Consider the following 54,626-nt stretch of genomic DNA (forward strand, 5'->3'; position numbering starts at 1 on the left):
CGCGAGTTCTGTTCGCGACTGTGATTGAGATAGATTTGTTCGTCCATTTGCTGTGAGAAGTTTGTCAGCATGGTGTTGCGTTTGGTCATCGTCTGCTGGTTGGTGATCCAGAACGTTTTGTAGCCGGCCTGCTTCATGATGTTCATCAGCGATGGCGTGCTCAGGTAAAGATCGGGATTTTCCTGGTCGGCAAAAGTCAGTGCTTGCTGCAGTACCTCGATGGTATAGGGACGTGGGCCGATGACCTGGTTGAAGACGGTCAGTTGCGTGCGCAGGGCGTCCAGCTTCGGCGTCGTTTTGCGCGCGTAGCCGTAAAGGCTCATGTGCTGGCGGTTGGTCGATTCGCCGATCACCAGTACAAAGCTTGTTGGCTGGCCATTGTTGGGGTCGACGAGGTTCTCTATTGGCGGCAGTTTCTTGTTTTTATCGAGTAATTCCTGCATGCCCGCAAGCTGCTCCTGGTACTGCAGGTAGCCCACCACCATCTGCCAGGGCACTGCCGGTTCCATGCGCGTCTGAATGGTTTCCGCCGCCAGGGCTGCGGAGAGGGCGCCGCGGCGAAGGTTCTTGATCTGCGGAAAGGCCAACAGGGAAAAGGCGATCAATAGCACGCTGATCCATGCCGCACGGCGCGAGAGGTGAACGGGGCGCACCCGGCGCCACAACAGCCAGGCCACGGTACTGTAGATCAGGAGAGCGGGCACCATCCACCAGGCGAAATATTGCGCGAAGTACTCGCTTGCTTCGGCCGGGTTCGATTCGAACATGATGAAAATCACGCTCTGCGAGAACTCCTGCCCGTAGATGCAATAGTAGCCGAGGCTGGCCAGTGAGAAGGCCCACAGCACGAGCCCGATGCCGGCGGCGATCGGGCGCGCGCGTTGCGGGAAAAGCAGCAGCGGGATCAGCCACAGGAAGCTGGCAATGGTTGCCTGGCGCAGGCCGTAGGACCCGGTGGTGCCGCTCAGTTGCAGCAAGACATGCGTGACGCCTGAGAAATACCAGAAGAACAGATAGGCCCAGGCAAGGCCTCGCCAATCAACGCGGGTGCTGTCGCGCAATGTCGCTGTTGCAGTCATTTGCTTGATTTTCCTGAAAGCTTTTCTGGTGCGTGAACTCTGGCAGGCGGCCGTGCAGGTTTGATGAAGCCTCACAAAATGGAGCGGCGAGGTAGGGGCTTCCCACTAGCGGCTACGACTGTCCCTGCGCAGAAGGTTCTCGTTCAGCACGCGCGTACACTCGCTGACTCCGATGGGGCTACCGGCGAGGGTGCCATCCTGGGCTTTGAGTGTCGCCATGGCATCGTCGATTGCTGCCTGCGCTGCAAAAAGACAGGGTGTGCTGTAAATGATCAGCGAGACACCGGCATCGCGCAGTTCGCTTTGCGTGCAGGCCGGTGACTTGCCGCCAGCGATCTGGTTGAAGCAGAAGGGGCGATCGATCCGCTTCGACAACTCGCGAACGGTATCCAGGCTCTTCAGGCCATCAACGAGTACGGCGTCGGCGCCGGCGTCGGCAAATGCCGACACCCGGCGCTCGATATCGTCGAGATCCGACGAATCGGTGCGTGCGATCACCAGCATGTCGCGGCGAACTGCCAGTACTGCCTTGAGCTTGGCCAGATACTCGTCGAGCTCCATGATCTGCTTGCCTTCGAAGTGACCGCAGCGCCGGGGGCGTTTCTGGTCCTCAAGAACGACCGCCGACGCTCCTGCCGCTTGGAGGACCGAGACCACGTGGCAGGCGACTTCCGGATCGCAGTAGCCATCGTCGATGTCGACCAGCAGATTGTGCTTTGGCAGTACCGTACGCAGGCGCTGCACGAAGGCGACGATATCGGTCCAGGTGATGAAGCCGACATCGGGCAGCCCATAATGGCTGGCGGCAAAACCGAAACCGCTGACGAAAAGGCTGTCGAAATGGCGGGCCGCGAGGGTCGCCGAAAAGACGTCATAAACGCCGATGAAGGACACCAGGCCAGTGCTGGCCAGCGACTCTCTGAGGCGATCGCCAGCCGCTACGCGGCGGTGATTGTTTTCCATGCTCATGTGCGCGCTTGCTCAATGAAATCAAGAATTGAGGTCATCGACGAAAGACGTTCCGGTTCGAAGCCGTGCGTCGAGAAGTCGATCCCGTAGGTGTTTTCGAGATAAACGACGATCTCCACTAAGGCCAGCGAATCGATCAGTCCCGAAGTGACCAGATTTTCGTCCGCACCAATCTGCTCGATCGGCTTGTTCGGTTTCTGGATGCTGCGCAGGAATTCGATCAGCTCCTGCAGTTGCTGCTGCCTTTCCTCGCTCACGCCTTCTCTCCCCCGGCCAGGATTTTCGGCAGCTCTAGCGATGGCAGGCCGATACAGGCGGCATTCACTGCGTCACGATTGATTTTGCCGCGTGAGGTGCGTGGTATTTCGTCGACAATCCACCAGCGGCTTGGCAGCTTGTGTTCGGCAAGATGCACCGTCATCCATTTGTGCAGGGCGCGGACGGTCTCGTCGTCGCGCTTGTTGAGGACGATGGCGATGCCCACTGTCTGCCCATAGATGGCGTCATCGATAGCGAAGGTGCATACATCTGCGGCATGCTCGAAGCGCTCGACGACGGCATCGATATCGGCCGGGTAGATCTTCATGCCGCCCTTGTTGATTTCGTCGCGCTCGCGGCCGCGTAGCACCAGCCGGCCCTGCGCATCCATGAAACCGATGTCGCCAGTCAGGAACCAGCCGTCGATCACCGCATTTTCGGTGAGGTCGTCGCGCTGAAAATAGCCCTTCATCAGCGCTGGCGTGTTGAGCCAGACGAAGCCCAGCTCGCCAGCCTGGCATTCGCTATCGGCGTCGAGCGGCGCGGAGGTGTCGGCGGTGCGCAACACCTTGACCACCGCTCCCCAGCCCTCGCCGACCAGCCCGTCCTCGGCGGCGCAATCGGCGTTGCTCAAGCCGGCCACCCAACTGCCCGTCTCGGTGATGCCGTAGGCGTTACAGACCTGGCGGGTGCCGGTCCAGCGGCGAATCTCGTCCCAGACGTGCGCCGACAGCGGCGCCGAGCCGCAATGCACGCGTTGCAGCGTGCCGGCGCTCGGCGGGCGCGCCAGTTTGAGCGCCAGACGCCAGATCGAAGGAACCGAAGACATGAAGCTGATGCGGTGTTCGTCGAGCAGCGCGCCGAGGCGCATGATGATCTCCGGCTTGAACGGCGGCGTAATGAACAGGTGCTGACCGGAAAGCCATGGGAACAGGCAGTTGCAGATCAGCCCATGACCGAAATGCGTCGGCAGCAGGCACAGTGTGCGCTCGAAAGCGGTAACGCCAAGCTGCTCACGCAGCGATACCCAGCGCGCACGCAAGGAGCGATGCGTGTGGACGACACCCTTGGGCGCGCCAGTCGAGCCCGAAGTGAACAGGATCAGCGCGTCGTCGTCGAGACGGCTGCGGCCGGCGAGCGCTTCCTCTTCGCCGGTGTCGACGGTGTCGATGACGCCAACGCCCGCTGCGCCAAGCGCTTCGAGCACCGCGGCGTCAGTGGCGTCGTCGACCACCGCCAGTCGCGGCAGGGCGGCTTTGACCAGGGTGTCGATCTCGAACGGCGTCAGGCGTGCGTCGATCGGCACGGCGCAGGCGCCAAGGCGCCAGATGGCGAGCAATTCGACGAAGAATTCGAGCCGATTGCCGAAGGGCAGAAAGACCCGATCACCTGCCGCCAGCTGATGGCGTTTGAAGCGTGCGATGCGGCGCGCCACCTGGCGGTGGATTTCCGGACCATCCCAGCTGCGGCCACTGACCGGCTCGGTGAGATTGCCAACTTTCAGGTCGAGTAACATGGGCGAAGCGTTCTCCGTAAAGGGGTTTAGGCGAAGCCGAAGAGGCTCAGGAAGAACTCCACTCGGGCGAGAAATGGAGTGCTGCTCCTTACGTTCCAGATGAAGATCAGGGCAAAGAAAGTCCAGACGCCAAAAATTCTTCCGATCCGTGCCAGATGGCCGGCGGCAAGCGGCTTGCCGCCGCGGCTTTGTTGCCTTCGCATCGAGACATAAATGCCAATGGCCAGCAGGAAACAGTAGAAAAAGCGCGACCTGAGAGTATACACGGCCTCGAAGACGTATCCTTGCGCAACCAGCGTCTCCATGTTCAGCAGGTGATAATACATATTGCCGACGAAAGCTGCGGCGAACACGGCCGCCAGCAGGCGCAGGCGTGGCCAGTTGCGTAGTCTGGTCCCCAGTTGCGTGAAAGTCGGCAGAAAGAAGAAGTTCGCCATCAGCTCCTTGAAGTAGTAGTAATAGCGATTCCAGAACTCCAGGATGGATTCCGACAGCAGCGGTTTGTAGGTATTGCGAAAGACGTTGAAGCCGAACAGGCGCAGGGTGCCTATGATCATGTGTCCATGCGCCGCATGGCGAAGAACCTGCCAGACGAGCTCGCAATAGAGGCTCGCCCAGGAGGCCAGGAAAGGCGCCTGCCCCCCTTGCGCGACCAGTTGGTCCAGCCGCGGGATGGCATTCTCCGGCCCGTAGAAGGTCCGTTCCATCAGCGTCATCGCGGCATCCCAGAGCAGGCCAAGAATGACCAGCTTGATCCCCGCGAGCTGCGAACGCGCGAGTTCTTCATCGCTCCTGGCTTCGCATTTCGACAGGTAGTCCAGTCCTTTGCCGTAGGGCGTGTTGGATCCGCCGAATGCCGGCCACAGCGGGATGAGCTGGTCGACAAAGCGCGTCGACGCGGCACGGCCGTATTGTCCGGAAAGCAGCAGGTAGCCGCAGCGCCAGATGAGATACGGGAAGATGATGGCGATGCCCAGCAGCAGCTCCCGCCAGGCGCCAGCGGTCGGGACGGTCAGCCATAGCAGCGCCAGGCCGCCCCAGTACAGCAAATGGAGGCTGATCTGCGGATGGCGCCGAACGCTGGCCGGCAAGGAGCGGAAATGCGCGGCTGCCTGGTAAACAAGCCACAGGATGGCGAACAGCGCCAGCACCAGGGAAGCCAGGCCCAGCCAGTCCGATGGAACCGGCAAGTCGTCCGCTCGGCCCATCTCGCGCACGGGTCTGATGACGCCGGCTACGACCGCGGCAATGGCCAGCGCCGTGCGCCTCCTGCCTGGCGTGCACCAGGTCAGCGCCGTGCCCAGCCTTGCTTGCCACCAGGCGATGATTACCGGGTCTTCGTGAAACTGCGTCAGTCGGTTGATACTCACCGGGCGGCCATTGTCAGCTGTCAATACTGGAGTGCGGGAGTGCGGGAGTGCGGGAGTGCGGGAGTGCGAGCACCGTTCCGCAGAGCAGGAACGGGCTTGGCGAAGGACGGTGTTTGGTCTGGTCATGCGCCGGAAGAATAGTAAAGGAAAAAGCCTGCTTTCTTGTTCCTGTTTCCCCAAAAATCTCGCTTGCGGCGATGGAAAACCCTTCCCGTTGACGGGGGCCGGCGAATGGGTGATCCTGCCGGTGCGATCAGCTGTTCCGGGAAATCATGGTGCTCGGTCAATCATCGGCTACGAGTTTTTGTCCCAGCGGGGGCGGCAGAGCGGCCCTGCACATCGCGAATGTGCCTCGATCCTTCGTACGGAGCAGAAACCGTGTCCACTGAACCACACCAGGTTTCACTTGGATTCACCCGGCAGGATTTCCCCGCCGGCGTGCATGTCTGTCAGATCTTCAGCAAGGACGAGGACCGTCTGGATGCCGTTCTGAAGTTCTTGCGCAGCGGTCTGGAAGCTGGCGAGCGGGTGGCCTGCTTTAGCGACGACCTGGACGATGCTCGACTGGGCAGCTACCTTGCCGAGCATTCGTTGTCACTTGCCGAGCACACCGCCAGGGGGGCTTTCTCGAAAACAGGCGCCAGCGAGGTCTACTTCGCAGACGGTTGTTTCGACCCCGATCGCTTGCTTGGCTTGCTACGGAAGTTCTACCGGGATGCGCTCGCCGACGGCTTTCCGGCGGCTCGCGTCATCGGCGAAATGATGGCCGACGTGCTGCGCTTGGGGGGTATTTCCCATCTTCTGGAGTACGAAGCACGCGTCACCATGCTGCTTCGCGAGCATCCGATTACCGCCGTATGCCAGTACGACGCGACTGCCTTTGATGGGGCAAGCATCATGCAGATTCTCAAAGTGCATCCGCTGATGGTGATCCGCGACTCTGTCGTGCACAACCCTTTTTACGTCCCTCCCGAGGACTTCCTGGCAAATCACTGCTGAGAGGTTGTGAATTTATTGCCTTCGCGCCAGTAGAGGCGAAGCTCCCCTGGTAACGCCACCACGGGGCAGAATATGCCTAATTCATGATAATGATTGCCGTTGGCCCTTGATCTATCCCTTTTTTGCCTGTTTTCCCCGGTTACCCGGCGATTTGTGGAACAACGGACGTTCCTGTCCCTATCCCAACCAAGTGGGGTGCGAGCGTGACAGTACGCATCAGGTTATGTGCCAAGGCGAAGAGTAGGGCGACCGCCTTTACTTTCTTCAGCCCGCGAACCCGTAGTCGATTCAGACCCCGGTTGCGTGCCAGGGCATTCACGCATTCGGCCGTCGATGCGCGCTGCTTGTAAATGATCTTGGCTTCATCACTGCCCATCCGCTGACGCCATTTGGCGACCGCCGGGCTGTCTTTGGGTTTCGGTTGGTGGATGTCGACTTCCGAGTTCCTGGCCTTGGGCACCGGGGCATAAACGGTCGTGTTGTCGGCGACTGCGTCGACCTGTCCATGGCCCGGATAGCCCCCATCAACCAGCCAGTTCTCCGGGACCTGGCCACAGCGTTCGCTGACTTGTTCGACCATCGGTACCATCTGACCTTGGTCGGTGCCAGCGGTAACGACCTCAACGCCGATGATCACCTGACTTTCGGTGTCGGCGGCGTACTGAAAGTTGTAGGCCGGCCGAAATCCCCCATCGCCCATCTTCATGATCGTCGCGTCGGCATCGGTCGTCGAACTCCGGGCCTTATCCGGCTCCTTGCCCTGACCCTTCTTGATCGCCGCCAGTTCGGGCAGCCGGTCCAGGGCGGCTTCAATGCGCGCCTCCCGTTCGGCCACCGCACGCTGCTGCGCCGCTTGTGTGCGTGCGCTTTCGCCCACGGGGTCGTCATCCAACTGGGCCTTGAGCTTGGCCACCTGTTGCCGCGCCTCTTCGCGACAAGCTTTAAGCGTCTCTTCCCGCCGGAAGGACGCCGCACCGGCACTGGCGCGTACCCGCATGCCGTCTTGCGCACACCCTTTGAGTTTGACCGCTCCCGCCGCCATCAGGCTGGCGACGTTGTCGGTCAGCAGATCGTCGAGCGCCTCGCCCTGGCGGCTGCGAAAATCGCACAAGGTGTGGTAATTGACTTGCACGCCACCACAAATCCACCGGTAGGCATCATGGGACTCGGTCAGACGGGCCACGGCCCGCCCACAGCCCACACCTTCCAGCGTCGCGTAAAGCCAGAGGGCATACAGAATTTCAGGAGCAATCGCCGCACGTCCCACGCCACCCTCAGTCACTTTGATCCCGGCGTACAGTCCTTCCAGATCTTGTCGCTCGACGTAACCCCATACCAACCGTGCTCGATGTCCAGGCGGCAGCAGTGACTCCAGATCGCTGGCACGCCATTCAAGCTGCGTGCGGTTCGGCATCAAGACTCGTGCCAACGCCTTCGGTAGCGCTGCCTTCTCAGCTTCTGGCGCATTCACGTCCAACGGGGGCATCGCATCGTCGGGGAACAGGGCTTGCGTCGCGGGCATGGTCGTCACCTGGAGTGTAAATGACTTCGTCATTATAACCCAGGTGCGTGGCTTGGCGGTGGAGAGCGGGGAATATTTTCACAGACTCTGAGTTGCTGGGGCGCCAGGTGCCAGTGACAGCCTTGCCGGATGTGCGGGTGCTTGGACAGCTTCTGCTCATGCAGAGTGTCGTCACTTCCTTGCCGGATGACTCGATCCTGCCCTTCGTCACGCAGGGGCTGACAGACATTCCCGGGGTCATGCGAGTGCAGTTCCGCGCCCAGTCGTCGGCTGACGACGAAGATGCCACGCAGCACTTCCGTCTCGCCTGCTGCGCTCACGAACTCGGCGAACTGGTCTTCACCGTCAGCGACAGCACGGCCTTCGCGCCCTACGCCGACCATCTGCGCAATTTCGCTTTCATGCTGGCGGTCATCCTGGAGGAACGTCGGCAGCGACGGATCATCGACGCGCAGTATCAGCATCTTGAGCTGCGGGTCGCGGAACGGACGGGCGAACTGGCGCGCGAACGCGACAGCGCCCAGCGTTATCTGGACATCGCCGGCGTGATGCTCATGGGCCTCGACAAGCACGGCCGGATCATGATGGTCAACCGCAAGGGGGCTGAGCTTCTCGGTGAAGCGGAAAGCACCCTGATCGGCGTGGACTGGTTCGACAACTTTCTGCCAGGCAGCAAGAAGGTGCTTGGTCGCCAGATCTTCGCCCGCCTGATGGCCGGAAATGCGCGGCTGGTCGAGCGTTACGAAAATGTCATCGTCACCAGGGCCGGCATGAAGCGGGTCATGGCCTGGAACAATACCCTGCTGCGCGACGAAGCTGGTGCTCGGACGGGCACGCTTTCTTCCGGGGAGGATGTCACCGAGCGTCGGCAAGCGGAAGAAAGAATCAGGGAATTGGCGTTCTTCGATCAGCTCACTGCTCTACCCAATCGAACGCTCTTGCTCGATCGCCTGAAGCAGACCCTGTCCACCTGTTTACGCAGTGGCAGCCAGGGCGCTCTCTTGTTCATTGATCTGGATAACTTCAAGTCTCTCAACGACACTCTCGGGCATGATACCGGTGACATTCTGCTGCAGCAGGTCGCGCGACGACTCACTCACTGTGTACGCGAGGAAGACACCGTCGCGCGTTTCGGCGGCGACGAGTTCGTCGTCATTCTGGCAGCCTTGAATGGCAGTGCCGAAGAGGCTGCGACTGGCGCCGAGGTGGTTGCCCAAAAAATCCTGTCGTCGCTTAACGACGTCTATCATCTTGGCCAGGTCACTCAACGCAGTACAGCAAGCGTTGGCGTGACCTTGTTCGATGGTCACAACGTGAGCGCCGAGGACTTGATGAAGCAGGCCGATCTGGCCATGTACCGGTCCAAGGATGCCGGTCGCAATTTGGTCCACTTCTTTGATCCCGCCCTCGAATCTGCGGTGAAGGAGCGCGTCAGATTGGAGCGGGATCTACGCCGCGCTCTGGCGGAAGGGCAGTTCCTGCTTCATTATCAGGCGCAGGTCGGGAGCAATGGCCGGCTGTGCGGTGCCGAAGCCCTGCTACGCTGGCAAAGTCCCCGGTGCGGTCTGGTCTTCCCCGTGGAGTTCATCCGGCTGAGCGAGGAAACCGGCTTGATTGTGCCGCTCGGCCTGTGGGTTTTCGAGGCTGCCTGCCGGCAACTGGCGGCCTGGGCGAGCCAGCCAGAGATGGCGCAGCTTACCATTGCCGTGAATGTCAGCGCCCGGCAGTTCCATGAGCTCGACATTGTCGATCAACTGCTCAACGTGATTCGACGCACCGGCGCCAAGCCTGAGCGACTGAAGCTCGAGCTGACCGAGAGCCTGCTGCTTGACAACGTCGCCGATACCGTCAGCAAGATGTCTGCCCTGAAGGCCCGCGGCGTAGCTTTCTCGCTGGACGACTTTGGTACGGGCTACTCGTCGCTCTCCTACCTCCGGCGCCTGCCGCTCGACGAACTGAAGATCGACCAGTCGTTCGTGCACCATATCGTCGCCAACCCCAGCGACGCAGCCATCGCCAGAACCATCGTCGCCCTCGGCCAGAGCCTGGGTCTGAGAGTGATCGCCGAGGGGGTGGAAAACGAAGAGCAACGCCAGTTTCTGGCCAGCATTGGCTGCTTCGCCTACCAGGGCTACCATCACAGCCGCCCGCTGCCGGTCGATGGCCTCGAAGGCCTTGTCCGGCGGTCGTCTTGCGATGCCTGACAATAATGGTGGGCACCAAGCCGAGCGAGTTTGCGGTCGTGGCGGGCAGGAAGCACGCCTGGCCGGGGGAAAATGGGCGATTGACGCCGCTTGATGCACACTCCTATACTGCCGAGCTGATTTTCCGATCCTTGAATCGCTCGCGGGCCAAGTTTTCAGACCGCCTTTTTTAGAGAGATAACGATGAAAACGATTCTCGGTTTGATGGTGTTTGCAATGGCTGGCGCAGCGTTCGCGCAGGCGCCGGTGGGCAACGCCGAGGCGGCCAAGGCCAAGACCTCGATGTGCGAAGGTTGTCACGGCGTTCCGGGTTACCGGACAGCTTCGCCGCATGTGTATCACGTGCCGAAGATCGGTGGGCAGCAGCCGGTGTACCTGGTCAATGCCTTGCAAGAGTACAAGTTGGGGGCACGCAGCCATCCGACCATGCGCGCCATCGCCGAGAGCCTGTCCGAGCAGGACATGGCGGATCTCGCGGCCTACTATTCCAGCCTGCAGAAATAAAGGATCGACCATGAAAGCGAGCTTACTTATCGCTCTGTTGGCCGTCGTCAGCTCGTCGGCCCAAGCCGGGGCTGGCGCAGCGCCGCAAAAGGCCGAGGTCTGTGCGGCCTGCCATGGCGCTGATTTCAATACCCCGATTTCGGAAGACATCCCGCGCCTCGCCGGCCAGTATCCAGACTACCTGGCGCGCGCGATGACCGATTACAAGTCCGGCGCCCGCAAGAATGCGCTGATGAACGGCCAGGCAGAAAGCCTTTCGGCGCAGGACATCGAGGAGCTTTCAGCTTACATCGGCAGTCTTTCCGGCAAGCTGAAAGTCATCCCGCTGCACCGCTTCATTCGCTAAGGAAGTCTCTGCAAGCTCGCCGCGTGCGCGGCGACTTGCAATCACCGTCGTCGACGTGCTTTGGGGACAAGTCGTCATTGCGGCCGTCCTCTCCGCTATGGACGCCGAACTGTCGGCGCTAAGCCCGCCGCGACAAGAGCCGCGCCCTCAAGAACGCCATGATGCAGGAGTTGCTCAGCGGCAGGACCCGGCTGCTCTGAGCGCGTCGAGTCCGCAGGGTGGCCCGACCGTCGCCGGGCGGCGGCGGTGCCGTTTCTGGATCTGGACAGGCCTTCGCCGTCAACATCCGTCGGCTCTTCAGCAAAGATAAGTTTTGCGAAGGCATGAGCTAATAGCCTGTTGTTATGGTGATAATTGCAGTCGATTAGAGATAACTTCTCAGCCGTTTCCACAAAGAGCCCGATGCCTGCCTTTGTTCATCATGACTTGACGTGCTCAACCCGGCGTTCGATTCGCCGCTGGTGGATGTGTTGACCGAGCTGGAGCATCTGCGTCGCCTGCAGCTTCAGGACACCACGCCGGCGCCGATCTTCTTTCAGCTCAAGCACATTTTTCACATGCTCGAAAGCCTGGGGTCGGCGCGCATCGAGGGCAACCACACGACCCTGGCCGATTACGTGGAAAGCAAGCTGGGAGGCGCCCGCCAGCCGCCGTCCGATCAACTGCGGGAAATGGAGAACATCGAGTCGGCGATGATTTACGTCGAGGAGAGCATTCAACCTGGCGATCGCCTGAGCGAACACTTCATCCGCAAACTGCACGCCATCACCGTCGACGAGCTGGAGCGCGAGGGCGACGCCACGCCGGGGGCGTATCGGCAGCACGCAGTGCGCATTGCGCAGTCCGGCGCACCTGCCGCCTGAATTCATCCAGGTGCCGGAATACATGCAGGCGTTGGCGGCGTTCATCAACGAGAATCAGCCGCCGAAATATGACCTGATCAAGGTGGCGCTGGCGCACCATCGTTTTGGCTGGATACACCCGTTCGGCAACGGCAATGGCCGGGTGGTACGCCTGCTGACCTATGCCTTGCTGATCAAGTACGGTTTCAACGTCAAGGCCGGCGGGCGCGTGCTGAACCCCACCGCGGTTTTCTGCAACGATCGCGACCGCTACTACGCCATGTTGGCCAGCGCCGATACCGGTACGCCGGGCGGGCTGGAAACGTGGTGCGTCTATGTATTGCAGGGCATTCTGGACGAGTTGCGCAAAGTGGATCGGCTGACCGACTTTGGTTACCTGAGTAACAAGGTGCTTGCGCCCGCGATTGATTACGCGCGAGAACGGGAGTTGATTACGGCCAGCGAAGAGCGGGTTCTGCACATCGGCGCCAGGAGCGGCATGGCCAAGGCAGCCGATCTGGCGGCCGCGATGCCGGGGATGTCGGCGGCACAGCGAACCTACCAGATCAGGAAGCTGGTCGAGCGCAGGATGTTGTTGCCGATCAGGGAAGGGGCGCGGCAATACACCCTGGGGTTCAGCAACAGCTATCTGCTGCGCGGGATCGTTCGCGCCTTGTCGCCGGAAGGCTTCATTCCCCCGACGCTCAACCGGGCGGACTGATCCATGCCTGAAATTCCCCGTTCCGAACGCAGGACGCAAAACCGCGTGGTCGATCCGTTTACCGACAGGAGACGCGCCGATGCTCTCGCTTACCGCTACCTCGGCGAGTGGGCCAGGCGCGCGAACAACTAAGGTGGCGGTGGCCGCTGAACCAATAGCGACAACCCGGGATGAGCGCCAACTTCGCTTGTAGGGGGGGGCGTTACAGGAATATGATTCACCGCTTATACCATCAAGATAACGGTGGCGGCAGGGCAAGCAAAATAACAACTCGCCCTCACGCGGCGCGGCCAGGGGGTATGCCATCAATGCTTGAAAAACTTGAACGCTTGGCCACCGAAGTCGCAGCCCTCCACAGCAAGCTGATCCTTCTTGTCGGCGCTCCGCGTACTGGCAAGACGGCACTGCTGGTTGCGTTTGGAAAGCGGGCAAAGACTGAACCGATGAACGTTGGTTCGGAGCTGGGTCGCCGGCTTGCGGCAATCCCGCGAAAACAGCGCCACCTGCAGACCAACGCCATTCTGCGTGACCTAACTGATCAGCATGCGAGCGGCGACCTGCTGCTACTGGACAACATCGAGATCTTGTTCGACCGCTCTCTCCAGCTCGATCCGCTCGATCTGCTGAAACGACACGCTCACGCCAGACGCGTCGTGGCCGTTTGGCCAGGCGAATTGCAGGGCGACACAAGAACGGGCCGGCTGACTTATGCCGACATGGGGCATCCCGAACATCGCGACTACGCCCTGACCAGCCTGATCCCCTTTGAAATCCAGTAACCGAAAAGAGAACAACACATGCGTTACGGCGATCTCATTCAATTCGAACCGATCGAATCGGTCATCCAACTCCTCGACGCCAATCGGCCCGACGAAGCCAAGAAGCTCGTCGCGACCTATGTCATGTCCGACGACATGGCCGAGCGGATCGCCAAGCAGATGATTCCGCAACTCTCCTTCGACGCGTCCGTCGACCACATGGGCGTGCTGGTGGTTGGCAACTACGGCACCGGTAAGTCGCACTTGATGTCGGTGCTGTCCCTTGTCGCCGAGGACGCGGCTTACCAGCCCATGATCCGCCACCCCAAGGTCGCAGATGCGGCGGGACAGATCGCGGGCAAATTCAAGGTCCACCGCATCGAGATCTCCAGCCAGATGTCGCTGCGGGACATCATCACCCAGGAGCTTGAGCTCTTCCTTGAAAGGAACGGTGTCAGCTACTCGTTCCCGGCCGCCGACAAGGTGGTCAACAACAAGGCGGCGTTCGAGGAAATGATGGCCGCGTTCGCCGAGGTTCACCCCAACCACGGTGTGCTGTTGGTGGTCGACGAGTTTCTCGACTACCTGCGGTCCCGCAAGGATCACGACCTGGTGCTGGACCTGTCGTTTCTGCGTGAGATCGGCGAAGTCACCAAGCACCTGCGTTTCCGCTTCGTGGCCGGCGTGCAGGAAGCCATCTTCGACAGCAGCCGTTTCCAGCACGTCGCCGACAGCCTGCGTCGTGTGAAGGACCGCTTTACCCAAGTGCTGCTGGCTCGGCAACACGTCAGCTTTGTGGTCGCCGAGCGCCTGCTGAAGAAGACCGCTGACCAGCAGAACAAGATCCGGACTTACCTCACCAAGTTCGCCAAGTTCTACAGCTCGATGAACGAGCGCATGGACGAGTACGTGCGCTTGTTCCCCGTTCACCCGGAGTACATCGGCACCTTCGAGCGGCTGATCTTCACCGAGAAGCGTGGTGCCCTGGTCACCCTGCGCGACCAGATCCAGGCCGTGCTGAATGACGAAGTTCCCAACGATCGCCCAGGGCTCATCGGCTACGACCAGTTTTGGGACACCGTGACCTCCAACTCGGTGCTGCGCTCCGATCCCAGCATCGGCCCCGTCCTGAAGGTGTCTGAGGTCCTCGCTGAACGCGTCCTGAAGGCATTCGCCCGGCAGGCGTACAAGCCGATGGCGCTGCGCGTCATCGCGGGCCTGTCGGTGCATCGGCTAACCACGGGCGGCGACATCTACGTACCAGTCGGGCCGACCGCTGCCGAACTGCGAGACACACTGTGCCTGTACCAGCCTGGAATCGAAGACATGGGTGGCGACCCGGCGGACGATCTGCTCACCGCTGTGCAGACCACCCTGCGGGAGATCGTCAAGACGGTCAATGGCCAGTTCATCTCCAAGGCCCCGGACACCGAACAGTACTACCTCGACCTGAAGAAGGACGTCGACTACCAAACCCAGATCGAAAAACGCGCTGAAGCGTTGTCAGACGACGTGCTGGACCGCGCCTACTACGGTGCCATCAAGCAGTTGATGGAGCGCACCGACGAGAACAATTACGTCACCGGTCACCAAATATGGCAGTACGAGATTGAGTGGCAAGACCGCCGCGTCCACCGCAGCGGCTACCTGTTCTTCGGCGCGCCGAACGATCGGCCCACCGCCCAGCCCGAGCGCGATTTCTACGTCTACTTCATCCAGCCGTTTGAGCCGCCGCGCTTCCGCGACGAAAGCAAGTCGGACGAGGTGTTCATTCGGCTCAAGGTGCTGGACGACGCCATCAAGCGCCATCTGTCGTTCTACGCGGCAGCGCAAGACCTTGCCTCCACTGCCAGCGGCGGCGCAAAGGCCATCTACCTGGACAAAGCGAAAGACGCGCTGCGCGACATGAGCAAGTGGCTGCAGGAAAAGCAGATGAATGCCTTCGAGGTCACTTACCAGGGCAAGTCCAAGACCCTGCAGGATTGGGCCAAAGGCGTCTCCATCCGCGACAAGTTGCGCCTGGGGTCTGACGAGCGCGCGAACTTTCGCGACATCGTCAACGTCGTCTCTGGCCTGGCACTCAACCAGCAGTTTGCCGAGGTTTCGCCGGAGTACCCGACATTCCCGGTGCTGGTCACCGAATCCAACCGCAAGCAACTGGTGAGTAATGCGTTGAAGGCGCTGGCCGGCGGCACGCGCACCAAAGACGCCAATGCCGTGCTCGACGCCTTGGAGATGCTGGACGGTGACCGCATCGAGCCAGGCCGATCACGCTACGCTCAAGAAGTGCTGAGCCGCCTGAAGGCCAAGGGGCATGGCCAGGTGCTGAACCGTAGCGAGCTGCTGAACGGACAAACCGACGTGGAGTACTTCCACCCGGTGAAATTCCGCCTGGAGCCTGACCTGCTGGTGGCCGTGCTGGGCGGCCTCGTCTACTCCGGCGACATCGTGTTGGCGATCACTGGCGACAAAATCGACTCCGGCAAGATCACCCTGCTGGCCGAGCGCGGGCTCGAAGAGCTCAAGCAGTTCAAGCATGTCGAAGCGCCGAAAGAGATCAACGTCGCCGTTCTGCGTTCACTGTTTGAACTACTCGGCCTGTCGCCCGGCTTGGCGCAACTGGCCGCGCAAGGCTCTGAGGAACCCGTCAAGCAGCTTCTCGAAGCCGTCTCCAAGCTGGTCGGCCGTGTCCTGACGGCGGGTACGGATCTGCAAGGCAAGCTCACCTTCTGGGGCAAGCCTCTGCTCACCGACGACGAAACCCGTGACTGGCGCACTCGCCTGGAAGCGCTGAAGACTTTCACCGAGGGTCTGACGCCGTACAACACGGTCGGCAAGCTGAAAAACCTGCGCATTGGCTCGGACGACATCGACGCCCAGAAGAGGAACCTCGATGTTTTGGCCGCCGTCGAGAAGCTGCTGGCTCTGGTGACTGAGTTGGGCAGCACAGCAGCCTACCTGTCCCAAGCCGAAATGGTGCTGTCCAGCGATCACGCGTGGGTCAAGCAGGCGCAGAGCGCTCGCAAGGACATCCTGGACAAGCTCGCGCTGGACCGCAATGCACAGCATGCCGCCCAGAATCTGGCATATGGCCGGCAGACCCTCGCCCAGCTCAAGAAGGACTATCTCAACGCCTACATCGCCCAGCACAGCGAGCGCGCCTGGGTGTGGCCGAAGACAAGACCAAGTCTGCCTTGCGCAAAGACTCGCGGCTGGTCGCCATGCGCGCTCTGGCAGGAATCGCGCTGATGCCCACCAGCCAACTCACCGCCTTCGACGACAAGCTCGACAAGCTCAAGAGCTGCGCGTCACTGGTGGAGTCGGAGCTAACTGCCAGTCCCTACTGCCCGCACTGCAGCTTCCGCCCTGCCAATGAGCAAGGCGACTTCCTGCCGGCCGCCAATGTGCTCAAGCAAATGGATGAGGAACTGGACCGGCTTCTCGACGGCTGGCAGCAGACGCTGCTCGACAACCTGGACGATCCGATCATTCAGGCCAACCTTGACCTGCTGAAGGCATCCGCCCGTGAGTTGATCAAGAAATTTGTGGCGGCTAAGAAGCTGGCCGACCCGGTGACCCCGGACTTTGTCAGCGCCGTGCAGGAAGCGCTGTCAGGACTGGAGAAGATCGGCGTCACCAGCGAAGATATCAAGAATGCCCTGCTGCAAGGCGGATCACCAACCACGCCGGATGACCTCCGCAAGCGCTTCGAAACTTTCCTGAACGATCGCTGCAAGGGCAAGGATGCCAGCAAGTTGCGGTTCGTGGTGGAGTAGAACCATTCAGCCACAAAAACTCGGTCGCAAATCCATTTGCACCATCCGAACTGGAGAGTCGGCGCTGGCGGGACGGCGCCTTAGCGCTACGGGCCAAGCTGATCATGGATAGAAAAGAATTGCAGGCACGCCTCCAGTCGATTGAGTGGAGCGACATCGAATTCAAGGAAGCGGCGTGGGCCGCGCCCAGGGATTCGCTGGAAACCGTCAGCGCTTTCGCCAACACGGTGGGCGGGCACTTGGTATTTGGCGTCAAGCAGGCCAACGGCACCTTCACCATTACCGGTGTCACCAATGCCGACGAAGTGCAGAACACTTTTCTCGGCTGGGTACGCGATCAGAACAAGATCAGCGTATTCCTGCCGATCAATGGATCAGTTCATTCCTTGGCTGAAGGCACGGTACTGGCCTTCTATGTACCCGAGGCCAATCGCAACGAAAAGCCCGTGTTCATTGATCGCACACCGCACAAGGCATACATCCGCCGTGGTGGGCGTGACGACACCTGCACGCACGACGAACTGCTGCGCTTCATCCGCGACGCATCGAACATCCGCTACGACGCCGAACCGCTGGATGTCGATACCAGCCGTTGCTTCGACGAAACCTCCGTGCGCTGGTATCGCACCCGTTTCGCCGCCAGCAACCCCGGCAAGGATACGGCGGCTGACGACACCACCTTCCTGCGGAACTGGGGCTTTCTGGTTGAGCAAGGCGGCGTGCTGCGCCCCACCCGCGCCGCCATTCTGGTGTTGGGCAGCGGCGAATACGTCCGCCAGGTGCTGCCGCGCATGGTGACCGACGTGCAGTTCTACCGCAACGCCAGCGCCGACTACGACTCCGCCGTGCGCTGGGCCGACCGCCTTACCGTGGAAGACAATCTCATCAAGGCGTGGCAGTCCATCGTCGAGTTCTACTTCCGCCACAGCGAGCGCCCCTTTGCCGTGGATGCCAGCACTTTGCGCCGCGACGACGATCCACCGGACTACATCTCCTTCCGCGAAGCCGCCATCAATCTGTTGATCCATCAGGACTTCGGCGACACCACCCGCGTGCCGGTCATTCGCTTCTTCCGCGACCAGACCGAGTTCTTCAATCCCGGTGACGCCTTCGGCTCGCGCGAGCAACTGCTCGACCCCGGCGACAAGGAGGTTCGCAACCCCAGTATCGTCAACGCCTTCCGTCGTATCGGCCTATCCGACCAGGGCGGCACCGGCGTGCGCGCCATCTTCGACGGTTGGCGCAGGCTGGGCTACCTGCCGCCGGAAATCGAGAACCACAAAGCCGAAAAGAGCTTCCGCCTGCGCCTGCGCAAGGAAAAGCTCATTACCGAAGCCCAACTTCTGGCACAGGCAAGCCTGGGCGTGAGCCTCTCCGGGCAGGAAGCCGATGTCTTCGCTTACCTCACCCGCAAGGGTCAGATTGACATTGCCGACGTGAAGGCGCTCACCGGCCTTTCCGGTGCGGACGCCCGCCAGCTTGTCCAGCGGCTCACCGTACAAGCCTTGCTGGTGGCGCAAGGCGAAACCGGCAACGTATTCGATCTGGCCGAGCATTTGCGACCTCGCTTCTTGGCCGGAACACCCAGCGTTCCACCAGATAATCAACACGTTGCAGCGGAACTTGGCGGCGAAAAGAGTACCGATCAAGCTACCGATCAAGCTGGCGCAAGTGCAGGCGAGCTTGATCGGTCACTTGATCGCTTGTCCGACGTGCAGTGGCGGCTCATCGGGTTTGCCGACGTGCCGCGTTCGATGGCGGAATTGATGACCCACACGGGCTTCAACCATCGCCCGCACTTTGTAACGACTCATCTGGAGCCACTGCTGGCGGGCGGCGTGCTGCGCCTGACCCTCCCTGACAAGCCACGCTCCCCCAAGCAACAATACGTGCTCACAGATGTCGGGGTAAGACTCAAGACGATGCATGGGCAAGCTGGTGTCGCAACCGAGCAGGAACCAGAACAATGACAACCTCCCACTCCCTATTCGCCGACGAGCCTAAACCATCCGGCCCGGTTGAATGCCTCGGCCAGACATTCCCAAGCGACGCAGCCCGGCGCGAGCACTACCTGGCGATTCTTTGCGAAAAGCTGAAAGATCCAGCCTTCCGCGAGATCGAGGGATTTCCCATCGGCACGGACGAGGACATTCTTGCACTGTCCGATCCACCCTATTACACCGGCTGCCCGAATCCCTTTATTGAGGATTTCATCAAGTATTACGGCAAGCCCTATGACCCTTTGGTGCCTTACAACAAAGAGCCATTTTTTGCTGACATTAGTGAAGGGAAATACGATCCCCTTTACAAACTTCACCCATATCACACCAAGGTTCCACATAGAGCAATCATTCGTTATATCCTCCAGTACACATCGCCTGGTGACTTGATACAAGATGCTTTTGCGGGGAGCGGTGCAACTGGAATAGCAGCTCAGCTTTGTGGAAACCGTGAAGTGGTGCAATCCCTTGGCTATAAGGTTGATTCAGAGGGAATTATTTATCGGGAGGAATTAGAGGATGGCAAGGCCAAATGGATACCGTTTTCCATGTTGGGTGCTCGCAAATCCATCCTCAGTGACCTGTCTCCAATAGCCAGTTTTATTGCATACACATACAACACACCATCCGATGCGCATCAATTTCAACGGACTGCTCAGCAGATATTGAAGGATACAGAAGACGCGACCGGCTGGATGTTCCAGACTCTGCACAACCCTACCAGCGATCAAATTCATAGTGCAATAACCAAGATTAAATCTGATGAAAGCCTTGAATTACATAAAACCTGCGTGGTCGGCCGGGTCAATTACACCGTTTGGTCTGATGTATTTTCATGCCCAGAGTGCGCCAGTGATGTCGTGTTCTGGAACTCAGCGGTCGACAAAGAGGGGGGAAAGGTAAACGATAAATTTCCATGTCCTTCATGTGGCGCAGAACTCACTAAGCGTTCAATGGCGAGGAAGCGGCATAAGTTTGTAGACCATTACTTGGGCGAAGTAATTGAGCAAGCCGTTCAGGTTCCGGTCATGATCAACTACAAGGTTGGGAAAAAGCGTTTTGAAAAGGTGCCGGACGCGGCAGATCTAGCACTAATCAAGAAAACAGAATTAATTCGAACGAGCGATTGGTGCCCAACGTTCCAGCTCCCCTTTGGATTCAATACTCGACAGCCGATTGAATCACACGGATTGACTCACATTCACCATTTTTACACTGGTCGAAACAGGATTGCTCTTGCGGCATTTAATGCGCGCTGCAAGCATCCACTGCTTAAGTCGTTAATAACAACTGTTGCATTTCGGATAACCAAGAGGTACGGACTGACTTATCAGGCTGGTATCTGGGGTGCGGGCGGCGGCCCGACTAATGGCACTTTATACATTCCATCGCTGGTTAAAGAGCTCAACATGTTTGAGATGCTTGACAACGCAATCTCAAAGTGCGAGTCAAAGGGTGAGATAACGGCTTATGAGGCCATCATATCCACTCAGTCAGCTCAGGGGATAAAGGTGCCCGCTAACTCGATTGACTATGCATTTATCGATCCGCCGTTCGGTGCAAACATTATGTACTCAGAGCTCAACTTCCTCTGGGAAGGGTGGATTGGCGCCCTGACAGACAATAAATTCGAGGCCATTGAAAGCAAGGCTCAGTCAAAGTCATTAAATGACTACAGAAAGCTCATGACCGATGGACTTCACAAAGTTTTTGAGGCACTTAAACCAGGACGGTGGATTACCATCGAGTTTTCGAATACACAGGCTAGCGTCTGGAATGCGATCCAGACCTCCTTACAGGAAGCAGGTTTCGTAGTTGCAAACGTTGCTGCGTTAGACAAACAGAAGGGAAGCTTCAAAGCGATCACTACAACCACCGCCGTCAAGCAAGATTTGGTCATCTCCGCCTACAAACCCAACGGCGGTCTGGAAGAACGCTTCACCAAGACAGGTGGCAGCGAGGATTCGGCTTGGGATTTTGTCCGCACTCACCTGAAATACCTGCCAACCGTAAAGCTCAAGAATGGGCAAATCGAGTTCGTCGCCGAGCGCGATCCGCGCATTATTTTCGACCGGCTGGTGGCCTGGTTTGTCCGGCATAGCTTCCCGGTACCGCTCTCCAGCCAGGAATTCCAGGGGGGTCTGTCACAGCGCTTTGCGGAACGGGATGGCATGGTCTTCCTGCCCGAGCAGGTCAGTGAATACGACAAGAAGCGGATGCAAACCACCAAAGCGCCGCAGATGGAAATGTTTATCGCCGATGAACGTTCGGCCATCGACTGGTTGTCCGACTTCCTGAAGAAAAAACCTTCGACCTATCAGGAAATCCACCCCGAGTTCATCAAACAACTGGGGGCAGGCTGGAAGAAGCACGAAGCCAAGCCGGAACTCTCGTATTTGCTCGAAAGCAACTTCCTCTGCTACAACCCCAAAGATAAGGACGGCATTGAAGTGCCTTCGCAGATTCACAGCTATCTGTCGACGAACTGGCAGGAGTTTCGCAATCTGGAGAAGTCCGACCCACGTCTGAAAGCCAAGGCGACTGACCGCTGGTATGTGCCCGACCCGAGCAAGGCGCGTGACCTGGAAATGATCAGGGATAGGGCGCTACTCAAGGAGTTTGAGACCTACCGTTCCTTTACTGGTCGCCGCCTGAAAACCTTCCGGCTCGAAGCGATGCGCACCGGCTTCAAGCACGCGTGGGGGAACCGGGACTACGCGACCATCATCAGCGTCGCGCAGAAAGTGCCGGAAGAGGCGCTGCAAGAAGACGAGAAGCTGCTGCTCTGGTACGACCAGGCACTTACCCGCATGGAGGACAAATAGATGGCTGTCATCGAAGGGTTTCGGGTACAGAACTATCGCGCATTGCGCGACGTGACACTAGGCAAGCTTTCCGGTCAGCAAGCAGGCGAGCCATTGACGCCTTTCGCTGTGGTAATTGGCAAGAACGGTGTGGGCAAGAGTACCTTGTTCGATGCCTTCGGATTCGTTGCGGATTGTTTGTCTGCCGATGTGGAAAGCGCCTGCGACATGAAACAACGAGGCGGATTTGATCGTCTTCGTTCATTGGGGATAGATGAGCCTATCCGGTTTGAAATCTATTACCGCGAAGCGCCCAATGAGCGGCCGATCACCTACGAGTTGGCGATTGCGTTGGACCCATCGGGCAGGCCCTTTGTCGAAGCCGAGCTGCTCAAGCAGCGTCGCAAGGGCCAGAAGCACGGCCGGCCGTATCCCTTTCTGCGACTGCACCACGGCAAGGGCACTGTATGGGCGGGTGAAGAAGCCGTTGAGCTTGAAGGAGAGGAGGATCGTGCCCAGACCCCGGTCGAACTGACCGACACCCGGCAACTCGGCATCGCCACTCTGGGCACCCTCAAGGAGCATCCCCGTATCAAGCGCTTTCGAGACTTCCTCAAAGGCTGGTATCTCTCTTACTTCTACCCGGATGCGGCGCGCAGTCTGCCGAGCGCTGGCCCACAGCGGCACTTGAACATCCACGGCGATAACATTGGCAACGTTGTGCAATTCATGGAGCGCGAGCACAAAGCGCGGTTCAAAACTATCCTCGAACGCATTGCCGCCAAAATTCCGGGGATTGCCAGCATCGACACGCAGGTGACTGAAGACAAGCGTGTGTTGCTGCGCTTCAACGATGGCGCTTTTGACGACCCATTCTTCGCCCAGCAGATGTCAGATGGCACGCTGAAAGTTTTTGCTTACCTGCTGTTGTTGGAAGACCCTGATCCGCCACCGTTCATTTGCATCGAAGAGCCAGAGAACGGTCTCTATCACAAGCTGTTGGAGGCGTTGGCCCAGGAGTTCCGTTTGCATGCCACCGGCAAGAAAAACGCACCACAAATTTTCGTAACCACGCACCAGCCCTACTTTGTTGATGCGCTAGCGCCTGAGGAAGTGTGGATCCTGGAGAAAGGCACGGATGGTTATTCCACCGTGTGTCGCGTCTCCGAGTTGGTAGATGTAAACAACCTCGTGGCTGAAGGCTTACCTTTGGGTGGCCTTTGGTATAGCGACTATCTTGATGCGAGGTGAGCATGCACATCGAGATATTGGTCGAGGACAGTTCAGGTGAGACGTTGCTGCGAGTGTTGCTACCTCGGCTTCTGGGACCCCAAGGCGAGCCGCATAGCTGGCGTTTACATGCCTACAAAGGCATTGGCAGAATTCCGCAAGGCCTGCTGACGAAAGCTGATCCCGCGAAGCGAATCCTGCTTGATCAGTTGCCAAAGCTGTTGCGGGGCTATGGCAGGACGCCAGGAGTCGATGCCGTTGTGGTCGTGCTTGATACCGACAAACGCGACTGTGCTGCATTCCTGGCCGAACTGGAATCGGCCGCCGCAGCCTGCAGCCCAGCGCCAAATACGCTGTTCAGGCTCGCTATCGAGGAAATCGAAGCCTGGTATTTGGGTGACCGGGATGCGTTGTTGGCTGCCTATCCACGCGCCAAACCGGATGTGCTTGGCAAGTATGTTCAAGACAGCGCATGCGATACGTGGGAGCTGCTCGCCGACGCCGTGTATTCAGGCGGATCGGCGGCGATAAAGAAAACCGGCTGGCCATTGCCGGGGCAGGTGAAGCATGAATGGGCTAATCGGATTGGTCCGCTTATGGATCCGGAGCGGAACATTTCCCCAAGTTTTGGAAAACTGCGGGATGGATTACGCCGCCTCGCCGTGGGAGCGCCTTGACGTGAGTTGGGTCGTCGGCGACTGGTGCTGGCATGCATGCCACGCCACGCCCTGCCGCGTGGTGGACAGGCAGGACATTTGGGGCGAAACCGCCTACCGCGTCTGGCTGCCCACCAGCGACGCGGTGGTACGTGCGCGGCCGCAGGACTTGGCCAGGCTTGACAGCATTCAGCCAACGGTCGAGGGCATCCTCCACACCGCCGCGGCGGCCAAGCTGCTGGACGCCATAGAAGACAAGCTCTTGCTGGCGCCCATCCAGTCCAGCGTGGTCCCCTTGCCGCACCAGCTCTACGCGCTCAACCGTGCCATGAGCCGCGGCCGCATCCGCTACCTGCTGGCGGACGAGGTGGGCCTGGGCAAGACCATCGAGGCAGGGCTGATCCTGCGCGAGCTGAAGTTGCGCGGCATGGCCCGACGCGTGTTGGTGGTGGCGCCCAAGGGCCTGGTGCGCCAATGGCAGGCCGAGATGCGCCTGCACTTCGGGGAGAAGTTGCATTTCGTCGACCCGGCCGAACTCGCTGCCTTCCGGCAATGGCGAGTCAACGCAACTGAGGATGAGGAAAACCTCTGGCGGCTGCACGACCAGGTGATCTGCTCACTGGATTCGGTCAAGCCGATCGAAGGCCGCAAAGGCTGGAGCCTGGAGCAGCTAAACAACTACAACCGCGAGCGGTTCGAGGATTTGATTTCGGCCTCGTGGGATCTGGTGATCATCGACGAGTCGCACCGCATGGGCGGCAGCACCGATCAGGTGGCGCGCTACAAGCTGGGTGCAGCCCTGGCTGAAGCGGCACCCTACCTGCTGCTGCTGTCGGCCACGCCACACCAGGGCAAGACCGACCAGTTCCTGCGCCTGATGCAGTTGATTGACCGGGATTCCTTCCCGGATGAAGGCAGCGTCAGCCGCGATCGCGTGCGACCGTTCGTCATTCGCACCGAAAAGCGCAATGCGATCGATGCGGAAGGCCAGCCGCTGTTCAAGCCTCGCGTCACGCGGCTCCAGGCCGTGGCGTGGCAAGCCCGGCACGGCGCCCAGCAGCGGCTTTATGAAGCCGTCACCGACTACGTGCGCCATGGCTACAACCAGGCATTGGCGGCCAAGCAGCGGCACATCGGTTTCTTGATGATCCTGATGCAGCGGCTGGTGACGTCCAGCACGGCGGCCATTCGAACCACGCTGGAGAAGCGGCAAGCGCTACTCAATGAACCCCAGCCGCAGGCGCCTCTGTTCGATTCGACCGAGATGGACGACTGGGCCGAGCTGGACGGTCAGAGCCAAGTAGACATCGCGGTTCAGACTTCCGGCTGGGTTCAGGAGAAGGCCGAGGTTGACCTCCTGTTGACCCTGGCCCGAGAAACCGAGGCCCAAGGCACGGACGCCAAGGCCGAAGCCCTGTTGGAACTGATCTACAAGCTGCAGCAGGAAGAGAACGACCCAAGCATGAAGGTCTTGATCTTCACGGAGTTCGTACCGACACAGGCCATGCTGGCGGGTTTTCTGGAAAGCCGTGGCTTCTCGGTGGCGTCGCTCAACGGCAGCATGGATCTCGATACGCGCGCAAAGGCCCAACAGGCCTTTTCGCGCGACGCCCGGGTTCTCGTCTCAACTGATGCTGGTGGCGAAGGCTTGAACCTGCAGTTCTGTCACGTCGTCGTCAATTTTGACATGCCGTGGAACCCCATGCGCATCGAGCAGCGAATCGGCCGCGTGGACCGTATCGGCCAGCGCCATGTGGTGCGCGCCATCAACTTTGTCCTTGAAGACACGGTGGAACACCGTGTCCGCCAAGTGCTGGAAGCCAAGCTTGAAGTCATCGCGCAGGAGTTCGGCGTGGACAAGGCATCTGACGTGATGGACTCGGTCGAAGCTGAGCCGCTCTTCGACGAGCTGTTCGTGCAGGGTCTGCAGGACCCGGACTCGATCGAAAATGTGTGCGACGCCGTAATAAATCAGGTCCGCGACAAGGTTGCCGACGAGCGACAGAATACCGATTTGCTGGCAGATGCCCATACGCTGGATGCCATTGAGGCCCGCAAATGGCGCGACCACCCAGCGCAGTTCTGGCTGGAACGTGCCATCACCACGGGTCTGCCGGCACGCGGCGGCAGTGCCGTGAAGAAAGGCGAAGCATGGCGTATCAAGTGGGCGGACGGCAGCGAGTCGACGCAGGTTTGCTTTGACGCCAGGACGGCGGAGCAGAACCCCGATTGGGAATGGGTCACCCTGGAGGACCCTCGCGCCAGAGCGGTGATCAGCGAACTGTCACGCTGCGTGGCGGGGCAACCACTGGCGGAGGTCAAGATCACCGGCTTGCCCGAGACTGTGCAGGGTGTCTGGTCGCTTTGGGAGATCAGCCTTTCCGCTGAGGGTCTCAGCCGCAAGCGCTTCCTGCCAGTCTTCGCAACGGACGACGGGCGAACCTTTGTGCCCACGGCCAGGCGCATCTGGGATCTGCTGTTGACTGAAGCGATCGAAATCAAGGGCGCCGCCGGCACCGAGCAGGCAGTGCAGTGGTTCGAAGCCTCCATGACTGCTGCCAAGATTCAAGGTGAGCGCGTGTTCTCTCAACTGCTCGATGAGCACCGCTCGCGGCTGAAGGAAGATCGGGAGCGCGCCAAGTACGCCTATGACGCCCGTTATCAGGCCATTGGTCGAATTGGCTTGCCAGCCGTTCGCGAGCATCGCCGCAAGCGGCTGGATGCCGAGCACCAGACGCGCATGGCGGCACTGGACAATGCAGATGCCTGCGTGCCGGAACTCAACGCGGTGATGATGCTTCGGGTGGGTCCGACATGAGCCGATGGATTGACCGCATCCTTAAGGAGTTTCCGGCCGACCTGGCCCGTTTGTGGATTGCCGCCGACCCCGACGACGTACTGTTGGATGAGCAGGTACTTTCAAGCCTGCGTGAGCGTGGCTTCGAGCTGATGCCCTTCGAGGACTCGGTTGCGTTCCGTGCTGAGTATGAAGATCGCTACCGCTGCGCGTGGAACCGTGGAGAGACTGCGCCAGCCAGCTCACTTGTGCTGCACCTGCGCGGCACCAACACGAGTGACCTGCCCTGGGACTACCTCAGGCAGGCGCGTCGCGTGAGCCTGAGTCTTGCCGACCTGTTCCCGAAACTCAGCTATTCAGTCGTTCGGCAGATCGGCACTGAACACCACGAGGGGATGTTCGCTGCGCAGGCCAAGCACGCACCGCAGGCACTCGGTGAATCAGCGACCAAAGAGTTCCTTCTGACGCACATCTTCAAGATCAGCCCGCACCTGATTTCGCGGCCTGAGGACCTGTGGCGCGAGTTGTTGCGACTGCACTACCGAGATTCCCCCATGCCGGCGGTCCTGGCTGCGCATATGGCCCATGTGCTTGGCGAGCATGCGGAGTTCAAGGGTTTGCCGATCGGCGAACTGTTCGGGTCGAAAAGCGCCTCACTTCGCGTGATCCAGGATGCATGGTATCGCTACCTCTCGCGCCTTGGCGTGACCGGGATACGTACCGGGGAGCCTAAGCCGGCTGATCTGGTCGCTACCGGAGAAGTGCCGTTTGAGCACCCGGACGTGCGAGTAATCATCGACTCGATGTTCCTGGACGGGCTGCTCCACCCGCTTGCCGTGCAGGGGCTGCCTGCCTGCATTCCGGAGTGGGCGAAGGCCGGTATCGTGCGCGACCCGTTGGCACTGCGCGATCTCGTAGCGGAGGGCATCAAGGGCATTCTCAAGTCACTGCCAACGCTGGAATCGTCATACCGCGACTGGGCCAACCTGGCCCGACGCTTGGGTGAGGTCATCGCCCGCTTCCACGGCTTGGACTCGGGTCGTGCCGAAGGGCTGAAGCCCCTGATCAGCGAGCTGCAAGACGCTACCGATGAGCGCTTGCTGGAGTGGGTAAGCAAGCACTACGCTGACTTGCCATCATTGCCTGTGGCGAATGGTCCGGTCATGGTTCACCACGTGCCGCGCTTTCTTTCCATGCGACGCAGCGCTGGCGAGAACAAGATCGCGCTACTGGTGTTCGATGGTCTTGCCGTCGACCAGTGGGTCCAGATCCGGGAGGCTCTGGCCAGACGCACCCCGAATCTCGGTTTCGACGAGAGCGCTTGTTTTGCCTGGCTGCCGACATTGACGTCGGTGTCCCGACAGGCGCTGTTCTCGGGACTCAAACCACGAGAGTTCGCTGACACGATCGACACAACTTCACCAGAACCGACCCAGTGGTCCCGGTTCTGGCAGGACCAGGGTTTGCGCGCCAATGAGGTCCTGTACCGCAAGGGCATCAAGCGTATCGACCAATTGGCTGATCTGGATGCGGGCCTGTCTAAACCGTCAATCAAGATCGCTGGCATGGTGGTGGACACCGTGGATGAGTTCGTGCATGGTTCCGTGCTTGGCAAACGCGGCATCGCCACCCAAATCGAGGGCTGGTGTGAGACGGGTTTCGTCGATCGTCTGTTCTCGCTGCTACTCGACAAGGGTTTCAACGTTTACCTGACTGCCGACCACGGGAATGTGGAGGCAGTCGGCCAGGGTCGGCCCAACCAAGGTGTAACGGCAGAGATGCGCGGCGAGCGCGTGCGAACTTACCGCAGTGAGGCCCTGGCCACAGAATCGGCTGCGGCCAATTCGAACAGCTACCGTCTGGATATCGCTGGACTGCCGGCGAACTTCATGGCCCTATTCGCCGGCGGACGTACAGCCTTCATGCAGCGAGGAGAACCTGCCGTGGTACACGGCGGCATCTCGGTTGAAGAACTGTTGGTGCCTTTTATCAAAGTAAGGTATGTGAGTTGACTGAATGAGTCCGACTGCCCCACAAATTGGCTTCGACCGCTTCATCCAGCTCGATTGGGTGGCTGCGGCGCTGAAGGTGCGTGCCGGGTTGGCCAACCTCGATGAACTGAATCATCTGCTGGATGCCGCCGGCCTTGGTTTGGCGGCCAGGAAGAAGACCCGCACGGTTTTGAACCGACTTTGGCTTGAACCGCGAGTAGACCTTGTCGATTTCGCTAACCGTGGCGCCGAGATCTTCAAAGAAAATCCGGGTGTCTCCGTCGCAGCGCTGGCTTGGGGAATGGCGATCGCAACCTACCCGTTCTTCGGCAAGGTCGCCGAACTGGTGGGCCGTTTGTCAGCCTTGCAAGGCGACTGCAGTTCCGCAGAGGTGCATCGGCGGATGAGCGAGATCTACGGCGAACGCGAAGGTATCTACCGCATGAGCAATATGGTTCTACAGTCGCAGGCTGGCTGGGGCGCGATAGAGCGAGTGGAGAAAGGCAAACGGTTAGTTCGCTGCACCCCGATTACTGTGACCGGAAATCAGCCCGCCGTTTGGCTCGTGGAAGCAGCGCTACGCTACGCAGGAAGGGCCGTGTCAATGGCGTCGCTGCAATCGATGGCGGTGCTTTTTCCATTCGTTGTCGACCAGTCATTGGCTTACATGGTCTCGAACAGCCCGCATTTGGAGCTTCGATCCGAGGGAGCAGGTACGCAGTTCGCTTCACTCCGCGAGTGAGGACTGAGGGTGGCCATTTCACAGCGCAACGCTCTGTTGGCGCCAATCACTCTTCCCAGACCCCTCTCCCGCGAGGGAGGTTTGTGAGTCGCTTGCGCGACTTTCGCATTAACAACAACACCGTACTGTTCCCCTGATTGTTCCCCCAGCCATCAGAAAACAGAAAGGCCAATCCGAAGATTGGCCTTTCTGTTTGAATCCATTGGTGCGCCCGGAGCGATTCGAACGCCCGACCCCTTGGTTCGTAGCCAAGTACTCTATCCAACTGAGCTACGGGCGCCTTGCCTTGCCTTGCTGAAGCGGCGAATTATACAGAGGCGATCGGCCGCGCTCAAGCACTATCTGGCCAATTTCCGCATGTGCTGCCGTTTTTCCCGCCGCGATCTGCGCTTGCTTTGCGGCGGGGCCGAATGGTGTTGGCGGGCTTACTGATCGAGCGCGCGTCCAACGATCTCGCGGACATCGGACGACAGGCCATCGACCGAGCGCAGTTTTTCGAGAGCGAAGCTGGCTTGTTGCTGGCGCGGCTGGTCGAACTTCCGCCAGCGATCGAAGCGGCGTGCCAGACGTGCGGCGACCTGCGGGTTGAGGCGATCGAGCTCGCCGATCTGCGCGGCGAGGAACAGGTAGCCGCCGCCGTCGGCGGCGTGAAAACGGACATGATTGTTGCCGAAAGTGTTGAGCAGCGCGTAGACCTTGTTTGGATTGCGCAGATCGAAGGCCGGGTGATCGAGCAGATCTCGGACCACTGCCAGAGTGTCGGGGAGACGGCTCGCCGCCTGTACCGACAGCCATTTGTCGACCACCAGCGCTTCGTCTTTCCAGCGTTCGTAGAAGCTGGCCAGCGCCCGGATACGTTCCGGGCAGTCGTCCTGCGCCAGGGTTGCCAGCGCCGCGAACTGGTCGGTCATGTTGTCCGCGGACTCGAACTGGCGCATGGCCAGGGCGCGGGACTCGTCGTTGTTCAGCTCGCCGAGATAGCTCAGGCAGAGGTTGCGCAGCGCGCGCCGCCCGGCGGCCGCCGGTGTCGCCTGGTAAGGGCCGCTGGTGGCGTGTGTTGCGTAGACTTGCAGCAGCGTGCTGCCGAGTTGTTCGGCGACGAAACGGCGCAGGCCATTGCGCGCTTCGTGCAGGGCGCTCGGGTCGACCAGGGCCATCTCTTCGGCAAGCGTCGCTTCGCCGGGCAGGGTCAGGGCTTCGGCGGCGAAAGCGGGATCGGCGGCGGCATGTTCGAGAAGCCGTGCGGCGGCTTCGACGAAGGTTTGCGGCCAGTAGGCCGGGCGGCCGACCGAGATGTCTTCGGCGGCTGCCAGGATCAGGCGGCTGGCCAGGCGTTGCCCGGCTTCCCAGCGATTGAAGGGGTCGCTGTCGTGGGCCAGCAGGTGCGCCAGCTCTTCGTCGCTCCAGGAGAAGTCGAGAATCACCGGCGCCGAGAAGTCGCGCAGCAGCGAAACGACGGGGGCGGCGGCCAGCTCGGTGAAGACGAACTGCTGCTCGAAGTCGGTCAGCGAGAGGACGCGCGTCGTCCGGCCGCTGTCGGCGGTGCTGTCTTCACCGGCGATCAGCAGCGGCATGTCTTCGCCGTCTGCGCCGTTGAGGCCGATGGCCACCGGGATGTGGAAGGGACTATGCAGCGGCTCGGAGGTGGCGTCCACGGTGGCGCGCGTGGGCAGCGATTGGGACAGGGTCAGGGTGTAGCTGCGCGTTTCCGCGTCATAGTTACCGCTGGCCCAGAGGTGCGGGGTGCCGGCCTGGTCGTACCAGCGCTTGAACTGCGTCAGGTCGACGCCGGAAGCGTCGGCCATGGCGGCAACAAAGTCGTCGCAGGTCACCGCCTGGCCGTCATGGCGTTCGAAGTAGAGGTCCATGCCGCGCCGGAAAGCTTGCTTGCCGATCAGCGTTTCGATCATGCGCACCACTTCGGCGCCCTTGTCGTACACGGTGCTGGTGTAGAAGTTGTTGATCTCGATATACGAGTCGGGGCGCACCGGATGGGCCATCGGGCCGGCGTCTTCGGGGAACTGCATGGCGCGCAGGGCGCGCACTTCGCGAATGCGGGTGACCGCGCGACTGTGCATGTCGGCGCCGAACTCCTGGTCGCGATAGACCGTCAGCCCTTCTTTCAGCGACAGCTGGAACCAGTCGCGACAGGTGACGCGGTTGCCGGTCCAGTTGTGGAAATACTCGTGCGCGACGACGCGGTCGATGTTCTGGTAGTCGGCGTCGGTGGCGATGTCGGCGCGCGCCAGGACGTACTTGGTGTTGAAGACGTTGAGGCCCTTGTTTTCCATCGCTCCCATGTTGAAGTCGCCGACGGCGACGATCATGTAGTGGTCGAGATCGCATTCCAGGCCGAAGACTTCCTCGTCCCAGCGCATCGAGCGCTTGAGGGCGTCCATGGCGTGCGCGCACTGGTCGAGCTTGCCGGGCTCGACGAAGACAGCGAGCTGAACGCTGCGTCCGCTGCTGGTGGTGAACTCGTCGCGCAGTACGTCGAGGCGGGCGGCAACCAGGGCGAACAGATAGCAGGGCTTGAAGAAGGGGTCTTCCCATTTCGCCCAGTGGCGGTCAGTCCCCTCGTCGCCGCTGCCGGCCGGGTTGCCGTTGGCCAGCAGTACCGGCAGGCGGGTCTTGTCGGCGTGCAGGGTGACCTGGTAGCGCGACATGATGTCCGGGCGATCCGGAAACCAGGTGATGCGGCGGAAACCCTGCGCCTCGCACTGGGTGAAATAACCATCCCTGGAGCGAAAAAGACCGGACAGGCTGCTGTTGTGGTCGGCATCGATACGCACCTGCGTACGCAGCGTCAGCGTGTCCGGCGGATTGACGATGGTCAGCAGCGAGTCGCTGCAGTGGTATTCGTCCTCGCCGAGAACGCTGCCGTCGATGGCCACGGAGATCGTTTCCAGCCCCTGGCCGTCGAGCTGCAGCGGCGGCAGGGGTGTCGCCGGCTCCGCCTCCGCAGCCGGCGATGCCAAGGGATTGCGCCGCAGTTGCAGCTGGCTAGTGACCAGCACCTCGCCGGTGTTGAAGTGCACGTCGAGTTCGACGCTGTCGACGAGGAAGGGCGGCGGGGTGTAATCCTGGCGGAGGATGCGCTGCGGGGTTTCGCTATTCATCGGGGTTCCTTGTCTGTCGGCTTGCCCGGCATGGATTGTCGCCAAAGCGTGCTGGCGTGGGCCGGTGCTCACTGCGCCTTGAGCAAACCAGCCTGGCGCAGCTGTTCGGCGATGCCTGCCGCCAGTTGTCGGTAGCCGTCGGCGTTGGGGTGGATGGGGTCGGCTCTCAGTTCCGGTTTGGCGAGGACCTCGGCGAGAACGCTGTCGACCAGCGCCAGCTTTTCTTCGCTGGCCAGCGCGGCGTAGATTTCAGAATCGGGCAAGCGGCCGCTGATGGCGCCGAGCAGCGAGAACTTCGGGACGGCGACCAGGACCACCTGCGCACCGGAGTCGCGAATGCTGCTGACGATGGCCCGCAGGTCTTCCTTGACGGCGGCTGCCGGGCGCCGGCGCAAGAAGTCGTTGCCGCCCAGTTCGACGATGACCAGTGCCGGCCTGGTCGCCGTCAGGGCTGCCTCGATCCGCTCGCGGGCTGCTGCGCTGGTGTCGCCGGGGATGCCGGCGTTGGCGATCTGCCAGCCGCTGAGCGCTGCCAGCTCGGTCGGATAGTCTTCGCCAGGCCCGGCGCCGGTGCCGAAGGTGATGCTGTTGCCGAAGGCCAGGACCGTGCTTCCGGCGGGCAGCGCCGTTCCTTGCGTCGTCTCGCCGCAGCCGCTGGCCAGCAGCAGCGCCAGCGCCAGGGCGGCGCTCAGCAGCAGGCGCAGAGGGCAGTGCAATACTGCCGCGACCGAGCGCAAAGCAGGGCGCAGCACAGCGCGTCGCCCGCTCATGGCAGCTGATCGCGATGCAGCAGGAAGACGTACTGATCGCCGGCCGCGGTGTCCAGCCAGGTAAAGCCGGTATCCGGGAAAGCCGCTTCGAGCTGGTCCCGGTGGTGGCCGATTTCGACGACCAGCAGGCCGTTCGGCGTCAGGCGTTCGCGCGCTGCGGCGAGGATGGCCCGCGTCAGGTCGAGTCCGTCCTCACCGCTGGCCAGCGCCAGGGCGGGCTCGCGCTGGTATTCGGCGGGCAGGCTGCGCATCGATGCGGCATTGACGTAAGGCGGATTGCTGATGATCAGGTCGTAGCGTTCCTTGTCGAGCGCGGCGAAAAGGTTGCTCTCGAGCAGCCGGATACGCGCCGTCAGCTCGTAGTCGCTGACGTTACGCGCGGCCACGGCCAGCGCGTCGGGTGAAAGGTCGATGGCGTCGACCTGGGCCGCCGGGAAGGCATGCGCGGCGAAAATCGCCAGGCAGCCGGAGCCGGTGCACAGGTCGAGAACGGAAGCCACGCTTTCGGGGTCGTCGATCCACGGCGCCAGCTGCTCGCGCAGCAATTCGGCGATGAAGGAGCGCGGCACGATCACCCGTTGATCGACGTAGAAGCGATACTCGGCCAACCAAGCTTCGTTGGTCAGGTAGGCGGCCGGCAGGCGTTCGCTGATGCGCCGCTCGATGATGCGCAGTACGGCCGTGCGCTCGTCGCTGGTCAGGCCGGCGTCGAGAAAAGGCTCGAGTCGATCGAGTGGCAGGTGCAGGCTGTGCAGCAGCAGATAAACCGCTTCGTCCCAGGCGTTGTCGGCGCCGTGTCCGAAGAACAGTCCGCCTTCGCTGAAGCGGCTGACGGCAAAGCGCAGCAGGTCGCGCACGGTGCGCAGTTCGTTTTGCGCCTGTTCAAACATGGCTGGGTAGCAAGGCTTCGAGAATACGGCGGTAGATGGCTGCGAGTCGTGGCAGGGCGGCGATTTCGACGGCTTCGTTGACCTTGTGGATGCTGGCATTGACCGGGCCGATTTCGATTACTTGTGCGCAGATCTCGGCGATGAAGCGACCGTCCGAAGTGCCGCCGCTGGTCGACAGCTCGGCTTCGACACCGGTTTCGGCGCGAATCGCCTGCAGCGAGGCGTCGATCAGCGCGCCGTGGCCGGTCAGGAAAGGCTTGCCGCTCAAGTTCCACACCAGTTCGTAGCTCAGCTGGTGGCGGTCGAGCAGGGCGCAGGTTCGCGCTTGCAGTTGCTCGCGGGTGCTGGCCGTACCAAAGCGAAAGTTGAACTGGATATCGACGCTGCCTGGAATGACATTGCTGGCGCCGGTGCCGCCGTGGATGTTGGAGATTTGCCAGGTGGTCGGCGGGAAAAACTCGTTGCCCCGATCCCAGACCGTCTGCGTCAGCTCGGCAATCGCCGGGGCTGCGAGATGGATTGGGTTGCTGGCCAGATGCGGGTAGGCGATGTGGCCTTGCACGCCCTTGACGGTCAGTTTCCCCGACAGCGATCCGCGGCGCCCATTTTTGACCATGTCGCCGAGCGTGTTGACCGAGGTAGGCTCGCCGATGATGCAGTAGTCGATCGTCTCGCCGCGTTGGCGCAAGGCCTCGGTGACGGCGACCGTGCCGTCGATGGCGTCGCCTTCCTCATCGGAAGTAAGCAGGAAGGCGATCGAGCCGCCGTGCTCGGGCTGGGCGGCGACGAAGGCTTCGGCGGCGGTGACGAAAGCTGCCAGCGAAGCTTTCATGTCGGCGGCGCCGCGCCCGTACAGCACCCCCTCCTTGCGCAGCGGCTGGAAGGGATCGCTGTGCCATTGTTCGAGCGGGCCGCTGGGGACGACGTCGGTATGACCGGCCAGACAGAGCAGCGGACTGCTGCGGCCGCGGCGCGCCCAGAGGTTGCTGACCGCGCCGCGCTTGATGAACTCGCAGCTGAAGCCGATGGCTTCGAGACGGCGGGCGATGATCGGCAGGCAGCCGGCGTCGTCGGGGGTCAGCGAGCGACAGGCGATGAGTTGCTCGGCGAGTGCAAGCGTCGCCTCGTTGACGACTGCCAGCTTGCTGTCCTTGGCCATTTCGGTACCGCTGTCCCTGTTCATTGCGCGCGCCTGACTAGGCTTGCTCGTCAGCGTCGTGGAGACTGAGCGAGAACTCCTTGAAGGAAGCGCTGCTGGGGTCGCTTTCCGATAGCTCGTATGATGAAGTGCTCAGCTTGTCGTCGCGACGCGGTGCCGGGGCTGCTTCGAAGTTGTTGATCAGCCAGGACAGGTTGGTCGGTGAATCGGCATTGCTCAGCGCCTCTTCCAGGGTAATCACGTCTGCGCGGTAGAGCTTGAAAAGCGCTTGTTCGAAAGTCTGCGAACCGGGTGCGAGGCTTTGCTCCATGGCCTCCTTGAGGGCCGGGATGTCGCCGCGCTCGACCAGTTCCTGGACGTGATAGCTGTTCAGCAGAACTTCGACGGCTGGCGCCAGCTTGCCTTCCTTGCGCTTTACCAGGCGCTGCGAAACGATCGCCTTCAGGCTCACCGAGAGGTCCATGTACAGTGCGCTGCGGCTATCGAGCGGGAAGAAGTTGATCATCCGGTTGAGTGCGTGGTAGCTGTTGTTGGCGTGCAGGGTGCCCAGGCAGAGGTGGCCCGTCTGGGCGTAGGCGATCGCCGCCTGCATCGTTTCCTTGTCGCGGATCTCGCCGATCAGAATGCAGTCCGGTGCCTGGCGCATGGCGCTTTTCAGGGCGTTGTTCCAGCCCAGGGTGTCCATGCCGATTTCGCGCTGGTTGACGATCGACTTTTTGTGCTTGAAGAGATACTCGATCGGATCTTCGATGGTCAGGATGTGGCCGGCGCAATTGCCGTTGCGATAATCGAGCATTGAGGCAATGGTGGTCGACTTTCCCGAGCCCGTCGAACCGACGATCAGGATCAGGCCGCGCCTTTCCATGACCAGGTCGGCGAGGACCGGCGGCAAGAGCAGCGAATCGAGCGCCGGGATATTGCCGAGGATGTAACGGACGACAATCGAGATCGAGCCGCGCTGGCGAAACAGGTTGATACGAAAATTGCCGAGCTTGGGGACGCCGATCGAGAGGTTCATCTCCTTGGTCGCCTCGAAGGTGTGCGCCTGCTCCGCGTTCATCAGTTCGAGGGCGATTTTTTCGATCATCGCCGGTTCCATCGTCTGCTGATTGACCGGCACCGTGATGCCCTGAATCTTGATGTGGATCGGCGCACCGGCGGATATGAAAATATCCGACGCCTGCCGGTCCGCCATCACCTGAAACAGCTTGTCGAGGATCAGGCGTTTGTCCACTGCTTCAGGGCTCGGCACGGTGGCGCTCAGTCGCTGCGCAGGAGATCGTTGATGCTGGTCTTGGCGCGCGTCTGGGCGTCGACCTTCTTGACGATCACCGCGCAGTAGAGGCTGTAACTGCCCTCTTTGCCGGGCATGCTGCCGGACACCACGACCGACCCCGGTGGCACGCGGCCATAGCTCACCGCACCGGTTTCGCGGTCCAGGATCTTCGTCGATTGGCCGATGAAGACGCCCATCGAGATCACCGAACCTTCCCCGACGATGACTCCCTCGACGACTTCCGAGCGGGCGCCGACAAAGCAGTTGTCCTCGATGATCGTCGGGTTGCTCTGCAGCGGTTCGAGGACGCCGCCGATACCGACGCCACCGGAGAGATGCACGTTCTTGCCGATCTGCGCGCAGGAGCCGACCGTGGCCCAGGTGTCGACCATCGTTCCTTCGTCGACGTAGGCGCCGATATTGACGTAAGACGGCATCAGAACCACGTTCCTGGCGATGAAAGAGCCGCGACGAGCGGTCGCCGGCGGCACGACGCGGAAGCCGCCGCTGGCAAACTTCGCGCTGTCGTAATCGGCAAACTTGCTCGGCACCTTGTCGAAATAGCGCAGCGGACCGGCTTCGATGAGGCTGTTGTCGGTCAGCCGGAAGGAGAGCAGGACGGCTTTCTTGATCCATTGGTGTGTCACCCACTCGCCGTCGATTTTCTCGGCAACGCGCAGCCTACCTTCGTCGAGCTGCCTGAGAACGGTGTCCACGTTCTGGCGAATGCTTTCGTCGGCGTTGCCGGGTTGCAGCGAGGCGCGGTTTTCCCAGGCCTCATCGATGACTTGCTGGATTGCCTGCATGGCAGTTTCCCTAGAGTTTTGAAACGAATGAATGGATGCGTTCGGCAGCTTCGACGCAATCGGCGAGCGGTGCAACCAGTGCGATGCGCACGAAACCGGCGCCCGGATTGATCCCGCGCGCGTGACGTGCCAGGGTGCTGCCGGGCAGAAGGACCACATTATAGTCAGCGAGCAAGCCGCGGGCGAACTCGCCGTCATCGATCGGCGTCCGCGCCCAGAGATAGAAACCGGCGTCGGGCAGCGCCGTGTCGAGCACTGCGGCCAGGCGTGGGGTGACCGCGGCGAACTTCTCCCGATACTGGCGGCGGTTCTCGATGACGTGCGCTTCATCGTTCCAGGCGGCGATACTTGCCGCCTGCACGGCCGGATTCATCGCGCTGCCGTGATAGGTACGGTAGAGCAGGAAGGATTTGAGCAGCGCCGGGTCACCGGCGACGAAGCCCGAGCGCATGCCGGGAACATTGGAGCGCTTGGAAAGGCTGGAGAACATGAGCAGGCGCTGGTCGCCTCGACCGAGCAGACGCGCGGCCTGCAGGCAGCCGAGCGGTGGCTGCGTCTCGTCGCCGTAGATCTCCGAGTAGCACTCGTCGGAGGCGATGACGAAGTCGTAGCGGTCGGCGAGGGCGAAGAGCTGTCGCCAGTCGTCGAGGCTGAGGACCTTGCCGGTGGGGTTGCCCGGCGAGCAGACATAGAATAGCTGTACGCGTTGCCACTCGGCCTCGCTGAGGCTCGTGAAGTCGAACGTGTAATCGTTGTCCGGCAGGGTATTGAGAAAGCGCGGCTCGGCGCCGGCGAGATAGGCTGCCCCTTCGTAGATCTGGTAGAAGGGGTTCGGGCTGACGAGCAGCGGTGTGTAGCCGCGCGTGCGGTCAATGACCGTCTGGGCGAAAGCGAACAAGGCTTCGCGCGAACCGTTCACCGGCATCACCTGCGTCTCCGGATCGAGGCCATCGAGGCCATAGCGCCGGCCCAGCCATGCGGCCAGGCTGCGGCGCAGTTCGGCGCTGCCGAGAGTGGTAGGATAGCTCGCCAGTCCGGCCAGGTTGGCGCTCAGCGCATCCTTGATGAAAGCCGGTGTGGCGTGCTGCGGCTCGCCGATCGACAGCCGGATCTCACGCAGGCCGGGGTTTGGCGTGATGTCGGCGAAGAGTTGCCGGAGTTTCTCGAAAGGATAGGGCTGCAGCTTGCTGAGGTGGGGATTCACAGGCGTGATGTTTTCGTCGCGGGGCGCTGGATTGTGCCGAGGATTATAAGGGGCATCGACGGACGGTGAAAGGACAGGCGCAGCAGATTGCCGGCCCTGGTGCGGCGCGCGAGCAGCGTCTGGCCATCGGCGCCCTGCTCGGCGGGGCGCTGGTCTGGGGTGTCATCTGGTACCCCTACCGGCTTCTCCGTGACGCTGGCGTCGATGGCATTGTTTCTTCGACGCTCAGCTACGGCATTGCTTTCGTCCTCGGCCTGCTGATCTTTCGTCGATCGCCGCTGGCCTGGGCGCCGTCGTGGACGCTGCTCTGGCTGGCGCTGGCGGCCGCTGGCTGCAACCTTGGCTACGTGCTGGCAACGCTCAACGGCGAAGTGGTGCGCGTCCTGCTCCTCTTCTACCTGGCGCCCTTATGGACCGTCCTGCTGTCGCGCCTGCTGCTCGACGAGCGCCTCAACTACGCCGGTGCCGGCGTCATCGCCCTGTCGCTGCTCGGTGCCGCGAGCATGCTCTGGCAGCCGCAGGCGGGCCTGCCGGCACCGCAGGATCTCGCCGACTGGCTCGGCCTGATGGCTGGCTTCTCGTTTGCCCTGTTCAACGTGCTCTCCCGGCGAACGGGCCATTTACCTATCGAAAGCAAGGTCATGGCCGCCTTCGCCGCAGTGGTGATCGCCGGCGCGCTGCTCCTGCTGGCCGGCGTCGGCAGCCCGGACCTGCCAAGTGCACCGTCGCTGTGGCTGTTGCTCGCCGCGCTCGGCTGCGTGCTGGTCGTCGCCAACGTCGTCGTCCAGTTCGGTCTGGCACGCGTCGCCGCCAACCGCGCGGTCGTCATCATGCTCACCGAAATCGGTTTCGCCGCCCTCGCCGCCTGGCTGCTCGCCGACGAAGCCCTGGCCCCGCGTGACTGGCTCGGCGGCGCGCTGATCGTCGCCGCCAGCCTGTTTTCGGCGCGCATGGAGGAGCGCACGGCAGTGCGCCGGCTCGATCGGGAAAGCTGAAGATGGCGCGGGCGTGGTGGCGGAGCTACGCCCCGCAGCACTTCTTGAACTTCTTGCCGCTGCCACATGGGCAGGGGTCATTGCGGCCGACTTTGGGCGCCTCGCGGCGGATGGTCTTGATGCTGCGCTGGGCGACCCAGAAGCGGTAGATAGCGCTCACCACCTGCGGCAGTTTCTCTTCGCATTCTCTCTCCAGGCCGTCGAGCTCCTCACCCGATGGCCAGTCCTCGCCAGCGTCGAGGGCGGCTGCTTCAGCGTCGCCGGTGAGCAGGGACAGCGTCAGGAGCAGTTCGTCGAGGTAGAAGATCTCGTCACTGTCTTCCTTTTCGTCGTCGGCTCCCAGGGCGTCGAACCAGTCCTCGGACGCCGCGTCGACACCCTGCAGGTAGCCCTCGCACCAGGGAACGTAATCGCCGGCACTGTTCGCGTCGCCGTCGATGGGATAGAGCAGCAGCAACGGCGGTTCGCCACTTGCCAGTTCGGCTTCCAGTGCGGCGACGAAAGGGCGCAGCAGGTCGGCCGCTTCGCGGAGCAGGTCTTCGCTGTCAGCCATGGGCTTGCCGAGCACTCCGCTCAGCCATTGCGCTTCGGCCATCGGCTGCGGGCCGGACAGGGCGGCACAAAGATAGCCGTGCGCTTCGTCAAGGCGCATGGTTTCCGACAGGGCCGGGTCGTCGAGAAGCTCTTCGAGGCGCAGAAAGCGGGGGTCGGGAAGGAGTAAGGGCAGGCTCATGGTCTCAGTCTCTGGTGCTTGATTGGCTGTCGAAGGCGGCGAGTGGAATCCCTGGCGCCGGCGCCCAGCCTGCCTGGCGGTGTTCGGCGACCACCGTCGTGAAAATACCGCCGCGGACGTAGAAGCGTGCGGTCAGCTGCATGTAACGCGGTTGGGTGGCGTTGACCAGGTCGTCAAGAATGCGGTTGGTGACATCTTCATGAAAACAGCCGATGTTGCGGAAGGACCAGATATACAGCTTCAAGCTCTTGAGTTCGACGCAGCTTCCCTCCGGGATGTAATCGAGGATCAGGGTCGCGAAATCCGGCTGCCCGGTCTTTGGGCACAGGCAGGTGAATTCGGGGATTTCCATATGGATGCGGAAATCCCGTTGCGGCGCGGGATTGGCGAAGGTGGCAAGCGTTTCGGTCGGGCTGGTGCTCATTCTTGTTCCGAGTGGTGGTCGAGGAGAGGGGGCCGGCCAGGCTGGCAACGGCCAAGGGCAGGCAAATTGGCTAGGCGGAATGCTATTATAGGCGACCGATTTTGCACCCGGCTGGAATTTTGCTTGTCATGAGCTTCGCCGGTGCGAGGCGTCATGCGCTCGCGGCAAGGCTTTTCTCCGATTTCTTCCAGCGCGGCTGAGCAGGCCGCGCTTCAGTGTTGATGCGCCTGACCAGACTGAAACTTGCCGGCTTCAAATCCTTTGTCGATCCCACGAACATCGCGCTGCCAGGGCAGTTGGTCGGTGTCGTCGGGCCGAATGGTTGCGGCAAGTCGAACGTGATCGACTCGGTGCGCTGGGTGCTGGGCGAGTCGAAAGCGTCGGAGTTGCGTGGCGAATCGATGCAGGACGTGATTTTCAACGGTTCCGGATCGCGCAAGCCGGTGTCGCGGGCGGCGGTCGAACTGGTCTTCGACAACACGCTGGGGCGGCTTTCCGGGCAGTGGTCGCAATACGCCGAGCTGTCGGTCAAGCGTCTGCTGACGCGAGCTGGCCAATCCGAGTATTACATCAACAACCTGCACGTTCGCCGCAAGGACGTTACCGACCTTTTTCTCGGCACCGGACTCGGTCCGCGTGCCTACGCGATCATCGGCCAAGGCACCATTTCGCGAATCATCGAGGCCAAGCCCGACGAGCTGCGGGTTTTTCTCGAAGAAGCCGCCGGCGTGACGCGCTACAAGGAGCGTCGCAAGGAAACCGGGCATCGCCTTGCCGACACCCGCGAGAATTTGACTCGCGTCGAAGACATCCGCTGCGAACTGGCTGCGCAGATGGAGCGCCTCGAAGGGCAGGCCGGCGTCGCGCGCCAATATCGCGCCTATAGCGACGAGCTGACACGCAAGCAACAGCTGCTGTGGCTGTTGCGCCGTAACGAGGCACAGCTCGAGCGCGAACGGCTGACGCGTGAAGTTGAACAGGCGGGCACCGCTCTCGAAGCCCAGAACGCCGTGCTGCGCGAACTCGAGGCGCGTCTCGAGGAGGCGCGCGAAGCGCATTTCGCGGCCAGCGACGGCGTGCATGCTGCGCAGGGCGAATTGTTTGCGGCCAATGCCGAAGTCGCCCGGCTCGAAGCCGAGATCCGGCATCGCCGCGAATCACAGCGCGAGTACGAAACACGTCTCGCGCAGCTCACTGCCGATCGACAGAATTGGCAGCAACAGGCCGAGAAACTGGCCGGCGAAGAGCGGCGCTGGCAGGACCTGCTGGCGCTGGCCGACGAGCGCGTCGAGCACGGGCAGCTACGCCTGGAGGCGCAGCAGGAACGCTTGCCGCTGGCCGAGGACAGCCACGCCGCCGCGCGCCAGGACGCCAGTCGCCAGCGGGCCGAGATCGTCCAGGCCGAGCAGCGGCTGCATGTCGAGCAGGCCAATCGTGGGCACGCGCAGCGTTCCTTGCAGAGTGTCGCCAGTCGGCGCGAACGCCTGGCGCTCGAACGCCAGGCGCTGCCGCTTGCCGACGATGGCGAGTTGATCGAGAAACAGGAGGCGCTGCTCGAATTGCGTGCCGCGATCAGCGTCGCGCTCGACGAACAGAAGGCGCTGCAACTGGGCTTGCCACATCGCGAACAGCAGCGGCGTGAGCTCCTCGCTGAAGTGCAGCATGCGCAGAAAGAGCGCACCGAGGCGACGGCCCGGCGCAACGCGCTGCAACAGTTGCAGCAGCGGCTGCAGGCGAACGGCAAACTGGAAGACTGGTTGCGTCGGCATGGTTTGCAGAATGGCCAGGCGCTTTGGAAATCGCTGCACGTCGAAGCCGGCTGGGAAGCAGCCGTCGAAGCGGTACTGCGCGAACGCCTTGGCGCACTGCCGGCGGACGCTGCCGACGCGGCCTGGAGCACCGACCGGCCGGCTAGCAAGCTGACTTTGCTGCTGCCACTGGCCGGCGTGACCGCGGGCGATGTCCTTGACGGCGAAACGCTGCTCGCCCGTATTCGTTGCGACTCGCCGCAGTTGTCGGCAATTCTTGTCGACTGGCTCGGTGAGGTGCTGACGGCGCCCGATCTGGAAGCGGCGCTGGCGCTGCGCGGCGACTTGTCGGCGAACGCCTGTTGCGTGACGCCCGGCGGCGACCTCGTCAACCGCCAGAGCGTGACCCTGTTCGCTCCGGATAGCGGTGAGCACGGACTGCTCGAGCGGCAGCGCGAGATTGACGGCCTGGCGGCGGTGATTGGCGAGCGCGAGGAAAAGCTCGTGCAGGCGCAGGCCAGGCTCGGCGAAGTCGAGCAAAGTCTGCAAGACAGCCAGCAGACTCTGCAGGAGTCCCGCCAGCAGCTGGGCATTCTGCAGAATGAGGCGCACGCCCTGCAGGTGGAGACGCTGAAGCTGGCCCAGGCACGCGAGCGTTGCAGCGAGCGGCAGGCGCAGATTGACGACAACCTGGCCGAGCTGGCCGGCGAGGAAGAGAACGAAAGCGAACGCCTGTTCATTGCCGATGAGGCGATCGATGTGCACAGCGAACAGCTCCGTCTGCTACAAAACCTGATGCAAGCCGCGCAAACGCTTTTCGAGCAGGCCGAAGGCGCTTTACGTGAACAGCGCGAGCAGCTCGGTGGCTGCGAACGCGAGCTGCGCGAAGCCGAGTTTTCGCAACGCGAGTGCGGCAACAAGCTGCAAGAGCTGGCTTCCGGCCGCGTGCTGGCGAGCCAGCAACTGGCGCGCGTGCTTGAAGAGCTGAGGCGCTGCGAGGAGAATGCCACGGCGCTGCAGGCGGACGATCTGGAGCCCCGCTTGCAGGCTGCGCTGGATCATCGCGTCGCTCGCGAGCACGCGCTGGCGATTGCTCGTGATGGCCTGGAAATGGCGACCAACGGCCTGCGCGCGCTGGACGAACAGCGCCTCAAGGCCGAGCAGAGTCTCGAGCCGTTGCGCAACCGGATCGGCGAACTGAAGCTCAAGGAGCAGGCGGCCGCACTCAACGTCGAGCAGGCGGCGCTGCAGTTGGCCGAGGTCAACGCCGACGAGCCGTCCCTGGCCGGCGAACTGGATGGCTTGCGAGCAGCGCCTTTGCAGGGGGCAATTACCTCTCTGCAGCGCTCGATCGACGCGCTTGGCGCGGTCAACCTGGCGGCGCTCGACGAACTGGAAGCGGCGCGCGAACGCAAGGGCTACCTGGATGCGCAGTCGGAAGACCTGACGCAGGCGATGGAAACGCTGGAAAACGCGATTCGCCGTATCGACCGTGAAACGCGCGACCTGCTGCAAAGCACGTACGATGCGGTGAATCGCAGTTTTGGCGAGCTTTTTCCGGCGCTTTTCGGCGGTGGCGAGGCGCGGCTGATCATGACCGGTGAGGAAATCCTCGACGCCGGGCTGCAGGTGATGGCCCAGCCGCCAGGAAAAAAGAACTCGACGATTCATCTCCTCTCTGGCGGTGAGAAGGCCTTGACGGCAATCGCGCTGGTGTTTTCCATGTTTCAGCTCAATCCGGCGCCGTTTTGTCTGCTTGACGAAGTCGACGCACCGCTTGACGATACGAATACTGAACGTTTCTGCTCGATGGTGCGACGAATGTCGACCAACACACAGTTTCTGTTCATCAGCCACAACAAGATTACGATGGAGATGGCGCAACAGCTCGTCGGAGTAACCATGCAGGAATCCGGCGTCTCGCGCATCGTTGAAGTTGATATGGAAGAAGCGCTACGCATGCGCGAGCAACTCGTTTAGGAATGGATATGACCGACTTGCAGATGGGTTTGATCGGCTTCGGCGGCGTCGCCGTGCTGGGGGTACTGGCTTACAACAAATGGCAGGAGCGCAAGCACCGCAGAATGGCCGACGAACTGCTCGGCGCGCGCCAGACCGACGTCCTGCTTGACGAAGCGGCGAGTGCAGCAGGCGCTGCGGCGTCGAAAGATGGCGCGCATCGCGCCAGTCAAGAACGTGTCGAACCCTTGCTGCGCTCCGAGCCCGAAGAGTTCCAGGAGCCGGATGAGCCGACGGCGAGGCCGCCAACGGCGGACGACAGCGGCGCTCCGAGCGACACCGCCGCCGCTGCCAGGACCTCCTCGAGCTCCGCGGCGGCGGTTTCGTCGCGCTCGTCGCCTGCATCGTCCCCTGCCACCCCGTCACCGTCACCGTCACCGACGCCCGCTGCCGACGACCAGGGAGGCCTCAGGGACAGCCCGGCACCGCTTTGCGTGCTGTCGCCGAAGATCGACTACATCGCCGCGATCCAGGTGCTCGAACCAATCGCCGGCTACCGCATCCGTGAAGCGCAGCGCGCCACCCTGGAACGGCTGAGCAAGGCGGTGAACTGGATTGGTCACAACGAAGACGAGCATGCCTGGGAGCCGATTCTCGATGACAGCAAACGCGAGTACCGGCATATTCGTGTCGGCTTGCAGCTGGTGGACCGCAAAGGCCCGCTTGCCGACCGTGAGCTTTCGGGTTTCAAGCTCGCGATGCAGGAAATGGCGAGCGAGCTGATGGGTCTTGCCGAATTGCCGCCACGCGAGCCAGCCTTGCGAACGGCGGCACAGCTGGACGAGTTCTGCGCCGGCGTCGACATCCAGATCGGAATCAACGTGATCAGCCAGGGGCAGGTTTTTGCAGGCACCAAACTGCGTGCCTTGGCCGAAGCGACGGGCATGGTCATCGACAGTGCCGGGCGTTTTGTGCGCTGTGATGACAACGACAATGTCCTCTACATGCTGGTGAATCAAGAGAGCGATGATTTCTCGGCCGAGGCGATGAAGGCGCTGAGTACGCACGGGGTGACTTTTCTGCTCGACGTTCCGCGCGTGGCCAATGGCGATCGAGTACTGACCCAGATGTTTGAACTGGCGCGGCGCTTTGCCGAAGCACTCAACGGCGCGCTGGTGGACGATAACCGCCAGCCCTTGTCGGAGGCCGCCCTCGAGCCCATCCGTCAGCAGGTGCTGAAGTTCCAGGCGGCGATGGCGGCGCATCAGTTGCCGGCTGGTGGCCCGCTGGCGCAGCGCCTCTTCTCCTGAATCCCGGAAGTGCCGCGATGAGTGCCAGCGATCGCGTGCACGCCTTGCGGGAGGCGATCGAGCGGCACAACATCGAGTATTACGCCCGCGACGCGCCGCTGATCGACGATGCCGAATACGATCGCCTGTTCGCCGAGCTGCAGGCGCTCGAGGCCGAACATCCGGAACTGCTGAGTCTCGATTCGCCGACGCAGCGCGTCGGGGCGGCGCCGCTGCCCGAGTTCGCCGCGCTCGCGCATGCGACGCCGATGCTGTCGCTGAACAATGCCTTTGCCGATGACGAAGTCGTGGCTTTCGACCGCCGTGTCCGCGACGGGCTGGCCAGTGGCAGCGCGGTCGAGGTCGGCATCGAGGTCACGTACTCGGTCGAACCCAAGTTTGATGGTCTGGCCGTCAGCCTGAGCTATCAGGATGGCCACCTGCTGCGTGGCGCGACGCGCGGCGACGGCTCCAGCGGTGAGGACGTGACCGCCAATCTGCGTACCTTGCGCAGCATTCCCCTGCGCTTGCAGGGCAGCGATTGGCCGGCCGTTCTCGAAGTGCGTGGCGAGGTGCTGATGCTGCGCAGCGATTTCGCACAGATGAACGAGCGACAGCGCCAAAAAAGCGAGAAGGAGTTCGTCAACCCACGCAACGCCGCGGCTGGCAGCCTGCGCCAACTCGATCCACGCATCACCGCGACACGTCCTTTGCGTTTCTTCGCCTATGGCGTCGGCATTGCTGAAGGCGCCGCCTTGCCGGCGACGCATGGCGAATTGCTCGATCGGCTCGCCGCCTGGGGCTTTCCCGTTGCCCGCGAACGGCGCCGTGTTGCGGGCCTTGCCGGCCTCCTCGCCTACTACGCCGAGATCGGCCGCCAGCGCAGCGCGCTGCCCTACGATATCGACGGCGTGGTCTACAAGGTCGATGAACTGGCGGCGCAGGCGCGTCTGGGTTTCGTTTCACGTGCGCCACGTTTCGCGCTGGCACACAAATTCGCCGCCGAGGAGGCGGTCACCGAGTTGCTCGACATCAGCATCCAGGTCGGCCGTACTGGCGCACTGACGCCGGTGGCACGGCTCAAACCGGTTTTCGTCGGTGGCGTGACGGTGATCAACGCCACTTTGCACAACGAGGACGAGATTCGCCGCAAAGACGTACACATCGGCGACACCGTCGTCGTTCGCCGGGCCGGGGATGTGATCCCGGAAGTCGTGCGCGTGCTGCCCGAAAAGCGGCCCGTCGCTGCGCGTCGTTTCGACATGCCGAAGAACTGCCCGGTTTGCGGCTCGATCGTTGTGCGCAGCGAAGATGACAAGGGCGAAAAGGGTGAAAAGGGTGTCGCGGCGGCTGTGGCGCGCTGCAGCGGCGGACTGTACTGCCCGGCGCAGCGCAAGCAGGCCTTGCTGCACTTCGCTTCACGGCGGGCGATGGACATCGAGGGCCTCGGCGACAAGCTGGTCGAGCAACTGGTCGACAACGCCATCGTGCGTACGCCGGCGGACCTCTACCAGCTCGGCGTTGCGGCCTTGGCCGGGCTCGAGCGCCTGGCCGAGAAGTCGGCCGGGAATCTGCTCGCAGCCATCGAGAAGAGCAAGCAGACGACTCTGGCGCGTTTCATTTACGCGCTTGGAATGCGCAACGTCGGTGAGGCGACGGCCAGGGAGCTGGCGCGCCATTTCGGAAGTCTGGAGCGTCTGCTAACCGCCGATGAAGCGCAGCTGCAACAGGTTGCCGACGTCGGCCCGACGGTCGCGCAGTGTGTTCGCCAGTTCTGCAGCGAGCCGCACAACCAGATGGTCATCGAACAGCTGCGCGCCGCCGGGGTGAGCTGGAGCGAAAGCGAAGCAGCCATGCCCAGCGCTGGCGCTGTTGCCGGCAAAGTCTTCGTGCTCACCGGCGCCCTGCCTTCGCTGACGCGCGATGCGCCGGGCAGCTGATCATGGCGGCGGGTGGGAAAGTGACTGCCTCGGTGTCGAAGAAGACCGATTTCGTCGTCGCCGGCGCCGAGGCCGGCAGCAAGCTCGAGAAAGCGCAGCAGCTCGGCGTGTCGGTGATTGACGAAGGGGAGTTGCTGGCCTTGCTGCAGGCAAGCCCGCCGGCAGCCCCGGAAAGCACATGATGGACGGGCAAGCGGCAATGACGCTGCTGGCAGGAGCCGATCTGATCCACTCGGCCGAGACCGTCGCCGCCGCAGTGAGCCGCGTCGCGCGCGAGATCAGCGCCCGACTGCATGCCAGCCAGCCGCTCGTGTTGTGCGTCATGAAAGGCGGCGTGCCGTTTGCCGGCCAGCTACTGACGCAACTGACTTTTCCCCTCGACTTCGATTACCTTGACGTCAGCCGCTACGGGCAGGCAACGGCAGGCGGCGCGCTGTCGTGGCGTGTCGAGCCGTCGCTGGCGGTGGCCGGGCGCACGCTACTGGTGGTTGACGACATTCTCGACGAAGGCATCACGCTGGCCGCGATTCGCGATCGCCTCTTGCAAATGGGGGCGGCGGCTTGCTTTACGGCCGTTCTCGCCGACAAGTTAAATGGTCGAAGGAAGCCTCTGCGCGCCGACTTCGTCGCCCTGACCGTTCCCGATCGCTTCGTTTTTGGCTTCGGCATGGACGCCCGCGGCGCGTGGCGCAATCTGCCGGCGATCTACGCCATGCGGGAGGATTGAGATGTTGGCAATCATCGGTGGCAGCGGTCTGACGCAGCTCGCCAAGCTGGAAGTCGGGCAGCGAAAAGTGGTGAGCACGCCCTACGGTGAGCCATCCGCCGCTCTCAGCTTTGGCCATTTCGCCGGCCGACCGGTGGTCTTCCTGGCCCGTCATGGCGATCAGCACAGCATCCCGCCACACCAGGTCAACTATCGGGCAAACCTCTGGGCGCTGGCGGAGGCACGGGTGCTGGGCATCGTTGCCGTCGCTGCGGTCGGCAGCATTCGTGCCGACCTCAGACCTGGCGACCTGGTTCTTCCGGACCAGATCATCGACTACACCTGGGGGCGTCCGTCGACCTTCCACGAAGGACCCGGTGCCGTGGTGGCGCACATCGATTTCACCGAACCTTACGATCACGCTCTACGCCGGCGGCTGCTCGACGCGGCGGCGACGATTGGCATCAGGCTCGGTGCTGCTGCGGTCTACGCGGCGACGCAGGGACCGCGTCTGGAGTCGGCCGCCGAGATCAACCGCCTCGAGCGCGACGGCGCCGACGTCGTCGGCATGACCGGCATGCCCGAGGCGGCTCTGGCGCGCGAGCTGGCGCTGCCTTACGCGGCTCTCAACGTGGTCGCCAATTACGCCGCCGGGCGCGGCGATAGTCGTGCCGGCATCAGCCTCGAAGCGATTCATGCGGTCTGGCGGCGTCGATGCAGCAGGTGCATGCGATCATCGAAGCGATGCTGCGCGACGATGATTAGACCTGTCCTGAGAATGGGTGACGCGCGTCTCTGGCAGCAAGCCAGGGCCGTCGAGCGTTTTGCCACGGCAGAACTCGAAGCGCTGATCGTCGATATGGAAGACACCATGCGCGACGCTCGACGGTGCCGGCCTGGCCGCGCCGCAGATTGGCGTCGATCTGCGCGTCGTGATTTTCGGCATCGACGCCAACCCGCGCTACCCTGATGCCGAACAGGTGCCGCGCACGGTGTTGATCAACCCGGTCCTGACGCCGCTGTCGACCGAGGTCGAAGACGGCTGGGAAGGCTGCCTCTCGGTGCCCGGCCTGCGCGGCTGGTGCCGCGCTGGAAACATCTGCGCTACAGCGGCTTCGACCCCGGCGGTCGGCCCATAGAGCGCAGCGTCTGCGATTTCACGCCCGCGTCGTGCAGCACGAATGCGACCACCTCGATGGCATCCTTTATCCGATGCGGATCAAGGACTTCCGTCGTTTCGGTTTCGTTGACCTGCTGTTCCCCGAGGGCCCCGCGGCCGGCGGCCGAGTAGCAGGGTGCCGCGATCGCAGCTGCCGTGCTGCGAGTACGTGGATCGTGGCTGGCCAGTTGCTGGATTTGTGAAGGAAGACCTTGTGATGAGCAAGACTGCCACGCCACCCCGTTACCGAATTCTCTTTGTCTGCATGGGCAACATCTGTCGCTCGCCGTTGGCGGCCGCGGTAACCCGTGGTCTGGCTCAGCGCGAGGGCCTGGGCGCGCTGCTGGAAACCGATTCGGCGGGGACGCACGGCCACTACCATGCCGGCGAAGCGCCGGATCCGCGCGCCCGCAAGGTCGGCGCCAAGCGTGGCTACGATCTTTCAAAAATGCGCGCGCGGCCGGTCGTCGTCGCCGATTTCGAGCGTTTCGACCGGATTCTGGCGATGGACCACGAGAATATGGCCAATCTGCTGCGCCTGTGCCCCGAAGAAAGCCGCGCGAAGCTGGGGATGTTCCTCGACTACGTCCCCGAGTCTCGGCCTTTCCGACGTTCCCGATCCGTACTACGGCGCCGAGTCCGGATTCGAACGGGTGCTCGAGCTCTGCGAACTGGCGGCAAGGGGTCTGATCGCCGCCTGTGAACACGGGCAGCTTGCCCGCGTGAGCGGCGCGAGTCAGGGAAGTCGGCTAGCGCTCGCTCGACTGATGCGTCGCTCGGCGCGCACCAGCCGGGGCAGCAGTTCTGGCGGCAGCTGCAGTCGCGAGAGCAGCGTTTCACGGCTGACGTTGAGCAGGTTTTCGATCGCTGCGAAGTCGTCCGGGATGGCGGCATCGGTCCAGCCGTTAACCGAGTGGCGTGCCAGGTTGACCGCCAGTTTGACGTTCTGCACGCGCGGCAGCTGCGCACTCGTCGTCGTCCATCAGCGCGGTGAGCAGACTCGGGCAGCTGCCAGGCGTGGCAGAGTGCCAACTGCAGCTCGGCTGAGCGGAAATCCGAGCACCTCGCACTGCACTGACGCTGCTGCGCAAGCTCTTGCCGGCCTGCAGGCGGGCACGGATGGCGATCGCCTGTTCGGGAGCAAAGCACCACAGCAGGACTTCCGCGAGGTCGTAGAGCAGCGCTGCGAGCGCAACTTCCTCGACCGTTCATGTCGTGGCGGGCGAAGGCCCAGTCGTGGGCGTAGCGCGACGCGCGCTGGCAGCGCACGAACGACCTGCAGGACGCCAAGTAGCGCTTGCGGGTTGCGGCCAAGCATGGTTTCGATGGTCGCCGGATTTTCGAACTTGCGGAAGAAGGGCTCAACGCCAAGCATCATCACCGCAGTGGCGATATTGGTGACGTCGCTGCGCAGGCGTTTGCTGCCGAACGACTGGATGTAGGCCAGCACGCGGATGGCGAGCAGGGGATCCTGCAGGACGATGGCGGTAATGTCGCGGCCGCTGACGCGGTCGATCTGCTGCCGCGCCTCATCGAGGCGGCGGGCGGTCTGGCGCAGGATGGGCATCTCGGCGCCGCTGAACAAGGTCAGCCAGGCGGCAAGGTCCCGGTGGTGCTTGCGGTATCGAGCATTGTGCTGGCCTTGAACAGGACCGCCGGGGGCCCTCGGAGCGCTGCGCTGACACGCCTTTCCCCGTGGGCGGCGGGATCAGGGCAGATGGTAGCCGCAGCTTGCCCGGGCTGCAAGCACGGTGGTCGCGCACTTGCGGCGGCGGGTGTCTCCGGCGTCAGAAGCGCTCGTCCTCGCGCAGATAGCGCCACTGCCCGGGCGGCAGCTTGCCGAGCGAGACGCTGCCGATACGAACGCGCTTGATGTCGGTGACTTGCAGGCCGACCAGTTCGCACATCCGCTGAATCTGCCCCTTCTTGCCGGCCAGGCAGGACGAAGCGCATTTGTTGATCGCTGAGCCATGAGACCTGCGCCCGCGGCAGTTTGACGTTGTCGAGCGACAGTCCATGGCGCAGCAGATCGAGGCCGTCGGCGGCCAGTTCGCCTTCGACGCGCACGTGATATTCCTTCTCCAGCCGCGAATCGCCACCGCTCAAGCGACGCGCGACACTGCCTTCCTGGGTGAAGGCGAGCATCCCGCCCTCGTCGGCCTCGAGTTTTCCGGCCTGTGCCAGACCGCGCAGATGGCTGGCCTGGAAGGTGAGCGGGGTAGGGTCGTCGGACCAGCGGTTGTCGGCGCGGATCAAGGCGGCGATGGCTTCGCGGCCTGCTTCGGCCGGCGGGCCGGGAAGGTCGCGCGGCTTGTTGAAGACGATGCTGACGCTTTCGCTGGTGTGCGCGCTGGCAATGTCCTTGATCTTGATTTTTGCCTTGGGGTTGACGCGCGCGCCCAGTCGGTTGACGACCACGCCATCGACGCTTACCCAGCCGTTCTCGATCCACTCGTCGGCTTCGCGCCGCGAACACTGCGCCAGCTGGCTGACCAGCTTCGACAGCCGCGGCGACTCCTTCGCCAGGCCGCGAGTCTGGCCGCTTGCCTCGTGCACCGCTTCGCGCTGTGGCGTCGCTCGCGGGCCTGGCCTTGCTTCGCTCGGCGGCCCCCTGTGCGGGGCGCTGGCGGGCGTCGCCTCAGCGTCGCCGTCGGCGGGATTTTCTGGGGCTGGCCGGAAGGCACGCGCGCCGGTGCTGCGCGCGATCCCGCGTGGAGGATAGGCCTTCTTGGCGGGCTTGCCAGGTCGATCGGCGGTCGCGCGAGGCGCGGCGAATCTTTCCTTGCCCGCCCTTCTCGGGTGACCTTCGCTGCTGCCGGGCGCCTCGCTTGCCGCTGACGGCTTGGTCGGTCGCCGGGGAGTCCGGCTGCGCTGGCTGTTGCGCTGGCAGGGAGATCTCCCTCTTCGCCACAGCGTTCTGGACGGTGCTCCGTTGCCCTTGGTTGCGCCTTGCCTCGTCCGCGCGGCGCGGCGGGCGCGGTGCAGCGCCGTCCTCTTTTCTGGCCCGCGGGGGCGGTGCCTCGGCGGCGGCCTGGCTGTCGGCACGGCGGGTGCTTGCGCGTTTTGACGGCGGCGCACCGCCGCGGACAGGTTTGCGCCCTGGCCATCGGCCTGGCTGCGCAGCGCTGTCGGTCGCGGTCGTCTTCGGGAGTTTCAGGGTCGGGCGGGGCATGGCAGCGTTTTCTGTTCGGTCGGGCCCGTAGTGTACGCCAGAAGTTGCCACCGTCCCGAGCGAATCGCATCCGGCGCGCTCGCCAGGCTGCGGGCTGGCAGGGCGGCAACCCGCTTGCCGGGTTTGGCTAGCGCGGCGGCGGTGGCGGTGGCGCGCCCCGCGGCGGTGGTGGCGCTGGCGGTGCGCCGCGGGGCGGAGGCGGCGGGGGCGGAAGAGGCGAGGCAACGGGTCTGTTGATGGCGTCCTCCGGCAACGCGAAAGTGCCGACCACGGGGACCTTGTGACCGCGCGCGTACATGCACTGGACGTAGCTCTGGTCGTAACGTTCCTGCACGGTATACGCGGAGGCGTTGCTGGCCGCGACTCCGCCGACGCTGCCAGCGAGCAGGCCGACGCCGGCGCCGACCGCTGCGCCGCTCGAGCCATCGATCGCGGCGCCCACGGCCGCACCGACGACCGTGCCTAGCGCAGCGCTGGCGACGCCGGCGCTGGCGACGCCGGCGTTGGCGGCTGAAGTTGCCGGCGTTGCGCCACCAATCGCCTGATTCGCGTAGTGCCGGCAAAATCCGTCGTCGCCGCGGAACTTGGCGAACGACTGCCCCGATCCGGGCAAGGCCATCACGCTGGGCCCGTCCGGCGGAAAGCTGGCGCAGGCGGCAAGGAAGATGGCGAACAACGGTGTTAATTGACGTCGGCTGGGCATGGCTGAACTCGGCAAGGGGTTTTGCGCTGCACGCGGAAGCGATGAGCGTGGGCGATAGTGAATGTAACGCAGTCGCCGCTTGCGCGCTGACCTGCGCGCTGAATGCGCCGCTCTCGAACTGGGCAGGTTGGCAGGCGAACGTCGGTTTCTGGTACGCTGCAAGCAGTCGCGCCGGGCTCGGCGCTCAATTGATCGTCGAGCAAGCGCGATCCCGCTGCGCGGCGGGCCGGCACAGGAATTGCCAAGCCGGCCGTGGTGGGCGAATCGCAGGGCGCTCGCCACGCCGCGTCGCGTCGCCAGCGCAAACGGGGAAAGCCTCTGCACCCAGCAACCGACCTAGAGCTGAATGCACGATGACCATGCCAGACCAACCGAAAAGTGCCATCGGCAATCTTGCCGACCTCGAGGATGGACAGATCGCCTTGTCGCGCTATATCGTCAAGCGGGCGGACGGCCTGTTTGTGACCTTGTCGCGGCTCGATTCGCCGGTTGATTTCGTCGACTTCGTCGATCGCACCTTTGCCTTGGGGCTCTATTTCCGGGGCCTGGATTATGCGCAATTCCAGTCGCTCCTGTACGACGATGCGGCGAGTCGCGACAAGGCTGCCCCCGACGAGGTGTTCCTGGCGCTGGATATCGCCACCTTTCAGCCGCAGCGCCAGTCGCTCTACAAGGAGCTGCGGATTCAGCGCGGCGAGGCGGCCTATCTGTTCGAGCCGATCTATCGCGACGCGGCGCCCGATGAGGCGTCGACTGAAGGCAGCGGCAACAGCCCGCAGGGGATGCTCGCCGGCTCGCCGCAGGAGGTGCGTGTCTGGCTGGATTTCGACGAGTTCGTCGCCAGCGCGTGGGGCAAGGGGGTGCGCTTCGGAATCGACGTTGCGGCGGTCCAGGAAGGCATCCAGCTCGACAGGCCAGAGCGGCGTGTCGTGGCTCGCGGCAAGCCCTTCGTGGCCGGCAAGGACGCCACGATTACCGAGCAGGCGCCTGGCCTGCGCCGCAACAACGCACCGCGTCGCCTGTTCGGTGACCGGGTCGATCTGCGCCAGTTCGAGACGCGTTATCCGCAGGTCGCCGCCGGGCTGCGTCTGGTGAAGAAGACGCCGCGTACTCCCGGCGTCGACGGGCGGGACGTCACCGGCGAGGCGCTGCCCGCGCCCTTGCCCAAGGATTTCGACCTGCAGCGCATGGCCGGTGCCGGGACTCAGCTGAGTCGGGAAAAGGACGGCGAATACCTGCTCGCCTCGGTCTGTGGTTTCCTCACCATCGATACGCGCAGCCACCAGTTCTCGGTGACCGACAAGATCGTCAGTCACGAGGGGGTCAGCGCACGTACCACCGGGGACCTGATGTTGACCGGCGAAGTGTACGAACAGCACGGTGAAATCCAGGAGAAGCGTGTCGTCACCTGTCGCAGCATCACCGCATTCGCCGATGTCTTTGGCAACATCGTGTCCACCGGCGGTACCGTGCGCTTGCAACAGAATCTG

General features: G+C 62.4%; 38 protein-coding genes, 1 tRNA gene and 5 pseudogenes (1 of these 44 running past the window's edge). 24 read left to right on the forward strand and 20 right to left on the reverse strand.

What is annotated here, in order from left to right; genetic code table 11:
* From cptA to V5B40_RS03270, 5 genes are all read right to left on the reverse strand, one after another.
* Positions 1–1,079, reverse strand: the 5' portion of a protein-coding gene (gene cptA / locus V5B40_RS03250; RefSeq protein ID WP_332353178.1) for a phosphoethanolamine transferase CptA. Its footprint begins 634 nt before the window's first position; only the first 1,079 of its 1,713 coding nucleotides appear in the window; it begins with the start codon at positions 1,077–1,079; its stop codon lies beyond the left edge, outside the window.
* A gap of 105 nt (positions 1,080–1,184) precedes the next feature.
* Complete coding sequence (locus tag V5B40_RS03255) at positions 1,185–2,048, reverse strand: isocitrate lyase/PEP mutase family protein (RefSeq protein WP_332353179.1); 864 nt, start codon at positions 2,046–2,048, stop codon at positions 1,185–1,187.
* Positions 2,045–2,305 carry an acyl carrier protein gene (locus V5B40_RS03260; RefSeq protein WP_332353180.1) on the reverse strand — a complete coding sequence of 87 codons (261 nt, stop codon included), beginning with the start codon at positions 2,303–2,305 and terminating at the stop codon, positions 2,045–2,047. Before V5B40_RS03260 ends, V5B40_RS03255 begins: the two co-directional genes overlap by 4 nt.
* A complete protein-coding gene (locus tag V5B40_RS03265; protein WP_332353181.1) occupies positions 2,302–3,822 on the reverse strand; it encodes a class I adenylate-forming enzyme family protein in 1,521 nt (506 codons plus the stop codon). Before V5B40_RS03265 ends, V5B40_RS03260 begins: the two co-directional genes overlap by 4 nt.
* Positions 3,823–3,848: 26 nt before the next feature.
* Complete coding sequence (locus V5B40_RS03270) at positions 3,849–5,192, reverse strand: hypothetical protein (RefSeq protein WP_332353182.1); 1,344 nt, start codon at positions 5,190–5,192, stop codon at positions 3,849–3,851.
* Between the two features lie 378 nt (positions 5,193–5,570).
* Between V5B40_RS03270 and V5B40_RS03275 the strand changes: the two genes are divergently transcribed.
* Positions 5,571–6,191 carry an MEDS domain-containing protein gene (locus tag V5B40_RS03275; protein ID WP_332353183.1) on the forward strand — a complete coding sequence of 207 codons (621 nt, stop codon included), beginning with the start codon at positions 5,571–5,573 and terminating at the stop codon, positions 6,189–6,191.
* A gap of 139 nt (positions 6,192–6,330) precedes the next feature.
* Here the strand turns inward: V5B40_RS03275 and V5B40_RS03280 are convergent, their stop codons facing one another.
* The gene (locus V5B40_RS03280; RefSeq protein WP_332353184.1) at positions 6,331–7,713 is read right to left on the reverse strand and encodes an IS1182 family transposase; all 1,383 of its coding nucleotides are present in this window, start codon (positions 7,711–7,713) and stop codon (positions 6,331–6,333) included.
* A 401-nt stretch (positions 7,714–8,114) separates the two neighbouring features.
* Here V5B40_RS03280 and V5B40_RS03285 point away from each other — a divergent pair, with 401 nt between their 5' ends.
* The 14 genes and pseudogenes from V5B40_RS03285 (at position 8,115) to V5B40_RS03350 (ending at position 29,084) form a co-directional block, all read left to right on the forward strand.
* Positions 8,115–9,917: a putative bifunctional diguanylate cyclase/phosphodiesterase gene (locus V5B40_RS03285; RefSeq protein ID WP_434735822.1), complete on the forward strand. Its 1,803-nt coding sequence runs from the start codon at positions 8,115–8,117 to the stop codon at positions 9,915–9,917.
* 183 nt (positions 9,918–10,100) lie between these two features.
* Positions 10,101–10,421 carry a c-type cytochrome gene (locus V5B40_RS03290; protein ID WP_332353186.1) on the forward strand — a complete coding sequence of 107 codons (321 nt, stop codon included), beginning with the start codon at positions 10,101–10,103 and terminating at the stop codon, positions 10,419–10,421.
* 10 nt (positions 10,422–10,431) lie between these two features.
* Positions 10,432–10,767 (forward strand): c-type cytochrome, encoded by a 336-nt coding sequence (locus V5B40_RS03295; protein WP_169068236.1) that lies wholly within the window; start codon positions 10,432–10,434, stop codon positions 10,765–10,767.
* Positions 10,768–11,169: 402 nt separating this feature from the next.
* A pseudogene (locus tag V5B40_RS03300) lies at positions 11,170–12,330 on the forward strand (Fic family protein).
* Positions 12,331–12,333: 3 nt separating this feature from the next.
* Positions 12,334–12,462 carry a hypothetical protein gene (locus tag V5B40_RS03305; RefSeq protein WP_332353187.1) on the forward strand — a complete coding sequence of 43 codons (129 nt, stop codon included), beginning with the start codon at positions 12,334–12,336 and terminating at the stop codon, positions 12,460–12,462.
* Between the two features lie 176 nt (positions 12,463–12,638).
* Positions 12,639–13,109: a BREX-3 system P-loop-containing protein BrxF gene (gene brxF, locus V5B40_RS03310; RefSeq protein ID WP_332353188.1), complete on the forward strand. Its 471-nt coding sequence runs from the start codon at positions 12,639–12,641 to the stop codon at positions 13,107–13,109.
* Positions 13,110–13,127: 18 nt separating this feature from the next.
* Positions 13,128–16,864, forward strand: a pseudogene (locus tag V5B40_RS03315) (DUF6079 family protein).
* 104 nt (positions 16,865–16,968) lie between these two features.
* Complete coding sequence (locus V5B40_RS03320) at positions 16,969–18,834, forward strand: RNA-binding domain-containing protein (protein WP_332353189.1); 1,866 nt, start codon at positions 16,969–16,971, stop codon at positions 18,832–18,834.
* Entirely contained in the window at positions 18,831–21,689 is a 2,859-nt protein-coding gene (locus V5B40_RS03325) for a DNA methyltransferase (protein WP_332353190.1), read from the forward strand. Before V5B40_RS03320 ends, V5B40_RS03325 begins: the two co-directional genes overlap by 4 nt.
* Complete coding sequence (locus tag V5B40_RS03330; protein WP_332353191.1) at positions 21,690–22,919, forward strand: AAA family ATPase; 1,230 nt, start codon at positions 21,690–21,692, stop codon at positions 22,917–22,919. It begins immediately after the preceding gene.
* 2 nt (positions 22,920–22,921) lie between these two features.
* Positions 22,922–23,575 (forward strand): DUF4276 family protein, encoded by a 654-nt coding sequence (locus V5B40_RS03335; protein WP_332353192.1) that lies wholly within the window; start codon positions 22,922–22,924, stop codon positions 23,573–23,575.
* Complete coding sequence (locus V5B40_RS03340; protein ID WP_332353193.1) at positions 23,541–26,372, forward strand: DEAD/DEAH box helicase; 2,832 nt, start codon at positions 23,541–23,543, stop codon at positions 26,370–26,372. Before V5B40_RS03335 ends, V5B40_RS03340 begins: the two co-directional genes overlap by 35 nt.
* Entirely contained in the window at positions 26,369–28,363 is a 1,995-nt protein-coding gene (gene pglZ, locus V5B40_RS03345) for a BREX-3 system phosphatase PglZ (RefSeq protein ID WP_332353194.1), read from the forward strand. The genes V5B40_RS03340 and pglZ overlap by 4 nt, the downstream gene beginning before the upstream one ends.
* 4 nt (positions 28,364–28,367) lie before the next feature.
* A complete protein-coding gene (locus tag V5B40_RS03350; RefSeq protein ID WP_332353195.1) occupies positions 28,368–29,084 on the forward strand; it encodes a hypothetical protein in 717 nt (238 codons plus the stop codon).
* A gap of 203 nt (positions 29,085–29,287) precedes the next feature.
* Here the strand turns inward: V5B40_RS03350 and V5B40_RS03355 are convergent.
* From V5B40_RS03355 to dapC, 8 genes are all read right to left on the reverse strand, one after another.
* Positions 29,288–29,364: transfer RNA gene (locus V5B40_RS03355), tRNA-Arg, on the reverse strand.
* A gap of 145 nt (positions 29,365–29,509) precedes the next feature.
* Entirely contained in the window at positions 29,510–32,203 is a 2,694-nt protein-coding gene (gene pepN / locus V5B40_RS03360; RefSeq protein WP_332353196.1) for an aminopeptidase N, read from the reverse strand.
* A gap of 68 nt (positions 32,204–32,271) precedes the next feature.
* Positions 32,272–32,973, reverse strand: coding sequence for a GDSL-type esterase/lipase family protein (locus V5B40_RS03365; RefSeq protein WP_332353197.1), 702 nt, complete (start codon positions 32,971–32,973; stop codon positions 32,272–32,274).
* Positions 32,970–33,863 carry a 50S ribosomal protein L3 N(5)-glutamine methyltransferase gene (gene prmB, locus V5B40_RS03370; RefSeq protein WP_332353198.1) on the reverse strand — a complete coding sequence of 298 codons (894 nt, stop codon included), beginning with the start codon at positions 33,861–33,863 and terminating at the stop codon, positions 32,970–32,972. The genes V5B40_RS03365 and prmB overlap by 4 nt, the downstream gene beginning before the upstream one ends.
* A complete protein-coding gene (gene dapE / locus V5B40_RS03375) occupies positions 33,856–35,022 on the reverse strand; it encodes a succinyl-diaminopimelate desuccinylase (RefSeq protein WP_434735823.1) in 1,167 nt (388 codons plus the stop codon). Before dapE ends, prmB begins: the two co-directional genes overlap by 8 nt.
* A gap of 37 nt (positions 35,023–35,059) precedes the next feature.
* Positions 35,060–36,244 (reverse strand): PilT/PilU family type 4a pilus ATPase, encoded by a 1,185-nt coding sequence (locus V5B40_RS03380; protein ID WP_332353252.1) that lies wholly within the window; start codon positions 36,242–36,244, stop codon positions 35,060–35,062.
* Positions 36,245–36,282: 38 nt separating this feature from the next.
* Entirely contained in the window at positions 36,283–37,104 is an 822-nt protein-coding gene (gene dapD / locus V5B40_RS03385) for a 2,3,4,5-tetrahydropyridine-2,6-dicarboxylate N-succinyltransferase (protein WP_332353200.1), read from the reverse strand.
* Between the two features lie 10 nt (positions 37,105–37,114).
* A complete protein-coding gene (dapC, locus tag V5B40_RS03390; RefSeq protein WP_332353201.1) occupies positions 37,115–38,308 on the reverse strand; it encodes a succinyldiaminopimelate transaminase in 1,194 nt (397 codons plus the stop codon).
* A 65-nt stretch (positions 38,309–38,373) separates the two neighbouring features.
* Between dapC and V5B40_RS03395 the strand changes: the two genes are divergently transcribed.
* Positions 38,374–39,303, forward strand: coding sequence for a DMT family transporter (locus V5B40_RS03395; RefSeq protein WP_332353202.1), 930 nt, complete (start codon positions 38,374–38,376; stop codon positions 39,301–39,303).
* Positions 39,304–39,328: 25 nt separating this feature from the next.
* On the opposite strand, the gene V5B40_RS03400 is transcribed toward V5B40_RS03395, so the two are convergent.
* Both V5B40_RS03400 and queF read right to left on the reverse strand, forming a co-directional pair.
* On the reverse strand, positions 39,329–40,036 hold the full coding sequence (locus V5B40_RS03400) for a YecA family protein (protein WP_332353203.1): 708 nt from the start codon (positions 40,034–40,036) through the stop codon (positions 39,329–39,331).
* Positions 40,037–40,040: 4 nt separating this feature from the next.
* On the reverse strand, positions 40,041–40,460 hold the full coding sequence (gene queF, locus V5B40_RS03405; protein WP_332353204.1) for a preQ(1) synthase: 420 nt from the start codon (positions 40,458–40,460) through the stop codon (positions 40,041–40,043).
* Positions 40,461–40,681: 221 nt separating this feature from the next.
* Between queF and smc the strand changes: the two genes are divergently transcribed.
* The 7 genes and pseudogenes from smc to V5B40_RS03440 all read left to right on the forward strand — a co-directional run bounded on the left by smc (position 40,682) and on the right by V5B40_RS03440 (position 49,964).
* Complete coding sequence (gene smc, locus V5B40_RS03410) at positions 40,682–44,188, forward strand: chromosome segregation protein SMC (RefSeq protein WP_332353205.1); 3,507 nt, start codon at positions 40,682–40,684, stop codon at positions 44,186–44,188.
* Positions 44,189–44,196: 8 nt separating this feature from the next.
* Complete coding sequence (locus tag V5B40_RS03415) at positions 44,197–45,477, forward strand: cell division protein ZipA C-terminal FtsZ-binding domain-containing protein (protein ID WP_332353206.1); 1,281 nt, start codon at positions 44,197–44,199, stop codon at positions 45,475–45,477.
* Between the two features lie 17 nt (positions 45,478–45,494).
* Positions 45,495–47,578: pseudogene (ligA, locus tag V5B40_RS03420) on the forward strand (NAD-dependent DNA ligase LigA).
* Entirely contained in the window at positions 47,575–48,123 is a 549-nt protein-coding gene (locus tag V5B40_RS03425) for a hypoxanthine-guanine phosphoribosyltransferase (RefSeq protein ID WP_332353207.1), read from the forward strand. Before ligA ends, V5B40_RS03425 begins: the two are co-directional and overlap by 4 nt.
* A gap of 1 nt (position 48,124) precedes the next feature.
* Positions 48,125–48,867, forward strand: a pseudogene (locus tag V5B40_RS03430) (S-methyl-5'-thioinosine phosphorylase).
* A pseudogene (locus V5B40_RS03435) lies at positions 48,860–49,464 on the forward strand (peptide deformylase). Before V5B40_RS03430 ends, V5B40_RS03435 begins: the two co-directional pseudogenes overlap by 8 nt.
* 14 nt (positions 49,465–49,478) lie before the next feature.
* Complete coding sequence (locus V5B40_RS03440; RefSeq protein WP_332353208.1) at positions 49,479–49,964, forward strand: low molecular weight protein-tyrosine-phosphatase; 486 nt, start codon at positions 49,479–49,481, stop codon at positions 49,962–49,964.
* A gap of 33 nt (positions 49,965–49,997) precedes the next feature.
* On the opposite strand, the gene V5B40_RS03445 is transcribed toward V5B40_RS03440, so the two are convergent.
* The 4 genes from V5B40_RS03445 to V5B40_RS03460 form a co-directional block, all read right to left on the reverse strand.
* Complete coding sequence (locus V5B40_RS03445) at positions 49,998–50,213, reverse strand: hypothetical protein (RefSeq protein WP_332353209.1); 216 nt, start codon at positions 50,211–50,213, stop codon at positions 49,998–50,000.
* Between the two features lie 30 nt (positions 50,214–50,243).
* Complete coding sequence (locus V5B40_RS03450; RefSeq protein ID WP_332353210.1) at positions 50,244–50,828, reverse strand: HDOD domain-containing protein; 585 nt, start codon at positions 50,826–50,828, stop codon at positions 50,244–50,246.
* Between the two features lie 20 nt (positions 50,829–50,848).
* Positions 50,849–51,817 (reverse strand): S4 domain-containing protein, encoded by a 969-nt coding sequence (locus V5B40_RS03455; protein WP_332353211.1) that lies wholly within the window; start codon positions 51,815–51,817, stop codon positions 50,849–50,851.
* A gap of 743 nt (positions 51,818–52,560) precedes the next feature.
* Positions 52,561–53,136: a glycine zipper family protein gene (locus V5B40_RS03460; RefSeq protein ID WP_291866734.1), complete on the reverse strand. Its 576-nt coding sequence runs from the start codon at positions 53,134–53,136 to the stop codon at positions 52,561–52,563.
* Between the two features lie 353 nt (positions 53,137–53,489).
* On the opposite strand from V5B40_RS03460, the gene V5B40_RS03465 reads away from it, so the two are divergent.
* Positions 53,490–54,626, forward strand: a 1,137-nt coding sequence (locus V5B40_RS03465; RefSeq protein ID WP_332353212.1) for a flagellar assembly protein A, incomplete at its 3' end; no start/stop codon positions are given.

Source organism: Candidatus Accumulibacter meliphilus (assembly GCF_036625345.1).
Lineage (GTDB): Bacteria > Pseudomonadota > Gammaproteobacteria > Burkholderiales > Rhodocyclaceae > Accumulibacter > Accumulibacter meliphilus.

Coding starts and splice junctions, on each gene's coding strand:
- V5B40_RS03255 (WP_332353179.1), bottom strand. CDS start 2,048: ATGAGCATGGAAAACAATCACCGCCGCGTAGCGGCTGGCGATCGCCTC.
- V5B40_RS03265 (WP_332353181.1), bottom strand. CDS start 3,822: ATGTTACTCGACCTGAAAGTTGGCAATCTCACCGAGCCGGTCAGTGGC.
- V5B40_RS03280 (WP_332353184.1), bottom strand. CDS start 7,713: ATGCCCGCGACGCAAGCCCTGTTCCCCGACGATGCGATGCCCCCGTTG.
- V5B40_RS03285 (WP_434735822.1), top strand. CDS start 8,115: ATGCTGGCGGTCATCCTGGAGGAACGTCGGCAGCGACGGATCATCGAC.
- V5B40_RS03290 (WP_332353186.1), top strand. CDS start 10,101: ATGAAAACGATTCTCGGTTTGATGGTGTTTGCAATGGCTGGCGCAGCG.
- V5B40_RS03295 (WP_169068236.1), top strand. CDS start 10,432: ATGAAAGCGAGCTTACTTATCGCTCTGTTGGCCGTCGTCAGCTCGTCG.
- V5B40_RS03305 (WP_332353187.1), top strand. CDS start 12,334: ATGCCTGAAATTCCCCGTTCCGAACGCAGGACGCAAAACCGCGTGGTC.
- brxF (WP_332353188.1), top strand. CDS start 12,639: ATGCTTGAAAAACTTGAACGCTTGGCCACCGAAGTCGCAGCCCTCCAC.
- V5B40_RS03320 (WP_332353189.1), top strand. CDS start 16,969: ATGGATAGAAAAGAATTGCAGGCACGCCTCCAGTCGATTGAGTGGAGC.
- V5B40_RS03325 (WP_332353190.1), top strand. CDS start 18,831: ATGACAACCTCCCACTCCCTATTCGCCGACGAGCCTAAACCATCCGGC.
- V5B40_RS03330 (WP_332353191.1), top strand. CDS start 21,690: ATGGCTGTCATCGAAGGGTTTCGGGTACAGAACTATCGCGCATTGCGC.
- V5B40_RS03335 (WP_332353192.1), top strand. CDS start 22,922: ATGCACATCGAGATATTGGTCGAGGACAGTTCAGGTGAGACGTTGCTG.
- V5B40_RS03340 (WP_332353193.1), top strand. CDS start 23,541: ATGGATTACGCCGCCTCGCCGTGGGAGCGCCTTGACGTGAGTTGGGTC.
- pglZ (WP_332353194.1), top strand. CDS start 26,369: ATGAGCCGATGGATTGACCGCATCCTTAAGGAGTTTCCGGCCGACCTG.
- V5B40_RS03350 (WP_332353195.1), top strand. CDS start 28,368: ATGAGTCCGACTGCCCCACAAATTGGCTTCGACCGCTTCATCCAGCTC.
- pepN (WP_332353196.1), bottom strand. CDS start 32,203: ATGAATAGCGAAACCCCGCAGCGCATCCTCCGCCAGGATTACACCCCG.
- V5B40_RS03365 (WP_332353197.1), bottom strand. CDS start 32,973: ATGAGCGGGCGACGCGCTGTGCTGCGCCCTGCTTTGCGCTCGGTCGCG.
- prmB (WP_332353198.1), bottom strand. CDS start 33,863: ATGTTTGAACAGGCGCAAAACGAACTGCGCACCGTGCGCGACCTGCTG.
- dapE (WP_434735823.1), bottom strand. CDS start 35,022: ATGGCCAAGGACAGCAAGCTGGCAGTCGTCAACGAGGCGACGCTTGCA.
- dapD (WP_332353200.1), bottom strand. CDS start 37,104: ATGCAGGCAATCCAGCAAGTCATCGATGAGGCCTGGGAAAACCGCGCC.
- V5B40_RS03400 (WP_332353203.1), bottom strand. CDS start 40,036: ATGAGCCTGCCCTTACTCCTTCCCGACCCCCGCTTTCTGCGCCTCGAA.
- queF (WP_332353204.1), bottom strand. CDS start 40,460: ATGAGCACCAGCCCGACCGAAACGCTTGCCACCTTCGCCAATCCCGCG.
- smc (WP_332353205.1), top strand. CDS start 40,682: ATGCGCCTGACCAGACTGAAACTTGCCGGCTTCAAATCCTTTGTCGAT.
- V5B40_RS03415 (WP_332353206.1), top strand. CDS start 44,197: ATGACCGACTTGCAGATGGGTTTGATCGGCTTCGGCGGCGTCGCCGTG.
- V5B40_RS03425 (WP_332353207.1), top strand. CDS start 47,575: ATGATGGACGGGCAAGCGGCAATGACGCTGCTGGCAGGAGCCGATCTG.
- V5B40_RS03440 (WP_332353208.1), top strand. CDS start 49,479: ATGAGCAAGACTGCCACGCCACCCCGTTACCGAATTCTCTTTGTCTGC.
- V5B40_RS03450 (WP_332353210.1), bottom strand. CDS start 50,828: ATGCCCATCCTGCGCCAGACCGCCCGCCGCCTCGATGAGGCGCGGCAG.
- V5B40_RS03460 (WP_291866734.1), bottom strand. CDS start 53,136: ATGCCCAGCCGACGTCAATTAACACCGTTGTTCGCCATCTTCCTTGCC.